This is a genomic window from Veillonella sp. oral taxon 780 str. F0422 (genome assembly GCF_000221605.1).
In the GTDB taxonomy this organism is placed as follows: Bacteria; Bacillota; Negativicutes; order Veillonellales; family Veillonellaceae; genus F0422.
Map to the genome: position 1 here is coordinate 1 of NZ_AFUJ01000027.1, position 46535 is coordinate 46535.

At 39.8% G+C, this 46535-nt stretch carries 34 protein-coding genes, 5 tRNA genes and 1 pseudogene; 37 read left to right on the forward strand and 3 right to left on the reverse strand.

What is annotated here, in order from left to right:
• The 16 genes and pseudogenes from HMPREF9200_RS08695 to HMPREF9200_RS03650 all read left to right on the forward strand — a co-directional run.
• Positions 1-978 (forward strand): annotated as a pseudogene (locus HMPREF9200_RS08695) (hypothetical protein); the annotation flags it as partial.
• Between the two features lie 101 nt (positions 979-1079).
• Positions 1080-1778 (forward strand): Hia/Hsf adhesin N-terminal domain-containing protein, encoded by a 699-nt coding sequence (locus HMPREF9200_RS09140; protein WP_009353475.1) that lies wholly within the window; start codon positions 1080-1082, stop codon positions 1776-1778.
• 122 nt (positions 1779-1900) lie between these two features.
• Entirely contained in the window at positions 1901-5464 is a 3564-nt protein-coding gene (locus tag HMPREF9200_RS09145; protein ID WP_009353471.1) for a YadA-like family protein, read from the forward strand.
• Between the two features lie 265 nt (positions 5465-5729).
• Complete coding sequence (gene sdaAB, locus HMPREF9200_RS03590; RefSeq protein ID WP_009353469.1) at positions 5730-6395, forward strand: L-serine ammonia-lyase, iron-sulfur-dependent subunit beta; 666 nt, start codon at positions 5730-5732, stop codon at positions 6393-6395.
• A gap of 8 nt (positions 6396-6403) precedes the next feature.
• Positions 6404-7279 carry an L-serine ammonia-lyase, iron-sulfur-dependent, subunit alpha gene (sdaAA, locus tag HMPREF9200_RS03595; RefSeq protein ID WP_009353484.1) on the forward strand — a complete coding sequence of 292 codons (876 nt, stop codon included), beginning with the start codon at positions 6404-6406 and terminating at the stop codon, positions 7277-7279.
• Between the two features lie 12 nt (positions 7280-7291).
• The gene (locus HMPREF9200_RS03600) at positions 7292-8746 is read left to right on the forward strand and encodes a CCA tRNA nucleotidyltransferase (RefSeq protein WP_009353474.1); all 1455 of its coding nucleotides are present in this window, start codon (positions 7292-7294) and stop codon (positions 8744-8746) included.
• Complete coding sequence (locus tag HMPREF9200_RS03605) at positions 8743-10731, forward strand: penicillin-binding transpeptidase domain-containing protein (protein ID WP_009353468.1); 1989 nt, start codon at positions 8743-8745, stop codon at positions 10729-10731. The genes HMPREF9200_RS03600 and HMPREF9200_RS03605 overlap by 4 nt, the downstream gene beginning before the upstream one ends.
• 19 nt (positions 10732-10750) lie before the next feature.
• Entirely contained in the window at positions 10751-11599 is an 849-nt protein-coding gene (locus HMPREF9200_RS03610; protein ID WP_009353460.1) for a bifunctional 5,10-methylenetetrahydrofolate dehydrogenase/5,10-methenyltetrahydrofolate cyclohydrolase, read from the forward strand.
• On the forward strand, positions 11577-11918 hold the full coding sequence (gene hypA, locus HMPREF9200_RS03615) for a hydrogenase maturation nickel metallochaperone HypA (RefSeq protein ID WP_009353487.1): 342 nt from the start codon (positions 11577-11579) through the stop codon (positions 11916-11918). The genes HMPREF9200_RS03610 and hypA overlap by 23 nt, the downstream gene beginning before the upstream one ends.
• A 9-nt stretch (positions 11919-11927) precedes the next feature.
• Complete coding sequence (gene hypB, locus HMPREF9200_RS03620; RefSeq protein ID WP_009353478.1) at positions 11928-12593, forward strand: hydrogenase nickel incorporation protein HypB; 666 nt, start codon at positions 11928-11930, stop codon at positions 12591-12593.
• Entirely contained in the window at positions 12583-14004 is a 1422-nt protein-coding gene (locus HMPREF9200_RS03625) for a hypothetical protein (protein WP_009353485.1), read from the forward strand. The genes hypB and HMPREF9200_RS03625 overlap by 11 nt, the downstream gene beginning before the upstream one ends.
• A gap of 657 nt (positions 14005-14661) precedes the next feature.
• Positions 14662-14737: transfer RNA gene (locus HMPREF9200_RS03630), tRNA-Thr, on the forward strand.
• 7 nt (positions 14738-14744) lie between these two features.
• Positions 14745-14829, forward strand: a tRNA-Tyr gene (locus HMPREF9200_RS03635).
• Positions 14830-14836: 7 nt separating this feature from the next.
• Positions 14837-14912 (forward strand) — tRNA-Met (locus HMPREF9200_RS03640).
• 26 nt (positions 14913-14938) lie between these two features.
• Positions 14939-15014 (forward strand) — tRNA-Thr (locus tag HMPREF9200_RS03645).
• A 7-nt stretch (positions 15015-15021) separates the two neighbouring features.
• A tRNA-Met gene (locus tag HMPREF9200_RS03650) sits at positions 15022-15098 on the forward strand.
• 138 nt (positions 15099-15236) lie between these two features.
• Here HMPREF9200_RS03650 and HMPREF9200_RS03655 read toward each other — a convergent pair.
• Positions 15237-15509: a type II toxin-antitoxin system Phd/YefM family antitoxin gene (locus HMPREF9200_RS03655; protein ID WP_009353465.1), complete on the reverse strand. Its 273-nt coding sequence runs from the start codon at positions 15507-15509 to the stop codon at positions 15237-15239.
• Between the two features lie 160 nt (positions 15510-15669).
• On the opposite strand from HMPREF9200_RS03655, the gene HMPREF9200_RS03660 reads away from it, so the two are divergent.
• The 5 genes from HMPREF9200_RS03660 (at position 15670) to HMPREF9200_RS03675 (ending at position 19663) form a co-directional block, all read left to right on the forward strand.
• The gene (locus HMPREF9200_RS03660; protein ID WP_009353459.1) at positions 15670-16212 is read left to right on the forward strand and encodes a Panacea domain-containing protein; all 543 of its coding nucleotides are present in this window, start codon (positions 15670-15672) and stop codon (positions 16210-16212) included.
• A gap of 19 nt (positions 16213-16231) precedes the next feature.
• Positions 16232-16519 (forward strand): type II toxin-antitoxin system PemK/MazF family toxin, encoded by a 288-nt coding sequence (locus HMPREF9200_RS09205; RefSeq protein WP_083818403.1) that lies wholly within the window; start codon positions 16232-16234, stop codon positions 16517-16519.
• 29 nt (positions 16520-16548) lie between these two features.
• Entirely contained in the window at positions 16549-17172 is a 624-nt protein-coding gene (locus HMPREF9200_RS03665; protein ID WP_009353492.1) for a hypothetical protein, read from the forward strand.
• Positions 17173-17411: 239 nt separating this feature from the next.
• On the forward strand, positions 17412-18599 hold the full coding sequence (gene tuf, locus HMPREF9200_RS03670) for an elongation factor Tu (protein ID WP_009353467.1): 1188 nt from the start codon (positions 17412-17414) through the stop codon (positions 18597-18599).
• A 251-nt stretch (positions 18600-18850) separates the two neighbouring features.
• A complete protein-coding gene (locus HMPREF9200_RS03675; RefSeq protein ID WP_009353483.1) occupies positions 18851-19663 on the forward strand; it encodes a class I SAM-dependent methyltransferase in 813 nt (270 codons plus the stop codon).
• A gap of 275 nt (positions 19664-19938) precedes the next feature.
• Here the strand turns inward: HMPREF9200_RS03675 and msrB are convergent, their stop codons facing one another.
• A complete protein-coding gene (gene msrB / locus HMPREF9200_RS03680) occupies positions 19939-20916 on the reverse strand; it encodes a peptide-methionine (R)-S-oxide reductase MsrB (protein WP_009353486.1) in 978 nt (325 codons plus the stop codon).
• An 845-nt stretch (positions 20917-21761) separates the two neighbouring features.
• Here msrB and HMPREF9200_RS03685 point away from each other — a divergent pair.
• From HMPREF9200_RS03685 to HMPREF9200_RS03695, 3 genes are all read left to right on the forward strand, one after another.
• A complete protein-coding gene (locus HMPREF9200_RS03685; RefSeq protein ID WP_009353466.1) occupies positions 21762-27365 on the forward strand; it encodes an autotransporter adhesin in 5604 nt (1867 codons plus the stop codon).
• Between the two features lie 177 nt (positions 27366-27542).
• A complete protein-coding gene (locus HMPREF9200_RS03690) occupies positions 27543-27776 on the forward strand; it encodes a DUF2922 family protein (protein WP_009353472.1) in 234 nt (77 codons plus the stop codon).
• A gap of 13 nt (positions 27777-27789) precedes the next feature.
• Positions 27790-27993 (forward strand): DUF1659 domain-containing protein, encoded by a 204-nt coding sequence (locus HMPREF9200_RS03695; protein WP_009353480.1) that lies wholly within the window; start codon positions 27790-27792, stop codon positions 27991-27993.
• 277 nt (positions 27994-28270) lie between these two features.
• On the opposite strand, the gene HMPREF9200_RS03700 is transcribed toward HMPREF9200_RS03695, so the two are convergent.
• Positions 28271-28897, reverse strand: coding sequence for an RNA polymerase sigma factor (locus HMPREF9200_RS03700; protein ID WP_009353463.1), 627 nt, complete (start codon positions 28895-28897; stop codon positions 28271-28273).
• A gap of 449 nt (positions 28898-29346) precedes the next feature.
• On the opposite strand from HMPREF9200_RS03700, the gene metA reads away from it, so the two are divergent.
• The 13 genes from metA (at position 29347) to HMPREF9200_RS03765 (ending at position 46367) form a co-directional block, all read left to right on the forward strand.
• The gene (gene metA / locus HMPREF9200_RS03705) at positions 29347-30306 is read left to right on the forward strand and encodes a homoserine O-succinyltransferase (protein ID WP_009353481.1); all 960 of its coding nucleotides are present in this window, start codon (positions 29347-29349) and stop codon (positions 30304-30306) included.
• Positions 30307-30353: 47 nt separating this feature from the next.
• The gene (locus tag HMPREF9200_RS03710; RefSeq protein ID WP_009353494.1) at positions 30354-31622 is read left to right on the forward strand and encodes an O-acetylhomoserine aminocarboxypropyltransferase/cysteine synthase family protein; all 1269 of its coding nucleotides are present in this window, start codon (positions 30354-30356) and stop codon (positions 31620-31622) included.
• Between the two features lie 211 nt (positions 31623-31833).
• Positions 31834-32895 carry a hypothetical protein gene (locus HMPREF9200_RS03715; RefSeq protein WP_141558188.1) on the forward strand — a complete coding sequence of 354 codons (1062 nt, stop codon included), beginning with the start codon at positions 31834-31836 and terminating at the stop codon, positions 32893-32895.
• A 253-nt stretch (positions 32896-33148) separates the two neighbouring features.
• On the forward strand, positions 33149-33481 hold the full coding sequence (locus HMPREF9200_RS03720) for a helix-turn-helix domain-containing protein (RefSeq protein WP_009353482.1): 333 nt from the start codon (positions 33149-33151) through the stop codon (positions 33479-33481).
• A gap of 339 nt (positions 33482-33820) precedes the next feature.
• A complete protein-coding gene (locus HMPREF9200_RS03725) occupies positions 33821-33985 on the forward strand; it encodes a 4Fe-4S binding protein (protein ID WP_009353470.1) in 165 nt (54 codons plus the stop codon).
• A gap of 611 nt (positions 33986-34596) precedes the next feature.
• Entirely contained in the window at positions 34597-36690 is a 2094-nt protein-coding gene (locus HMPREF9200_RS03730) for a heavy metal translocating P-type ATPase (RefSeq protein ID WP_009353479.1), read from the forward strand.
• Positions 36691-37430: 740 nt separating this feature from the next.
• Positions 37431-39524 carry a heavy metal translocating P-type ATPase gene (locus tag HMPREF9200_RS03735; RefSeq protein WP_009353490.1) on the forward strand — a complete coding sequence of 698 codons (2094 nt, stop codon included), beginning with the start codon at positions 37431-37433 and terminating at the stop codon, positions 39522-39524.
• A gap of 302 nt (positions 39525-39826) precedes the next feature.
• A complete protein-coding gene (locus HMPREF9200_RS03740; RefSeq protein WP_009353462.1) occupies positions 39827-40780 on the forward strand; it encodes a magnesium transporter CorA family protein in 954 nt (317 codons plus the stop codon).
• 541 nt (positions 40781-41321) lie between these two features.
• Positions 41322-42254, forward strand: a complete 933-nt coding sequence (nikB, locus tag HMPREF9200_RS03745; RefSeq protein WP_009353476.1) for a nickel ABC transporter permease — start codon at positions 41322-41324, stop codon at positions 42252-42254.
• Between the two features lies 1 nt (position 42255).
• A complete protein-coding gene (nikC, locus tag HMPREF9200_RS03750; RefSeq protein WP_009353473.1) occupies positions 42256-43083 on the forward strand; it encodes a nickel transporter permease in 828 nt (275 codons plus the stop codon).
• A 36-nt stretch (positions 43084-43119) separates the two neighbouring features.
• Positions 43120-44703, forward strand: a complete 1584-nt coding sequence (locus HMPREF9200_RS03755) for an ABC transporter substrate-binding protein (RefSeq protein WP_009353491.1) — start codon at positions 43120-43122, stop codon at positions 44701-44703.
• 106 nt (positions 44704-44809) lie between these two features.
• Complete coding sequence (locus HMPREF9200_RS03760) at positions 44810-45601, forward strand: ABC transporter ATP-binding protein (RefSeq protein WP_009353461.1); 792 nt, start codon at positions 44810-44812, stop codon at positions 45599-45601.
• Positions 45594-46367 carry an ABC transporter ATP-binding protein gene (locus HMPREF9200_RS03765; protein WP_009353464.1) on the forward strand — a complete coding sequence of 258 codons (774 nt, stop codon included), beginning with the start codon at positions 45594-45596 and terminating at the stop codon, positions 46365-46367. The genes HMPREF9200_RS03760 and HMPREF9200_RS03765 overlap by 8 nt, the downstream gene beginning before the upstream one ends.
• The last annotated feature ends 168 nt before the right edge of the window (positions 46368-46535 follow it).

Below are 46535 nucleotides of genomic sequence, written 5' to 3' on the forward strand. Positions count from 1 at the left end.
GGAAAAGAAGTTCCAGGTTCTACAAAAGCGAATAATGGCTTAGTAGATTTATCCAAACCAGCAAATGGAGATGCACCAAAAGTAAGCGATAACACAGCTGCTACTGTAGGTGATCTACGTAACATGGGTTGGATTGTATCTTCTAACAAAACAACAGGCGAAAATGGTGCAGTGACTACTGATGAATACTCTGCAACAGTGAAAAACGCTAACGAAGTGAAATTTGTAGGCGAAGGTACAGCTGTCGTATCTGGTAAAACAGATGACCAAGGTGTTCGTACAATCACTGTAAAAGTAGATGACCAAACGTCTACAAACAATGCGGTAACACCTGTGGTGTACACAGATAAAGATGGTAAACAAGTATATCCAACTGGTAAAACAGATAAAGATGGTAACCAAATCTTCAATACTAAACCAGATGGAAAAGGCGAGGATGTAACAGGTCCTGTTAAAACAACAATTAATGGACCAAAAGGAACCACAAGTCCAGCATCCTTGAGCAATGTGAAAAACAACATTCCAGCAGTGAATGATGCTGATAAAAAAGTAACAAATGCTGATGGAACAGATAAACCAGATGCAGGTAATGTAGCAAACATTAACAAAGCTCCATTGACAGCAGAAGAAGCAGCGGACTTGTTGAAACCAACAACAAAAGATGGCAAATCAAATCCTAACTTCGTAGGCAACAATGCAGCCACAGTATCTGACGTATTAAACGCAGGTTGGAATTTACAAAACAATGGCGCTGCGAAAGACTTTGTGAAACCATTCGATACTGTGAACTTTGTAAACGGTGTGAATACGACAGCCGTGGTGACTACATCTGAAGATGGAACCACAAGCAATGTGACATACAATGTAACAGGATTGCCTGTGACATACACTACAGCAGATGGTACACCAGTATCCAAAATTGGAGACAAATACTACACAGTGAATGATAAAGGTCAACCAATTGGATTCCAATGGTAAGCCAAGTGCGAAGGTCAATGAAGATGGAGTACCTGTGGATGAAAATGGAAATGAATTTCTGACCAATCGATACAACTGATACTCCATTAACATCTAAATTAGTGAATCCAAATGCTAAAAATACAGATGCTGAACCAAATAAGAAAACTACAGATCCTACACAATTAGGAAATGTAACATCTGGCTTGCAAAAATATGGTGATACAGTAGATGGAAAAGAAGTTCCAGGTTCCACAAAAGCTAACAATGGTTTAGTTGATTTATCTACACCAACAGATGGGTCAAAACCTAAAGTAAGCGACAATACAGCTGCTACAGTAGGCGATTTGCGTAACATGGGTTGGATTGTATCTTCTGACAAAACAACAGGTGAAACAGACAAGGCCTATACAGATACAGTGAAAAATGCAAATGAAGTGAAATTCGTTGGCGAAGGTACAGCTATCGTATCTGGTAAAACAGATGACAAAGGTGTACGTACCATCACTGTAAAAGTAGATGACCAAACGTCTACAAATAACTCAGTTACACCTGTTAATTACACAAAAGCAGATGGTACTAAGGTATATCCTAAGACGGTGACAGATCCAAAAACAGGTAAAGAAGAAGTTAAATTCTTTGAAAATCCAGACGGATCTGGTGCAGAAGTTCCAAAAGGAGATGTGGTTACATCTATCAATGGACCAGAAGGGACAACAAGCCCAACTACATTGAAAAATGTGAAAAACAACATTCCAAATGTAAATGATGGCTCCAAAACAATTACAAATCCTGATGGTACAGAAAAACAGGCGATGTAGAAAACATCAACAAAGCGCCATTAACAGCAGAAGAAGCAGCAGCATTAGCAAATCCAAAAACAAAAGATGGACAAACAAATCCTAAGTACATTGGTAACAATGCAGCTACAGTATCTGACGTATTGAACGCAGGTTGGAACTTACAAAATAATGGAGAATCTCGTGATTTTGTAAAACCATATGATACAGTGAACTTTGTCAATGGTCTTGGTACCACCGCAGTGGTAACAACTCGTGAGGATAACACGGCAAGTGATGTTACATTTAATGTAAAAGCAGCTAATGGTTCTGTAACGGTTGACAAAAATGGTGTAAAAGTAACTACTGGTGAAATGAAGCCAGCAGTAGGTACGGATAATAAGGAAACAGGAGCTATTGCTACCCCTGCAGATCCAGCTACAGCTAAGCAATTAAAAGAAACCTTAGCAGCTGCTGAAAAAGACTTGTCTGCAGCAAGAGCAGCTTTAAAAGAAGCAGAAAAAGCATTAGCGGCAGATCCAAAAGATCCAGCATTACAACAAACGGTGGCAGATAAGAAAGCTGATGTAGCTGCTAAACAAACACCAGTAGATACAGCACAGAAAGCGCATGATGAGGCAGGATTGAACAAAGTGGCTACCGTACAAAATGTAGCGGAAGCCATCAACAATGCGGGCTTCAACTTGAAAACATCTGCTGACGGGGGAGAAAAACTTACTGGAACTAAGGATGACGGAGAGTTAATTAAACCAAGCAATACTGTGGAAATGGTAGCAGGAAATAACTTGACTGTGAAACAGGATGCAAATGGTAAAATTACATACGCTACGAAAGATAATGTGACTTTCACAAATGTGGATACAGGCACGTTGAACGTAGGTAGCCCAAATACTTATACAGATGGTAAAGGTAATACGTACACGAAAGTGGGCGACAACTATTACAAACCAGCTGATGTAGTGAATGGCGCTCCAAAATCAGGTGCAACACCAGTGGATGTAACAACAACACCTGTTACACCAGTGAGCCCTGTGACAATGAAAGCAGAAGCGGCAAAACCAGCTACGAATAATGCATCAGATGCACAACCATCTTCCGCATTAAATGTCACATCTAAGGATGGTAAACCAACACAAATTACAGGTGTAGGTTCTACGTTGAACACTAAATCTGTAGATACTACACCACAAGGTACAGCGCCAGGTGCTACTCCTAACACAACACCAACAAACTTAGTTGATTTGGAAGGTACAGCCGATGCGCCTGTGAATAAAAACGCAGCAGCTACGGTAGGTGACTTACAAAATATGGGCTGGGTTGTATCTGCCAAAGATGGCAATGGCTACAAAGATGTGGTGAAAAACGCAAATGTAGTTGACTTCAAAGGCGGTAAGGGTATTGAAATTACTGGTAAAACATTGACTGATGGCACTCGTGAAATTACGGTAGGTATCAAAGAAGGGGAAGTTACGAATAAAGTAACGATAACTAATGCAAATGGTACAAAAACTGATGCAGTTAAAATTGGAGATAACTACTACAAAGTAGATAAAGATGGTAAACCAATAGGATTCGAAAAAGGTCCAGATGGTAAACCAGCAGGTACTCCATTGAAGGTTGATCCTAAGACTGACAAAGTAACGAATGCGGGCGCAGGCTTTGTGACAGGTAATACAGTGGCGAATGCAATCCAAGATTCTGGTTGGAATGTAGGTATTGGTTCTACTGATAAAGATTTCAGTAAAGATGCAAAAGTGTACGACAAGGTAAATCCAAATGACGATGTGAAATTCGCAAATGGTGCTAATACGAATGTATCTATGGTGACTGTGGACGCTCTTAATGAGGATGGTACTAAGAAAGCAACTACATTTGTCAAAGTAGATGTGAATAGAGATCTTAAAATTGATTCTGTCACAACTGGCGGTACAGCAGTTGATAAAAATGGTAACAACCTTGTAAAAGTGGGCGATGATTACTACAAAGAGTCCGACATTGATCCAGTGACAAAACAACCAAAACCTAATGCAAAACCAGTTCCAAAAGCTGATGTGACACCGGCCAAAGATGGTGCGATGATCGTGAAAAATGCTGACGGTAAGGATGTGGTATCTGCTACAGTTGGTAAAGATGGTAGCGGTGAATTTGCAGTCAAAGGCAAAGATGGTAAAGACGGCATTTCCATGACAGCGAAAGATGGACAAGGTGCCATCGGTGTGAATGGTAAAGATGGTGCTACTACAACCATAAAAGGTGATACCATTACGATCAAAGATAAAGATGGTAACACTAACACAAGCACACCAACATCCAATGAGTTGAAAGATACTAAAGGAAATACCAATACATCTACAGCAGACAAAAATGAGCTAAAAGACAAAGATGGTAATACCAATACAAGTACTCCGACAACTAATGTATTGAAGGATACAAATGGAAATACGAATATTTCTAATGCTGCAGGAACTACTTACAAAGATAAAGATGACAATACAGCTGTAGTAGGACCTAAGGAAATTGCTTTAACTGATAAATCTGGTGATAATAAGGCATCATTCACCAATAAAGATTTAATTTTTAATGCAACGGATCCGAAGACTGGCGTAGAAAAAACATCGCATGTATCTGGTGATAAGATAGCCTTTACTACAACTGATGAAATGGAAAAAGTATTCGATAAAGATGGTAAACCAGTTATCGATCCTACTACTGGAAAACAAAAAGAAGTAGTAAAAATGGAAAAAGTATTCGATAAAGATGGTAAACCAGTTATTGATCCTACTACTGGAAAGCAAAAAGAAGTGATTAAAAATCCTGGTAACTCTACGGAGTATACGAACGAAGGATTGAAAGTCATTCCAAATAGTACAGTAGCTCGTGATGCAAATGGAAATCTTACATATGTAGATAAAGATAATAAGCCTGTCATGAAAGACAAAGATGGTAACTTTGTGTATATGGGTAAAGATGGAAAACCAGGTAAGACCTATACGGGTGCTGTGGGAGCGTTAAAACCAAATGTAGTAGATAATACTCGAGTTATTTCCTTCGGTATGGATAAACCAGTGTTGGATAAAGATGGTAAGCCTGTAACTGGTCCAGATGGTAATCCAGTGATGACAGAAGGTATCTCTGCAGGTATGCAACAAATGCACAATCTTGCACCAGGTACGAAAGATACGGATGCAGTTAACGTATCTCAATTACGAGGAACAACGATCAATATCAATAATCGTATTAATCGTTCTGGCGCACAAGCGGCTGCATTAGCTGGATTACAAACCATTCAATATGATCCATTAGAGCCAACTCAAGTGTCTGCAGGCCTAGGATACTATCAAGGTGCTAGTGCGTTAGCTCTTGGAGTGAACCACTACAAAAATGAATCTACTTTATTCCATCTAGGTGCTTCCTTTAATGGATATGGTAGTGAAGTGATGGCCAATGCTAGTGTGACTTGGAAATTTGGTGCTCGTGCTGATGAAACAGCTGTGAAAGACACATTCCGTCAAGGACCAATCAGTGCCTCTTACACATTACAAGATAAGGTATCTGCCTTAGAAGCACAAAACCAAATCCAAAAAGACCAATTAAATGAATTGCGTGCTACCAATGCTGCTCAAAAAGCAGAAAATGAAGCACAACGTGAAGAATTGGCATTGATGAAAGCGCAAATTGCAGAATTGTTCAAACGCATGAATGGATAATCTTAGACACTAAGAGTATCTATACATCTTGTTGCTATATACCTTATGAAGTTCCTAATTGAATAGGATATAGGGAAGACCGTAACACACCCCTTCTCAAACTATACAGTGATTATGTTAGTTCAGGGGGGGATGTTACGGTCTTCTTGTATTTGCGTGATTTAGGCAGCAATCTTTTTACGAGAAGGCCCCAAATATGGTATGATATAAGGTACAGATAATAATACATAACATATTCCTACATAGATAATAGGAGGTACCTACGTTGAGTAGTATATTTGATATTATTGGGCCCGTTATGATAGGTCCATCTAGTTCACATACAGCAGGGGCGGCGCGTTTGGGAAAGATGGCTTTGTCTATTTTTCGTGAGCGCCCTGACAGTGTCACTATGACCTTATATGGTTCTTTTGCCAAGACCTATCGTGGACATGGTACAAACCGTGCTTTGGTGGCAGGATTACTGGGAATGGATGCAGATGATGCACGTATTCGTGAGTCCTTGGAGATAGCAGAACGTGAGAACTTTCAGTATACCTTTATTGAATCGGAAATAGATGCAGGCCATCCTAATACAGTTCGATTCAATATGTACGGTAAAGATGGAAAACACATGTCTGTTACAGGGTCATCCCTCGGTGGAGGTCGTGTGGCAGTGACCAATATTGATGGTATCGATGTAGATATTACTGGGGAAGAGCATCAAATCATTGTCTTTCATACAGATCAACCGGGTGTTATTGCTGGGGTCACACATATTTTGGGGCTAGAAACAATTAATATTTCTAGCATGCGGGTGTTCCGTAAGCGAAAAGGGTCAGAGGCAGTCATGCTTATTTCTACGGACTCTGATGTAGATGCAATGGCATTGCAGCAAATTAAAGAAGTGCCGGGCATTTCCTCGGTTATGTATTTTGAACCATTGGAATAGAGGATACTATGAGTTATTTATACGATACAATTGAAGACATTGTTCGCTTGGCTGATCGTGAAAGTATTTCCTTTTCCGAAGTGGTCTTGCGTTCAGAAATAGAAAGTACGGGCTCGACGAAAGAGGAGGTCCTAGCTGAGATACGACGTCGTATTCAGATTTTTAAGGAATCTGTTCGTGATGGCATCGCTGACACAAGAAAAAGTAAGAGTGGTATGTCTGGAGGGCAAGCGAAACAATTAGATGAAAGACAACCTCTTTTTTTAAGCGATTTAGCTTATCGGGCACTACGTTATGCTATTTCTGTGAATGAAGCAAATGCAAAGATGTTCCGCATTGTGGCATGTCCTACAGCAGGAGCCTGTGGTATTTTACCAGGTGTGATGCAAGCGGTAGGAGAAGTCTACGAATGCGATGAGGAAGCGTATGTGAATGGATTTTTAGCGGCAGCTGGTGTAGGTAATGTAGTGACAAATCAAGCCTGTGTAGCGGGGGCTGTGGGTGGTTGTCAAGCCGAAGTGGGTACAGCGGCTGCTATGGCTTCTGCTTGTGCTGTAGCGATGATGGGCGGCACTACGGAAGAAGTGGTAACGGCTATGACTCTATGTATGAAAAATGTCTTAGGTTTAGTTTGCGATCCTGTGGCAGGACTGGTGGAAGTGCCTTGCGTGAAAAGAAATGGAATCTATGCAGTGCATGCGTTGGCATCCGCAGAAATGGCTATGGCAGGATTGCGTAGTCGCATTCCTGCAGATGAAGTGATTGGAGCGATGGATTCCATTGGACGGGCTTTACCAGAAGCGCTTCGTGAAACGAGTGAAGGCGGTTTGGCGAAAACTAAAACAGGTGTGGATATCACGAATCGGTTAGCCCATCAGAAATAGAGAGGTGTAAGTATGGGCATGGAAGCATACAAAGAGACTTCTATCTACAAAGGAGCTCTGCGCATTTTGCAGACCTTACAAGCAGCGCATTATGAAGCGTATATTGTGGGTGGTGCGGTGCGAGATATACAGATGGGACGTATTCCTCACGATTATGATATTGTCACTTCCGCTATGCCGGAGGTGGTCATCGACGTACTACGAACTGAGGGCTTTATTACGACGAATGTAGTAGGCGCCTCCTTTGGGGTGGTTGTGGTTACAGAGGGTGATGATACCTATGAAGTAGCAACTTATCGAAGTGAACAATATGGTGAAGATAGTCATCGACCAGTGGCAGTACAATTTCCTTCTACGTTTTTAGAGGATGTACAGCGGCGAGATTTTACGATCAATGGTCTTGCTCTTACTGAAAGTGGTGAGGTCCGTGATGAAGTAGGCGGTTTACGAGATATTGTGGCACGCCGTTTATGTACCATTGGATCTAGCCAAGAGCGATTTCAAGAAGATGCGTTGCGCATGTTCCGATTATGTCGATTTGCAGGACAATTAGGCTTTTCTATTGATCCTGCCACCTGGGCGGGCATAGAGCCGAACCTATATCGTGTGGAAGGATTATCTTTAGAACGAGTGCGTATAGAAATTGAAAAAATGTTACTTAGTGAGTATGTAGATCTCGCTTTAGATGCGTTGGTGCGCAGTCATTTAAATGAGCAATGTTGCCAACAAACGATAGAGGGTCAGTCTCGACGGATTCCTATATTGCCAGAGCTAACTCATCTAGTGGATTTACCGCAAGCACCAGAGCACCACGTACATGATGGATGGTGCCACACTTTAGCAGTAGTAAAAAGGGTGGCGCCGAATCTAGTATTGCGTTGGGCTGCTTTGCTCCACGATGTAGGGAAAGGTATGGAAGGAGTTCGAGGCTTTCACAATGGGCGCATTACGGATCGTAATCATGATAGGGTGGGTGCCACTATGGCACGAAATATCTTGACCCGTTTAGGCTATGCTAAAGAATTTGTAAATCTTGTGGTATGGCTTGTAGAGCGACATATGCGGTTTCACTTTTATGTGTCCAATGGTTCTGCAGATTTACGTAAATGGTTGCAGAAGGAATCTCATGAAAATTTATTTAGAGAAACCAAGGATCTAGTGGAGGCTGTGGACTATCTAAAAACCCTAGGTGTGGCAGATGTATTAGGAGGAGGCACGAAAGATGCAGAACCTACAGTCCAGTATGGAACACGCATGATGGATATGGCAAAACAGATGCCTGTACACACGAAGGATTTGTGCTATGATCGCACATTGCCCAATTTAGTAGCACCTTATACGAAGGAAGTAATGCAGACTCTCTTACAGAGAGTACAAGCGGGAGATATTCCCAATACACCAGAAGCCTTACATAAGGCAGGAATGGCTAAATACGAACGAGTAAAGAAAAAGGAGTACCATGCATGAAAGTGCAAGCAGCAAGAAAACGATTAAATTTGAATGCCGGTTCGTGGTTCTTAGTTCTATTTTTTATATCATTAGGAATTATATTGCGATATACCTATGTACAGATTGTGGCAAAAGATACCTATTCTGAACGGTTTTCTAATCAATTTTTAACAGATAGAGTTTTACAATCTCCACGGGGAACTATTTTTGACCGCAATGGCAACCCCTTGGCATTGAGTGTAACAGTTAACTCTGTTAGCGCAGACCCAACCATGATGCGAGTAGTAGCTAAAAAAACGCCGGAAGAGGTGGCAGATGTATTGGCACCGTATGTGCGTATTTCCAGAGAAGAAATTATTAAAAAATTAAATGAAGATACAGCCTTTGTCTGGATTGATCGCCTCTTAGATGTGCCGAACTCCAATGGTATAGAAGCAGCCATCAAGGAAGCAAAGTTCAATTTTATTACCTTACATAAAGAGAGCCGTCGCTATTATCCGAATGATACTTTATTAGCGCAGGTCCTTGGATTTGTAGGATTCAATGAAGATGGCAAAGCGGATGCAGAAGGTAAGGCAGGGCTTGAGGCAGCGTTAGATGATGTGATTCGCAGTAATGAGGTAAAAGTCAGCATTTACAACGACACAGCTGGTCGCCCCGTCTTTGAGTCCGTACAATCTCAGTTTTTACCAGATCAAGAAAAATCGGTGAATCTTACCATTGATACAACGGTGCAGTTTATTGCCGAACGGGCCTTAGATAAAGCGATGATAGACACAAAGGCTCGCAGTGCAGCGATGATTATTATGGATCCAAAAACAGGGGAAATCCTTGCGATGGCGAACAAAAATCGAGGCATGGCATCGGACGTAAATAAATTAAAATTTGAAGATTATCGCAATAATGCGGTGGTGAGTATTTATGAACCAGGATCTACGTTCAAACCGATTATTGCCGCCTCCGCACTGGCAGCTGGAAAATGGCAGCTAGATACGGTCTATAATGATACGGGGACCATTATCATTGATGGACATCATATGAAAAACTGGGATGGTAAAGGCAGTGGTAAAGTACGATTGTTAGATATCTTAAAATATTCCATCAATACAGGTATGGCGTACTTGGGTACGACTACAGGTGGAGAGATTTTGACGGATTATGTAAAACGCTTTGGTTTTGGTAAAGCGACAGGGATTGAACTTCCAGCAGAAGGGGATGGTATCCTCTTTGATCCGAAGACGATGAGCAAACTAGATACGGCGACTATGTCCATCGGACAAGGGATTGCGGTGACTCCGTTACAAATGGTACAAGCCTTTGGAGCACTAGCTAATGGCGGTAAAATGATGAAACCTCATATTATTAAATCCATTGTCAATCCAGATGGAACGATTTATAAAGAGGCACAAGATGTGGAGCAAGGTCAACCGATACCTGAAAGTATTGCCAAACAGATTACGGATATTTTAGAGAAAGAAGTCTCCGAAGGTGGCGGTCATAAGGCGTATGTAGAAGGCTACCAATTTGCTGGTAAAACGGGAACGGCGCAAAAACTTGACCCTGAACATGGAGGGTATTTAAATGGTCGTTATATTGCATCTTTCATTGGCTATGGTCCTGTAGAAGATGCGAAGTTTGTAGCCCTAGTCGTTATTGATGATCCAGAAGGGACTTACTATGGTAGTCAAATTGCAGCGCCTGTATTCCAAGATGTCATGACACAGTTGGTGCGGTACTATAAACTTTCACCGACACGAAGCAAGCCTTCGAAGGATGATGCTAAGCAAAGTGCATCTAAGGTATTGTCCGTACAGCGCAATGGAGACGGATCCGTGATTATTCCTAATTTTGCAGGACATACTTATGGAGAAGTGCGCGATTGGGTTCATGAAGCGGGACTTACATTGAAGCCAGATGGTACAGGTTATGCCACATCACAAGATGAGGCAGCAGGAAGTACGATGGAAGCAGGAGGATCTGTGACAGTTCATTTTAGTCGATAAGAGGAGGCAGAGGATATAGATGATCGAATTATTAGGAAAACCTGTGGCACAGGCTCATAAAGCAGTGCTACAAGAGAATATGCAACCTTTGCTAGCGCAAGGGGTTACCATTACATTGGGTATTTTACTTGTCGGTGATGACAGCGCGGCTCATATGTATGCTACATTTATGGAAAAAGTGGCGAAAGGCGCAAACTTTGGTACTAAATTAGTGCAATTGCCTGAAACGGCCACGCAAGAAGAAGTAGAAGCAGTCATCCGAGAATTTAATGAGGATGCTACAATCTATGGAGTGTTGCCATTGATGCCAATGCCAAAGCATATCGATACTGAAGCGGTGATTGGTGTCTTAGATCCAGCGAAGGATATTGACGGGCTTACTACCTATAATATTGGACTAGTGAGCTCTGGAAAAGGTGGGTATGTACCATGCACACCGAAAGCATGTATGGCCATCATCGACCATTATGGCATTGATCTGGCGGGTAAAAAAGTAGTCGTTCTAGGACGTAGCCAAGTGGTGGGAAAACCAGTGGCTTTATTAGCCCTAGATCGAAATGCAACAGTGACAATTTGTCATTCTAAAACGCAAAATTTGGAAGCTGAACTAGTCCAAGCAGATGTGGTCATTGCGGCAGTAGGAAAAGCCCATATGGTCCATGGATCCATGTTGAAACCAGGCTGTGTTGTCATCGATGTAGGAATCAATGACCTAGAAGGACAGACCGTAGGTGATGTAGATTTCGAGTCTGCCAAAACAGTGGTGTCTGCTATCACACCGGTACCTGGTGGTGTAGGCTCTGTGACTACGACTATGATGTTAGAAGGATTATACGAGGCGTATCATGCACGAAATGGCCATCGCTGAGGGAATTGTAGATGTGGCCTTGGACACGCTGAAAGCAAACCAAGGTAGTGTGATCCACGCGATTCAAGTACAGATTGGCGTCCTGTCTGGCGTGGAACCGGATGCGTTGCATTTTTGCTTTGATGCAGTCACGCAGGGAACACCAGCAGAAGGAGCCACATTAGAGGTAGAGACCATACCTATGAAAGGTCGCTGTATGGATTGTGACCAAGAGTTTTCAATACAAGATTACCGCCATGTGTGCCCACATTGTCATAGCTTTGCTGTGGAAGAATTACAAGGTAGGGAACTACGAGTGGCGTCTATTGATATGGATTAGAGGAGTTCTATGGAAGTACAAGTAATGACAAATGTATTGGCAAAAAATGATGCCATTGCAGAAACACTACAACAACAATTTCGAGATAAACAAATTATGGTCATGAACTTACTGGGGTCTCCAGGGGCAGGTAAAACGTCTTTGTTGGAAGCTACCTTGCAAGAGTTATCCAAGGAGTATCGCATTGCCGTGATTGAAGGTGACCTGTTTACCGATAAAGATGCGGACCGCATTCATGCTACGGGAGTACCAGTCATTCAAATTAACACGGTTGGTGGCTGTCATTTAGATGCCAATATGATTCGTGAAGCCATCGCTGAGTTAGATTTGGATGCCTTAGATGTCATTATCATTGAAAATGTAGGGAACTTAGTATGCCCAGCAGAATTTTTCATCGGTGAAGATATGAAGGTGACAGTCCTTTCCATTACAGAAGGTGAAGATAAACCACTCAAATATCCGTTAATATTCAAAGAATCTGCAGCGGTCTTATTGAATAAGGTAGATTTATTGCCATATGTGCCATTCAAAATGGATGAGGCTATCCGAGATATTAACTCTTTGCAACCAGGAGTGCCTATCTTTCAGGTGAGCTGTACGCAGGCAGAAGGGCTTTCACCATGGATTACTTGGGTGAAAGAAAAATTAGAGGAGCGACGTAATCATGAAGACTAATTGGAAAGCTGCCTTAGGGGCTATGATAATAGCAGGAATAGTAGTGTTACAGCCACAGGCTGTACTGGGTCATGAGGTATCTATCAATACCAGTGCTGACACTACACGGATATCAGAAGAGTTGGCGCTTAGAAAATTTATAAAAGAGAAGAAAGCTTCCTTTCAGGAAGGCGAAGCAGAACAACTTGATCTAGTGGGAACTGCATTTACAGCTAAACGAGTGCCCCCTCTTGTGATTACAGATGAATTTGTGAAAGCTCTTGCAGGGGAAGCAAAAACTCGTGTAGAGGGGAAACAACATGAACCGTGGGTATTTCCAGATGTGGATGTACTGAAAGAAAAGCTAGAGGCTATAGGTAAACAAAAAGCTGCTGAAACACATGCTGGTGATATGTTGGATGTAGATTCCGCTGTGGAAAGTACGCTAGAAACAGGTAGCGCTGAGAAAGCTAAGGAAACTAAAGTATCTAAAGATAATAAGACCAATGGTAAAGAGGAACAGAAGGCATCTAGTGAGTCTAACAAGGCGGTAGAAGATACGGAAGATGCAAAAAAGTCTAAAGTTTCTAAAGCTTCTAAAGCTTCTAAATACCCCATTGAGTTATTGTGGACAGATAAGCCTAGTATTTTCTTGCATGAAGATGTTCATGTAGGGGCAACGCGTAGTGAAGTGCTCTTTGCTTGGGGTGCACCGCGAGCTATGTGGCGGGACAATACAGATGGTTCTTTGCTATGGCTATATGAAGGCGTAATTGGTAAAGAAAAAACTATAACAGAAAATAAAAAATCCTCTATTCAAAAAGAGGAGTTTTCACAATTGGTGAAGAATACTTATACTAGTGACTCTTTAGCAGGTTCTAACAGTTCTGTGGGTTATGTATGGCTTTCATTGAAGCAGGGGAAAGTCACGCATTTGGGAATGATTGCGGGTCATGACTGGCCTCGTTTTGCTATACCAGCCACTACATTAGAAACATTTAAGCCTAATACCATGACAGAATCAGATTTCTCTTTGATGGGATACCGATTAGGTGATACCTTTACCAATGATCCAAATCGATCTTGGGAAGAGAGAGGCAAGCTGTATGGTCAGGAATTTTTAGGCTATAAGGATGTAGTAATCGCATATAACAAGGAACACGAAATCACTCGTGTCATGATCAACTCATCGCTTGGTACGACGAAACGCGGCATTTCACTAGGAGATTCTAAATATTTACTGCTCTATCTCTACGGAGTGCCAGATTTTGAAGAACCTGCTAATCATCATGATAGCACCAAAGGTGTTGTGTATGGCTATCGCCATCCAGTACTAGAACATACCTATTTGTTGTTTACATTGGATGATACATTCATTAGAGAAATATTATTATCCAACCAAAAGAAAAGCGAACTTGTTTCGGCTATGTAGCCTGTGGCGTTCGTAACGAAATTATATAACGGGAAGAGCACGGCATACTCCTCACAAACGGTATTTCATAATGTTTGTTCGGAGCACGCCGTGCTCTTCTTGTGTTTGAGTGATTTAGGTAGTTAGGGAACGCCACAAGGCTACTACGCAAAATTGCGTTCCTTAGAGATTTTTGAGCTATTTTGTATGCAGATCATAGCACTTTTAGATTTACTATATAAGTAATGAAAAAGCCTAACGAATAAGGTCTGGTCACCTTAATACGTTAGGCACATTTTCATTTCAAACTTTCTTGAGATGAGCCTAACGCCGATCAAACGTTGATGGCTCTTCTTTTTGTATATTTAGTATACCATATTTTGTTGTGAAATACTACTGTTGTAACGGCAAGCTCTATATAATAAGGGTAAATTTTTTGATATGTCAGTAATAAATGTAATAAAGAACGAACCTATTCCTATCCAAAGTGGTGTTATAATGTATTGTTTGAGAGGTATGACAAAATTTTCTGAAAAAAGTTAAAAAATTTTTTATAAAACACTTGCGTTAGGAATCATAAATGTGGTATTATATCAAAGTAGTCAAGAACAGGACTACGGAGTAGAAAAAAGTTCTTGACAAACTACATAAAGACATATATAATATGTATGTAAATGTGCTGGCGTAGCTCAATCGGTAGAGCAGCTGACTTGTAATCAGCAGGTTGTGGGTTCAATTCCTATCGCCAGCTCCATTTTTTTGGAGGGATTCCCGAGCGGCCAAAGGGAGCAGACTGTAAATCTGCCGTCTTCGACTTCGAAGGTTCGAATCCTTCTCCCTCCACCATTTTCATCGCGGGGTGGAGCAGTTGGTAGCTCGTCGGGCTCATAACCCGAAGGTCGCAGGTTCAAGTCCTGTCCCCGCAACCATGTTAATTCGTTAGTGATTGAATAGTGCTGGTGTAGCTCAGTCGGCAGAGCGTATCCTTGGTAAGGATAAGGTCACCGGTTCAATCCCGGTCACTAGCTCCATATACTTGGCGGCATAGCTCAGTTGGCTAGAGCAATCGGTTCATACCCGGTGTGTCCGCGGTTCAAATCCGTGTGCCGCCACCAATAACCTCACTTAGGTGGGGATTTTTTTATGTCCGAAATATAGTTAATAAAAGGTGGAGATACTCATATAAGAGTATCTCCACCTTTTATTATAGAAATTTTATTAAATCTTTTTTAAAGATAGGGAGGAAAGTGAGCTTATAAGTTGGATTGTTCATCGATATAGCTCCTGGCGACATTAAATACTTCAGCTTTAGAAAGTCGCGTAGTTGAACTTCTAGCTAATGTATCTGCTTCATCAAGTTTTTCTTCTACATCCATGGTCAGTGTGGAATATTGCTCGATGCTCATTAGCACCATGGTACCATATCCATTTTTAGTGAGAAATACAGGTGAGTTTGAGTTGATCACAGTTTCTTCAATTTCAGGAAATTTATTTCGTAAGTCAGAGACTGGGCGAATATGAATCATAATAAACACCTTCTTATTATCATAATTATATCTTTATTTTATCAGAGTATTACAAAAAGATAAACTAGTGTATTAAGATTTATTTTTACTCTTGGCTAGATATACATTGAAATTCATAGTTTGACTTTGTATAATGAGAGTATAGAAAGGTGGTGGCTCTATGGCTAAAGCGATAGATGTGGCGAAATTTTTTATTGAAATAGTTGCTAATAGTCCTAATGAAGATGCGATAACTAATTTACGGTTAAATAAACTGCTGTACTTTGCTCAAGCTGGGAGCGTTTCATCATTAGGTTATACTCTTATTGAAGAAGATTTTGAAGCATGGGATTTAGGCCCGGTTGTTAAATCTGTTTATAAAACCTTTAAAGAATATGGAAGAAATGGGATTGTTAATCAATCATTTGATCGACAAGCGTTGACTAAAGATGAGCAATTATACTTGTTAGATATTCTACGTAAATATAGCACAATGTCTACATCTTCTTTGGTGAATAAATCTCACGAAAAAGGGACCCCTTGGTATGAAGTGTACTATTCTACTGAGGATAAAATTATTCCGAAACATCGAATTACAGAATACTATGGACATATTGAAACTGTTGATAAATTTACATTGCCGTTTACAGAGAAAGACTTCGTTGGGACAAGAGATGAATCTAACCATTTAGTGTTACCACAGGAGTATGACTATGCCGAATAGTTGGGAAGTATAGTGGGCGATTGTAAAGTTTGAAAACTCAGAAGAATCAAAGATACGACCGGTTGTTGTATTAGAGAATCAAGAAGCCTTTATTATTTCATTGAAAGTAACTAGTCATAAGCCGAGGGATACATATCCTGGGGAATATGATTTAATGCGTTGGAGTGATGCAGGGCTAACTAAGCCATCAACGGTTAGGTTGAGTCAACCGTTGCAGTTAATAATAACGGACTTCAAAAACAAAATTGGTGATTTGGATGCAGTGGATATCTACGCGATACAGCAATTGATAGCGTATTATAAATGAAATATATCTAAGCAAGAGAGAAGGTACATATGACAACATGGTTTAATGATTTAAAAGAATTAATTTGGCATCCTAAAAGTAGGGGATTCGATCAAATTGCAGAGCATGGGACGATAAAAAAAGGTTTACTTACCTATTTTGGTTTGGAAGTGGTATTCTGTTTATTGGTGGCTACTTTAGTACTGCCGTTGGTAGGCTTTTTCATGCCTGCCTATTATCGTGAGATTGACGCCTTAGGGTCGGCCATTATCATAGGTTTGGCCATCGTCTTTTTCCTATTTCAAGCGGTGTCCATTTTGTTTAACAGTGCGATTTTCTTCGGCTTATACAAATTGACAACAGGTGAGGCGACTTGGACAGATGTGGTGAAAGGATTCATCTACGGCAAGGTCATCACCAATGTATATGGCGTAGTTTTAGGCTTGCTCTTGTTGCCGTTTTTTGGGACAGGTTTTTTCCTAGCAACATCCTACGGTATGGAACTTATTTGGCTCTTCTTAGGGGCTTTCTTTGCAGTGGCCATCTGGATTTTCTACATGAATCTATCCCTGATGGCTCGTATTATTAAAAGTACCCTAATGAAAGCATTTTTATTATTGCTAGGTACTGGTATTGTGCAAATTATTTTAGAATATATGCTGAGATATTTGTAAGTTATGCGCTAGAATACTATATTGTGCCGCCTATATAGTATGTTCTCGGAATATATGTTGAATTACTTATATAAAATGTAATGAGGAACAGAGGTTAGACTTTCACAGAAATATCCGATAAGTGGAATGAAAGCACCTGTAATTCCTATAAAATAAGTAAAGTGTATTTGTATTTCTCTATTTAATCATATATAATAAAGGTAATTAGTTTTTTTGTAATGAAGGAGGCTATTTTAACAATGGCAAAAGCAAAGTTCGAACGTAATAAACCACACGTTAACATTGGTACTATCGGTCACGTTGACCATGGTAAAACTACTTTAACAGCAGCAATCACTAAAGTTCTTGCTGAAAAAGGTCAAGCTGACTTCCAAGACTACAGCATGATCGACAAAGCTCCAGAAGAACGTGAACGCGGTATCACAATCAACACTGCACACGTAGAGTACGAAACAGACACTCGTCACTATGCACACGTTGACTGCCCAGGCCATGCTGACTATGTTAAAAACATGATCACTGGTGCTGCTCAAATGGACGGCGCTATCCTAGTTGTATCTGCAGCTGACGGCCCTATGCCACAAACTCGTGAGCACATCTTGTTAGCTCGCCAAGTTGGTGTACCAGCTATCGTTGTATTCATGAACAAAAAAGACATGGTTGACGATGAAGAATTATTAGAATTAGTAGAAATGGAAATCCGTGAATTGCTTTCCAGCTATGAATTCCCTGGCGATGACATTCCAGTTGTGGCAGGTTCTGCATTGAAAGCATTAGAAGGCGACGCTACATACGTAGAAGCAATCAACGAATTGATGGCTCGCGTTGACGAATACATCCCAACTCCAGAACGTGACACAGACAAAACATTCTTGATGCCTGTAGAGGACGTGTTCACAATCACTGGTCGTGGTACAGTAGCAACTGGCCGTGTAGAACGTGGTCAAATCAACGTAGGTGACGTAGTAGAAATCGTTGGTCTTCAAGAAGAACCATCCAGCACTACAGTTACAGGTCTTGAAATGTTCCGTAAACTTTTGGAATCTGCAGTAGCAGGTGACAACGTAGGGGCACTTCTTCGCGGTATCGACCGTAAAGACATCGAACGTGGTCAAGTATTGGCTAAACCAGGTTCCATCAAACCTCACACTAAATTCAAAGCAGAAGTATACGTGTTGACAAAAGAAGAAGGTGGCCGTCATACTCCATTCTTCTCCAACTACCGTCCACAATTCTACTTCCGTACAACTGACGTAACTGGCGTTATCAGCTTACCAGAAGGTACAGAAATGTGTATGCCTGGTGATAACATCACTATGAACATCGAGCTTATCACTCCAATCGCTATTGAAGAAGGTTTACGTTTCGCGATTCGCGAAGGTGGACATACAGTAGGCGCTGGTGTTGTTACAGCTATCGAAGCATAATTGAATCGTAGATTCTAAATAGGAAAAGCGACCGCAAGGTCGCTTTTTTGCATTCTAATACTTCTTGTATAGTTGTACAGATTTTGTTGCTATAGACACAGTATAAACACGTATTGTATTGTATAATTAAAATATATGAATTGATAATTTTTATCATATATAATTTGCTGTATATCGTATATAATGTATAGTAGTAATATTAGTGTAAACGATATTTATCCTATTAAATATAAAGTGATAAGGAGGTTTCTATGAGTACAATCACAACAATGCCTGTTTCCATGGAGGGTTGGCAAGAAGAACAACAATCTTGGAATCAAACATCCAAGTTCTTTGTTAATATGCACAAACGTGAGGATCGTGTAGCGCAAGTAGTGGACTTTGTAGCACGATTACAAGAATTAGGGATTCATCCAACAGAAGGAGAAACAGCACTTGATGTAGGCTGTGGTACTGGGGACTATGCCATGGGACTAGCTCGTAATGGGGTAAAACTAACTGGTGTAGACTTATCTACAGGAATGCTAGAAGGGGCAAAACAAATTAGTGAAAAGGAAGGCCTTTCTTTAGATTTATGGCTTGGGCCGTGGTCAGAGGAAGCTCGGCAAGCCTTAGGCTGGGACAAACGATTTGACTTGGTATACAGCATTTTCTGCCCCATCATGTCGGATACGGCTAATCTTCACGCCTTGCACAAAGCTAGTCGCAAACATTGTTTGTGCATCATGTTCGCCGATCGAAAAGATGAATACTTAGATGCCATCTATTCTGAGCGATATGGTGTAAGTGGAAGCCCATGGGAATCCATGTTACAAGATTGCTTGGGCACAGTTAACGAAATCGGAAAGAATGTAAATATTACTTATAAAACGGTAGAAGAAGTAGAAACTTTAACCGTTGATGAAGCAGTCGATTATTTCTGCTTACGTGTGCATCGAAAAGTAGGTGGCGACTTAGAAATGATCAAAGAAGAAATACGTGAATTTTTATCGGAGAAAGCTGTAGATGGTAAATTAGAAAATCACACAACAGATACCATTGCGTGGATTTCATGGCGAGTTTAATCTTCTGCACTTATAATATATAGACTATACTGGGCTACAATAGTATATGCATAATCTATAGGGATATACGTACTTTATTAAAAGTAATATAGTGTGTCAAGTATGCTAGATCTAACGGTATAGATAGGGCATATAAGCATAGACTATTTATATAACGATAAAAGACTGTAAACAATTGGAAATATAATCCTGTGTTTACAGTCTTTTTATGTTGTAAGATACGGTAAGTTGGTAATCGTTGAAATCAGCTTTGTATTATGCTAAGTTGTTGTATACTAAATTTTTTGAGAATCTTGAGATAGAGCGTGGCTACTTTCTACAAATTTACGCAAAGCACCATATCCTTCTTTCTCTAACTCTTCTAAAGGAATAAAGCGTAAGGCCGCGCCGTTGATACAATACCGGAGACCTCCCATGGACTGAGGGCCATCTTCAAAGACATGCCCTAAATGAGCATCTCCAATGCGACTGCGTACTTCGATGCGACGATGTCCTAAACTATCGTCCTCATAGTAACGAATGACATCGCTGTTGATCGGTTGTGCAAAACTAGGCCAACCACAACCAGAGTCGAATTTCTGAGCGGAGATAAAAAGAGGCTCTCCAGAGGTGATATCTACATAAATGCCGGGGCGGAATTCATCTGTATAGGTATGAGAGAAAGGTCGCTCCGTAGCACTATGTTGTGTTACAGCGTATTCTAATTCACTAAGTTCTTTTTGTAATACATCATCTGCTTTGCGTTGGTATTCCTTTTCATCGATTAAAGGCTCGTAAGCCTTGGATACATTAATATGGCAATAGCCATTAGGGTTTTTATCTAAATAGTCTTGATGGTATTCTTCGGCTGGATAAAACGATTGTAAGGGTAACACTTCGATGGCAAAAGGCTTTTGGTAATGGCTGCTAGCACGTTTTAACGTGGACTCGATGATTGCTTTGTCCTCAGAATGTTCGTAATACACACCACTGCGATATTGAATGCCCACGTCGTTACCTTGTTTGTTGATACTAAAAGGATCAATAATACGCAAAAAATATTGTAGTACCTTAGAGAGGGAAATCACAGAGGTGTCATAAGTAACCTTGACAGTTTCTACGTGACCGCTGCCACGGCAAACCTCTTCATAACTAGGATTCGGATGAGCCCCATTGCTGTAGCCTACTTCAGTATCTACAATGCCGGGGATGCGTTGAAAGTAACTTTCCACACCCCAAAAACAACCGCCTCCTAAATAGATGGTATGATTCATAGTATCCCCCTTTTAATGGAATATAATGTATATTGCTGATAATTCATGATATGCTTTATATGTATGTTGCTAGCAAAGATATTGTTATTATATCGAGTATATATCATCAAATTGTTATGATATAGCTAGTCTTAATTATAGCATGTATTCGTATTAGAAATATTGCACGAGTATTGGTAGATTGATGATACGCCGCATATAAGATACATGGTATTATCACAAGTTTTAGTAAGCATAATATTATAAGACATGCCTATAAAGGTGAAAGCCACCTAACTCGTATGGGGACGAGCAGGTGGCTTCTTTGTGATAACTGTAGGTGTGTATGGGAAGTCACCGTTATCACATATGTAAGTAGTTTGAAAGGCTGGAACATATGAGGTTCATAGTTCCTGTCGAATATCTCATCGACGTAGATAGTATATCAAAAAAATAGGAATAAGTAAAATAATAATAAAGTGTTACCACTTATAGGGTGTACCTATTAGACATGTCGGCAATTATCAAGAAGTGATATGAAGATATATAATATACTATATATAAAGTATTTATAAAGAATGGCTATTATTAAAGAGTTTTTAACTATTAGGGGTTATAGTTTTTTTATGAAAGTTTATGAAGAATGCATTTGACATCTATAAGTGAGAACAGTATAATTGAGGCAACAGATAAGATGCCATAGTGAAATTATATGAATTATAGTGCAACTGAGTAACAGGTTATGAAAAAAAATTTTTCATTTAAATTTGGCACATATCAAGGGTATTTTGTTCACGCATATGTCATCTTAATCGTGTAGTATAGTAAGTCAATATGGGTTTCAAACTTTAAGGAAAAGAAGAATCATGAAAAAACGTAATGAAATTGTTCGAACAAATGCAGCACATGCACAAAGTCAACAAAAAGTAAATCGTTTAGCTGCTATGGCTGCTATTTTAGGTGTGACGGCGTTTAGCGTGGCTGGTATGACCACTACATTTGCTGTAGATAATGTGGCAGGTACAGGTGAAGGTACTGCATTTGGCACCAATAGTAAGGCTGTACAAGAAGGGTCTATTGCTGTAGGTAATTTAGCAGTGACTAATGCCAAAGCTGGTGTGGCGATTGGTAAATCTAGCTTAGCCGGTGTCAGTGAATCAGTTATCCCAGAAGCAGATCAAGAAAAGCATACAGCAAATACAGTGGCTATTGGTAGGAATGCCTATGCGTCCTATACTGATACGGTTGTTATTGGTACAAATGCATCCTCGTTACGTGACCATGGTGGCGTGACATTCCAATCGGGTACTGGTGCGATTGCTATCGGTAGAAATGCAAAAAGTGATTATAAAGAATCTGTAGCCATTGGTCCAGAAGCTCGTACGAATTTCACTCAATCCGTAGCTGTAGGTTACCAAGCGGAAACAACAGGTCAACAAGGTGCGGCAACAGCGGTAGGTCCAATTGCAAAAGCCTATGAAATAGGTGCAGCTGCCATTGGTAATATTTCTAGAGCAAGTGGGGCTTACTCTACGGCAGTAGGTACTACATCAGCTACTTATAATCCATTTGCTACAGCAGTAGGTAATAATGCAACTACGCGAGCAGCAAGCGATACGATTGTAGGTACAGAGTCTGGTACTGGGACTAGTGCTGGTCGTGCAGTAGCGGTAGGTTTTGGATCTCATGTAGCAGAAACGTCTGGCGTTGCTGTAGGTGACCGAGCTCGTGCCTTTACAGCAGGTGGAATGGCTATCGGTCGTGCTGCTACGTCTTATGGAGCACAAGCCATTGCAATTGGTAATGGCGGCAAAGCGGACGGCAAAGCTGGGGAAAATGCCTTTGCTACAGGACAAGGTGCGATTGCCTTAGGTACAACAGCTCGTGCTATGGGTACACATGGTTTTGCCTTTGGTAATGACTCTGTAGCAGGTGGTAATGCAGACTTAGCAACCACTGTATCTACAGCGTTGGATACGTATAATACAGCGTATAGTACTTATATTACAGCTCAAGATGCGAAGTTAACAGCAGAAAGCGACAGTAAAGCAACTCAAAAACGTTTGGCTAGTGATGCTCGTGACTTTGGGATTTCTTTATATACATTAACTAATGAAGAAAAGCAATTACTTCAAACATTAGGTGTAGATAATGCAGCTCTACAAGATGAGTTTTTTGGAAAAATAGAGTCCAATAATAACTATGATAGTGCTAAACCAGTTGTAACAGCTCAATTGGCTGCGTTGAAAAAAATAGCGGCACTTGATGAAAATGCAGCTAGTACAACTACAGCGGATGTAACACGTTTGATTAAACGTGCTCAAGATTTGATTGCAGAAAATACAAATGATGAAGCTTTAAAACAAAAAGTAACAGATACAACAGCTGCTGCAACAGCAGAAGAAACTAAGTTAAATACAGCTAAGGCAACATTAGAAGCGGCTTATAAAAGTGCAAAAGAATCTGCGTTAGCTATTGGTACACGCGCTGTGGCAGAAGGTAAAAAATCTATTGCCATCGGTACTGATGCAAATGCAACAAATGAAAATTCTGTAGCCATCGGTACACAAGCTAAATCTACTGCTGACCATGCAGTAGCTATCGGTGTAAAAGCACAAGCTACAGTGGATAATGGTGTTGGTTTAGGTTCCTACTCCGTAGCAGATACAGAAGCGCGTAAAGGCTATGATCTTAACGAAAACCGTATGAATACATATGCTGGTTTACGAGGTAATGCATTAACTGCATCCACAGCAGCTGTGGCTGTAGGTACGCCTCGCATGACTCGTCAAATTAATTATGTAGCAGCAGGTACAGATGATACTGATGCAGTAAACGTAGCGCAACTTCGCTCTGTGAATTTAAAAATCGCTGGTGATACAGTAGATCAAGCTGCACCGACAACTGATGGTACATCTAAAGCTGACGTATTATTAGATAGCCAAACATTAAAAGTAGTATCTGCTAACAAAGCTGTATTGACAACAGATGCTACCAATAACACAATTACAATCACTCCTGTTACAGCTGAACTTGAAAAAGATCCAGCTACAGGTCAAGTAAAACCTAAAGATGAAGCGAAAGGCAATGCCTTAACAACAGCTCAAAACGTAGCTGATATGATCAACAATGCATCTCCAAAAATTGGCAACGGTTTGACTAATAGTGATGGTAAAATCGTAGTACAACCTGCAGATAAATCCATTAGTGTAACAGCAAATGGTGTAAAAGTTAAAACTGACGGCACTACAATCACTGTAGGAGACAAGGGTTTACAAGTTAACACTGGTAATATTACTAATGTAACAGAAGGCGACAAAGCTGGTACTGTATCTGTTCCTGAAGCAGATAAAGGCAAAATTGCTACCATCGGTAATGTAGCAGATGCTATCAACAATGCAGCTTGGAAAGCAACAAGTGATAAAGAAGACTCTGGCGAAGTAGAAGGCACAACAGAAGAAAAAGTTAAAGCTGGTGACAAAGTTACGTTAAAAGCTGGTAATAACTTAAAACTTAAACAAGCTGGTAAAGAGTTCACATATTCCTTACAACCTGAGTTAAAAGGTATCAAATCTATCACTGGTGAAGGTGAAGGTGCTGGTAAAGTATCCTTTGGACCAAATGGTGTTGTTACTGTAGGTGGAGATAACCCTGTAGCAATCGATGGTAAAGATGGTAAAGTAACTGCAGGTGATGTAGTTCTTTCCAAAGATGGCTTAGACAATGGCAATAAAACAATCACTAATGTTAAAGCTGGTGAAAAAGATACTGATGCAGTTAACGTAAAACAATTAAAAGATGAACTCGGTAAATCCACTGTTAAAACAAGCGATGGATTGGAAAAAGATACAGATGGTAACATTAAGGTAAAACCAGCTGATAAATCTATCGAAGTAACAGCTGAAGGCGTGAAAGTTAAACCAGCTGATAAATCCTTAGAAACTACTGAGGAAGGCTTAAAAGTAAAAGCTGATGGCACTACAATCACTGTAGGAGATAAAGGCTTACAAGTTAACACTGGTTCTATTACTAATGTAACAGAAGGCGATAAAGCTGGTACAGTAGCTGTTCCTGAAGAAGCAGATAAAGGCAAAGTTGCTACTATCGGTAATGTAGCAGATGCTATCAACAATGCAGCTTGGAATGCAACAAGTGGTGAAGATGGAACTGGCAAAGCTGAAGGTACAACGAAAGAAGCTGTAAAAGCTGGTGACACTGTAACATTAAAAGCTGGAAACAACTTAAAACTTAAACAAGCTGGTAAAGAGTTCACATATTCTTTAAATCCAGAATTGAAAGATTTAACAAGTGCATCTTTCAAAAATGATGCAGGTGATACAACTGTAATCAATGCAGATGGTATGACTATCACTCCTAAAGCAGCGGATAAAAAACCAGTTTCCTTGACAAAAGATGGCTTGGACAATGGTGGTAATCAAATTAAAAATGTTAAAGCAGGTACAGAAGGTACAGATGGTGTTAACGTAAATCAATTAACTGGCGTTAAAAATGATGTACAAGATCTTAAAGATGAATTAGAGAAACATATTAATTCTTCTGGATTCTCCATTACATCTGATGTTGAAGGTACTGGTAAAAAAGCAAAAGGTAATACTACATCTACTGAAGAAGTTAAAGATGGCAACAAAATAACGCTTAAAGCTGGTAATAATCTTGAAATTAAACAAGATGGTACAAACTTCACATATTCCTTGAATCCAGAGTTGACAGGTATTACTTCTATCGCTGGTAAAGGTGCTGCACCTACTGTTATTACCTTAAAAGAGAGCGGAGATGTAACAATCGGTAAAACAGGTGAAGAAAAACCTGTTACTGTTACTGCTGATAAACATATTACTAATGTTGCAAGCAACTTACCTGAAACTAAAAATAAAGATGATAAAGGTGAAGCTACTAAATCTCAAGCAGCTCCAACAATGGGTACTGGTGAAAATGAGGTTAACCCAAATAACGCAGCTACTGTAGGTGACGTACTAAATGCAGGTTGGAACTTACAAGGTAATGGTACGGCTGTAGATCTTGTAAAACCATATGATACTGTAAACTTCGTAAATGGTGTTGGTACAACAGCTACTGTAAAAAGTGAAGATGGTAAAACATCTACAGTTACATATGATGTAAATTTAGGTAAAGGTCTAGAAGTAGGTAAGGACAACAAAATCACTGTTAAAGCAGATGGAGATACGATCACTGTAAGTGATAAGGGTATTAAAGTAAATCCTACATTTGTAAAACAAATAAAAGATGAAATCGCTAACTCTGCTGTAAAACCTGGTAAAGGTTTAGAAAAAGATAAGGCAGGCAACATCGATGTAAAACCAGCTGATAAATCTATCGAAGTAACAACTGCAGGTGTGAAAGTTAAAGCAGCTGACAAATCTTTAGAAACTACTGATAAAGGTTTAAAAGTAAAAGCTGATGGCACAACAATCACTGTAGGAGATAAAGGTTTACAAGTTAACACTGGCACAATTACTGTCAACGCTAAAGACGGCAAAGATGGAAAAGCAGGTACTGTATCTGTTCCTAAAGCTGATCAAGGCAAAATTGCCACTGTTGGTGATGTAGCGAAGGCTATTAATAATGCAGCATGGCAAGCAAAAGGCGGTCAAACTGGAACTGGCGTTGTCACTGGAAATGATGCAGCACAACCTGTTAAAGCTGGTGATGTTGTTACTTTCAATGCTGGAAATAACTTGAAACTTACTCAAGCTGGCTCTTCCTTCACATATGAACTTAACCCTACATTAACTGGTTTAACTAGTGCTGAATTCAAAGCTGGTGACAATACAACTAAGATTGATGGTAATGGAATTACCTTAACTCCAGCAGGAGCAGGCAAAGGAGCAGTTTCCTTAACAAATGCTGGCTTGAACAATGGTGGTAACAAAATCACTAATGTGGCAGCAGGTACTGACCCTACTGATGCAGTTAATGTAAGCCAATTACGTGATGCAGCAGGCAATATGCAAGCAATTACTAACCAATTACAAGGTCAAGTGAACCGTGTTGGTTCTCAAGCGGCTGCGTTATCCGCATTGAAACCTATCCAATACGATCCATTAGAACCAACTCAAATCATGGCTGGCGTAGGTCACTACCAAGGTCAAAACTCCTTAGCATTAGGTGTGGCACATTATAAAAATGAATCTTTGATGTTCCATGCAGGTGCTGCTATTGGTGGTAACCGTAGCCAAGTGATGGCAAATGCTGGTATTACTTGGAAAGTAGGAGCTAAAGCAGACGAAACAGCTGTAGCTGATGTATACAGACAAGGTCCAATTAGTTCCGCATACGTATTGCAAGATAAAATGGGTGCATTAGAAGCGCAAAACCTTGAACAAAAAGGTGAAATTAACGCATTACGTGAAGAAAACAAATCTCAACGTGCAGAACTTGATGCTGTAAAAGCTCAATTAGCAACAGTATTAAGCCGTTTACAAGGTTAATATAGAATTGTAAACGTAATCTAAGCGTTATATAGAAAAGACTGTAATCGAATGAAAATTATCATTCTGATTACAGTCTTTTTTGTTTACTCCGATAAGATTATGAATTTGGTTGACAAGTCTTCTTTTTTGAATGTATCTAAGTGTAAGCACTTGGTACTGAGAAAGGAGAAAATTATGGCAGCAAGTACAGTAGTGAAAAAAGAATTACATTTGGTCTTTACAGACACATCTAAGGAAGAAGTCAATATTGTGGTAGCTTTTCCTAAAGAAGGTGTTACAAAAACTGAAATTGACACAGTAGGTCAACTGATGGTGGAGAAAGATGTACTTCGTGGTCGTAAAGATCAACGATTGAGTAACTTTCAACATGGTGCATTAGTGACTACAGAGTCCACAGTGGTAGAATAAGGAGGATTAGACTATGACAACAACAATGGTAACCAAATTACAATTACAATTTAAAAAAGGTGAAGGTGCACATAATCTTAAAGTGGCTAATTTTGCCTATGTCAATGAAAGTGCCACGGATGAGGATGTGAAAGCTGTAGGCGATGCATTGGGCAAGCTATATGCCTATCCTTTGGTAGGGGTTGTGCGAAATAATGCCATCGCTTTAGAGGCGTAATATGGAAAAGCTTGAAAAAGCATTAAAAATTATTAGAATTACCCTTTGGGTATTAAAGTGGTTAAAACGATAAGGTAGGATAGGACCTTTAGACAGCTGAGAACCACACCAAGAAGGGTATATGTAAATGATAGTGATAAGACTTAGTACCAAGGATTACCGTAGCCATCCTGCTGATACATAGCAGGATGGCTATTGTTATATATTAGTGTACTGCATGATAAGAAAACCTGAATCTCTTTAAGAGATTCAGGTTTTACTTCTTTTCAATGTTATGTTATTGAACTGTTTCTAAAGCCTCTTTTAGTAAGGCGAGCGCTCGTTTGTATTTCTTATGCATAGCCTGTCGACTCATGCCATAGGTATTAGCAATTTCGCTGATGGATTTGCCTTTTAGCAAGACTTGCCGTAATAGGTTTGCATGCACCGGCTCCATTTCTGATAGAGCTGTGTGCAATGCTAATAGTTCTAAATGATGAATGGCTTCCTCTGCAGTATCATGGCTGGATGGGATAGATACTAGAGGATCTGTTTCATCTTCTTGTGGGGCTAACACCGTTTCATGAGTCCATTGTCGTAGACTCTTTCGATATAGATTCCACTGGGTGAAGCGTATACGAGATTTTACAAATCCAGCAAAAGGGATGTTGCTAGTTATATCATAGGTTTTAATAGCCTGCAAGAAACATTCCCATAAGGCAGATTCTAAATCACTGTCTATGGAACGAAGTTGGCGCACATGCGCGTATTTTGTAATGAGAGGTACGTACCGTTGACATAAGATAACAGTCATATGACAATAACCAGATTGGATGAAGGCTACCAGTTCTTCGTCGGTGTAGGAATCATCTTGGGTGTCAGAGGCTGTCATCAATAATGAGTGTTTAATATAAGAGTGACTCATTGTTTACCTCCTTGTATATAATTTTACCTAACATGATTGTCATGGATGATGTATAAGGGGCGTACTTGCATCATAGTTTCTATAGTATCACAGGCCTGTTGATATATAGCTCATTTGCTGTAAATTGCTATTACAAGTAATGAAAAATGACATCTATATATGTTGATGAAATTATATATCAAAATCCACTCAATAGCAAGTTAATTTTTCTGAAAGTGTGTAAAAGTAACATATTGATATAATAGGATGGATTTCAAGGGCATGTATGACATATAAGCAATATTGGGAAAATATGTATTTATAACTTTCCTTATAGTTTTTTGCTATATATAATAATATGTATCCTGTATAAGGATAAATGTACGTATATTGTTGACATATGATGGACATCCTAGTATACTTAATTCATCGTTAATCGATAGGTTTTACTGGAAAGAGAGGTGGATTGAATGCCTATACGAGTAGTGAAAGGATTACCAGCCATAGGGAAACTTTCAGAAGAGAATATATTCGTCATGGATTCGGAACGAGCAGAGTCACAAGATATTCGACCACTCCACATTGTGGTTGTGAACTTGATGCCACGGAAAGAGACTACGGAAATTCAACTGCTTCGCGCTTTGAGTAATACACCGTTACAAACAAAGGTTACCTTTCTGTACACGGCGTCCTATACAGCGAGTCATACAAGTCAAGAATATTTGGAAACCTTTTATAGAACTTTCGAGGAAATCAAAGATCAATACTTTGATGGTTTGATTATAACAGGCGCTCCGGTAGAGCAAATGCCTTTTGAGGAAGTGAACTACTGGGATGAGCTTTCAGAAATTATGGAATGGAGCAAAACCCATGTATGTTCTACTCTCTATATTTGTTGGGGAGCCCAAGCTGGGATTTATAAGCACTTCGGCATCCACAAGGAAGATTTGCCTACCAAGTTATTCGGTGTATATGAACAGGAAGTGCAGAACAGTAAGCCCATGCTTATGCGTGGCCTAGATGAACTCTTCTATATGCCTCATTCACGGCATACGACGGTGAGTGAAAGTGAAATCAACGCTCACCCTCAGTTAGAAGTACTAGCCCGCGCGGATAAGACAGGTGTTGGTATTGCCCGGTCCTATGATAATAAACATGTGTTTATCTTTGGACATCCAGAATATGATCGAGATACTTTATACCAAGAGTATGATAGGGATAGAAAGTTAGGATTAGAGATTGAAATTCCAGAAAATTATTTCCCTAATGATGATCCGACGAAAGAGCCCATCATTCGATGGCGATCTGCATCGACCATACTCTATTCAAACTGGTTAAACTATTATGTGTACCAAGAAACACCGTATGAGGTCAGTGAATTACAATCGAGACCGATTGAAGAAGCATATATACAAGACTGGGTCATTTAATCCTAGTCAATACATAGTAAAGATTTAAGAATGATGAGGAGTTTAACATGAGCAATTACAAATTTGAAACATTACAATTACATGCAGGTCATACAGTAGACGCAACAGGTTCCCGTGCGGTGCCAATTTATCAAACAACATCGTATGTATTTAAAGATGCAGAACAAGCAGCAGGACGTTTTGCTTTAACTGATGCAGGTCCTATCTACACTCGTTTAGGTAACCCTACACAAGACGTATTGGAAGGCCGTGTAGCCGCTTTAGAAGGTGGTGCTGGTGCCATCGCCGTAGCCTCTGGTTCTGCAGCGATTGCCTATGCTATCCAAAACGTAGCATCTGCTGGGGACAATATTGTGGCAGCGTCCACATTATACGGTGGTACGTATAACTTATTCAGCGCTACATTGCCACGTTTCGGTATCACTACAAAATTTGTGAACCCAGATAATTTAGAAGAGTTCAAAGCAGCTATCGATGATAATACAAAAGCTGTATATGTAGAATCCGTTGGTAACCCAGGAGCTAACTTGGTAGATTTAGAAGCGATTGCTGAGATTGCTCACGCTCATGGTATCATCGTCATTGTGGATAATACATTCGGTACTCCATATTTGTTCCGTCCATTTGAATACGGTGCAGACGTAGTAGTTCACTCCGCTACTAAATACCTAGGAGGACATGGTACAACTATCGCGGGTGTCATCGTGGAAAGTGGCAAGTTCGACTACAAAGCAAGCGACCGTTATCCTGGATTCGTAGAAGGCGACGTACATTACAATGGTTTAGTATACGGCGATCTTCCAATTCCTTTCACTGTAAAAGTACGTGCTCAATTATTGCGTGACACTGGGGCAGCCATTACTCCTCTAGCAGCATGGTTGATTATTCAAGGTATTGAAACATTGTCCTTGCGTGTAGAACGCCATGTAGAAAACACTCGTAAAGTAGTTGATTTCTTGGTAAACCATCCAAAAATTGCTTATGTAAATTATCCTGAATTACCAAACAGCCCATACAAAGCATTGGCTGACAAATATTTCCCAAATGGTGTTGGCGCAGTGTTCACATTTGGCGTAAAAGGTGGTAAAGAAGAAGGTATCAAATTCGTTGATGCTCTTGAAATCTTCTCTAACCTTGCAAACGTGGCGGATGCTAAATCCTTGGTTATCCATCCAGCAAGTACAACACATGCCCAATTGAGCCCTGAGGAACAATTGACAGCAGGTGTAAAACCAGAACAATTACGTGTATCCATCGGTATTGAAAATGTAGAGGATATCATTGCTGACTTAGCACAAGCATTGGATAAACTGTAAGATATAGCAACTCTATAGTAGTATATAAGGGAACTCACAATAGTGGGTTCTCTTTTTAGCTATGGTATACTAGGTATGTAGTTGGTACATATACAATAACACGACAAAAACTATTGGGGTCTATATAGATATTGAGATGAGGTCAACGTTAGATGAGTATAAAACTTGACATAGGATGTATAGAGGTGCAGATAAGAAAGGAAATCAACGAATGAAAAGCAAACTAGTTGGAAACATATGGTGGAAAGCTGTAATATGTGGGATGGCGATGGCCACTTTCACAGGTGTTGTAGGTATGGCAGAAGATATAGAGGCAAAACCTAAGGTTGCATTCATAGAACAGCAAGGAATGCCAGTAGATATGCCAGCAGGTATGCCCGTTCCTGTAGGGGATCACTATACAGACAGTAGTCTACTTGCAAAAGGTGAGGAAACAGAAAATATACCGAACCATACGTATATTAGTAGTCGGAAAGGGCATTTTCGTTTTGCCATTCCTTGGGATGTACAAAGTCTTACTTGGATTGATAAGGTTGTACCTACAGACAGTGGGCATGTAGTAGGGGTTCTGTTGCAACTAGACAAAGATGTGATTGTGATGGTTACACGTAGAGATAATGTGCCGCCGAAAGGAGTATCTCAAGAACAGTGGAATACTACTTGGTATGACCAACCTATCCAAGGTATGACAGATGCGGAGTACATGGAGATTTGGCGTCAAAAAAATCCACATACCTTTAAAAAGCACACAGTATCTGAAGGAGGCCTTCTATCTCGAGAAGATATGACAGCGGTTCGCTGGGATCGATTTGAACAGCCTACACAGGATGGACCCTATGTAAGGTTCACCATCGATATGATTATGAAAGAGGATCTTACGCATCGATACTTGATGGAGGTAGAATATGATGATATTCATAGATATGATTTGCAGACCTTGTTGCACTTATTAGATGATTTTGTGTATATGGGAAATGATGAAAGTAAAGAAATAACATCTTCTCATCGATTAAGTAAAGATCCATCTAGCATGCATGATATAGGACAAATACCCAAAGAACTTGTTTCAGGAAATTCTATGTCAGTTTCAGATGTAACTATCCTTGAAGGCCTATACCATGAAGAATTAGTACAAGACAAGCCATCGAAGCGTATACAGAAAGAAATACGAATTACCGATGAAGGGATTACCTCTCAATCCACTTGGGATGATAACATTATAACTGAGGCTAGGATTCTCCGGTCTGGACAGATAGGACTAGAGAGAAAGTAAAAAGTTGGTGTCATTTTTGATAGAGATTGAATATGATGATATTCATAGATATGATCTGCAGACTTTGTTGCACTTATTAGATAATTTTGTGTATACAGGGACTGATGAAAGTTGAGGAGCATCCCTCTCATCACTGTAGAACAGCATTTTAGAAAACCATCGTATCAGATATGCTCTTGATTTATGAATTTTGCCTATATATAATGTGAGTAGAGCAGTTCGGTTATATACTTTTGAAATGAGGTGTATAGAGATGGGGACGCATTTACAATCAATGGAATCTATGCCAGAGTATGAAGAGTTTTGTATTTGTTTAGGCAGAAAAATTGCTTGGGTTAGACGTTGTCAGGGACTTTCACAAAAAGAGTTATCTAAACGATGTGGTATTAGTCCAAGTTATTTAGCAAAAATTGAAGGTGCTAAAGGTTCCTTAGGGACATCTGTGCAGGTGTTGTATTTGATCGCCAAGACTTTGCAGGTTGATGTGGCAACTTTGGTGTGTCATGATGAAATCGATTACCAGCGGGTACGGATGTACAAGATTAAGCAACGAGTCATGGGATATGAATCGAATCAGTTGCACTAACTGGATGAAAATTAGTTTGTGTTCATAGATATCTAATTGATAATATAATTATTATCAAAAACTATATTGAGAAGTAATAATTGAGAATATCGGCACCTATAGTTATTTTTTATATATATGGTTGAATAAAAATGATAAAATCTATCAAATAGAGCAATATATAGGTTCAGCGATACAAAAAATGCAACATCAATTGTAAAAATTGGATACAAAAAGTATAGACAAGTATTTGACAAGACTAAAAAAACGTGCAATAATGAGAATGTAAAAAAGGTAAGTACCTTAGTTAAATGATAATCATAAAGTTAGCGAATTTCTATTTTTTTATGGAGGTGTCTCATGCGCGTTATTGGTGATGCATGCATTAAATGTGGTTCTTGTGCTTCTGTTTGTCCAGTAGGAGCAATTTCTGAAGGCGAAGTTAAATACGAAATCAACGATACTTGTATCGATTGCGGTTCTTGCGAATCCGTTTGCCCAGTAGCAACAATCACAGCTGAATAATTTAAGCAAATAACAAACCCCGTAAACATACGTGTTTACGGGGTTTTCTCGTTTTTGATTTACTCTATTACTTGTTTTGCTTGTGTATGATTCTGTCAAAATCAGAAAATACTTTCCAACAGCTATGATGGCGTCTAGGTTGTACAGTTTTACTGTTGAGCTTTGCGTTTTCTGGGCTAAAGCTCCGTGTTTAGTGGTTATTGCAATTTCTGCAATAACCACTGATTCATCTAATTCGTTGGATTCAAAGATATTTTTTAAATGGCGACTGACAGAAGATAAAGATACTCCGAATAACGTCGCCATATCTTTTTGTGTCATCCAAAATGTTTCGTCTTTAAATAGAACATTATATTACATCTTATAAGAGGGGCAAAGTCAAGAAGAAATGGGATAACATTTATATAGAGGCAGAGATATCTAAAGTATTAGGGGTAAAGTGATATTGAAAATCTATTAAATCTATGGGATAATGGAACAAATAAAAAATCGCTGTTGGTTTACTGGCACGACGATAACATATAAACAAACACTTAAGTGTTAAAGCAGTGTTAAAACAAACAGTAAAGTAAGTAGTAAGGTTACATATTATAATTTCATAAGGAGATACGATGGAACGCATTTTTAAACTACAAAATTTGAATTGTGCCAATTGCGCTAGCGTGATTGAAACAAAATTAAATCAACTAGAATCTGTGTCAGCAGCAACTTTCACGCTTGGCACCCAGCAATTGCGCATTACCTCTAGTATAGAAGATACAGATATGTTACGAGATCAAATCCAAGCGGTGTGCGATGCTACGGAAGATGGCGTAGTAGTGGTACCATTTGTGCGTGCACCTAAAAAAGCACAACAAGTAGAGGATGACCATGAGCATAATTCTAGTTTATTGGGGATTATTATAGGCGCTATCGTGATAGTGGTAGCAGAGTTTACTAACTGGGTGCCTGAGCAATATATGATTCCATTGTTGGTGGTAACTTTTGCTATACTAGGATGGCGCATTGTATGGGCAGCAATTAAAAATTTCATGAAAGGTAAATTATTCGATGAAAACTTCTTGATGTCTGTTGCTACTATTGGTGCGTTAATCATCGGTGAATATGTAGAGGCTGTTTGGGTTATGTTGTTCTTCCAAGTAGGGATTTATTTTGAGGAACGTGCTACAGAACGCAGTCGTAATGCGGTCATGGATGCAGTGGATCTTCGTCCAGAAGAAGTACGTTTAATCGTTTGTGATGGTAGCGTGCAGGTGGTGAATCCAGAAGATGTACAAGTCGGGTCTCATATCGAAATTCGTCCTGGTGATCGTATTCCATTGGATGGCCGTATAGTAGAAGGTACTACGCGTATCGATACAGCAGCGGTAACGGGTGAACCAGTTCCAGTGAGCGCTACCGCAGGTACAGAAGTGATGTCTGGGTGCATCAATGTGGATGGGCGTATTGTCTTAGAAGTAACGCATGAATTAAAAGATTCCATGGTCATGCGCATTCTTGATGCTGTGGAACATGCAGCGGCATCGAAACCAAAGATTGATCGTTTCATTACTCGTTTCTCTCGTGTATATACACCAATCGTAGTGGCATTGGCGATTATCGTTGCCGTGGTACCTCCTCTATTCACAGGAGAATGGCAATATTGGATTTATACAGCGTTAACATTCTTAGTAGTATCTTGCCCATGTGCTCTTGTATTGTCTGTGCCTTTGGCATTCTTCTCCGGTATCGGAGCTGGTTCTAAACAAGGTATCTTGTTCAAAGGTGGCAAGGCGATCGAGGCTATGAGTCGCGTGAAAGCGATTGCCTTCGATAAAACAGGTACTATCACAACAGGTACTTTCAACGTACAAACAGTAGAAGTAGCTGGTACTTATACAGATAATGAAGTGTTGCAATATGCAGCGGCTCTAGAAGCTGGTTCTACACACCCGATTGCTATGTCCATTGTAGAAGAAGTACAGCGTAGAGGAGTAGAGTTTAATACGGCCAAGGATGTAAAAGAAATCTCTGGTCATGGTATGGTAGGCATTGTAGAAGGGCATACCGTATTGGTTGGTAATGGTCGTTTATTAGAAACAGAACATGTAACGGCACCAACCATTGAACATGTATATGGTAGTGAAGTGTTCGTAGCTATTGATGGTCAATATGTAGGTCGTATCGTCATTGCCGATGCTGTGAAAGAGGATTCTAAAGAGGCCATCCGTCGCATGAATGGAAAAGGATATCATACAGTGATGCTCACAGGTGATGTGGCATCCAGTGCGAACCATATTGCCCAAGAAGTAGGTATCCAAGGTGTGCGTGCCGAGTTATTACCACAAGATAAACTGGAGGTTGTTCAATCTCTTCGTAATGACTATGGCTCTGTCATGTTCGTAGGTGATGGTATCAATGACGCTCCTGTGTTGACAGGTGCTGATGTAGGCGGTGCCATGGGTAGTGGTGCAGACTCTGCCATCGAAGCAGCAGATGTAGTATACATAAACTCCAACCTAGATTCCGTATGGCGTTCCTTAAGTATTGCAGAACGTACCTTGTCCATTGCATGGCAAAATATTTTCTTCGCTATTGCTGTAAAAATTATTGTTATGGTGGCTGGTGTATTTGGCTTTGCAAATATGTGGGTGGCAGTTTTTGCAGATACAGGGGTATCCATTCTTTGCATCTTTAACTCTGTCCGTATTTTCTACAGTAAATAATATAAGTCCTCCTGCTAGCATGTACGCCCAACTATGTAGCAGGAGGCATTGTGATATCTTCCCCTTCTTGCAGTTATGCAAGACATATATCACTACATAATAACTATACAGCGAAGAGGACTTGGCCATTAGGCTAAGTCCTCTTTGTCGTGTAGGGACATAGTCTACCAACTCATTTTGTCCTATAACCCTGAAATAGAAAGGTTACTACATAATGTAATTTTGTCTACATTTTCGTTGAGCTCATCAAAGCTAAGTTGCCCTTGGTAGGCATGTAATTCATCTAGTATTTTCATTTGGTACTCTACCGTTCCTTTAGTTTATGGTCGGTCAGACATGCATGGTTGGAAGCGAAACCCCATATTCTTACTAAACTGTTCAGCTTTAGGTTGCGGTTGACCCTGGGTACCATGACTTCTTGCTGTCAGCATTACACTTCTTATATTGTCTGTAAGAATACATTGTGGAATACCACGAAGATAACATATTGTTATAAAGATGCGGTTTGAATCCGGATACAGCGATTTTTAGCACTCTAAGTAATAGGGTGCCTTTTTATTATAGAGATAATATGAAAATAGGATAAAAAAATATAAATGAATATACAATCATATGTTGACAAAATAGAAATTTATAGATATAATAAAAATATGAACAAACACTCAAGTGTTAAAACAGTGTTAAAACAAACTTTAAAACAAGTAGTAAGGTTACATATTATAATTCATAAAGGAGATACGATGGAACGCATTTTTAAACTACAAAATTTGAATTGTGCCAATTGTGCTAGCGTGATTGAAGCAAAATTAAATCAACTAGAATCTGTGTCAGCAGCAACATTTACACTTGGTACGCAGCAATTACGTATTACATCTACTGTAGAAGATATGGATGCTTTGCAAGAACAAATCCAAGCGGTATGTGATGCTACGGAAGATGGTGTAGTAGTGGTACCATTTGTGCGTGCATCTAAAAAAGCACAACAAGCAGAGGATGACCATGAGCATAATTCTAGTTTAGTGGGGATTATTATAGGCGCTATCGTGATGGTAGTAGCAGAGTTTACCAATTGGGTGTCTGAGCAATATATGATTCCATTGATGGTGGTGACTTTTGTTATACTAGGATGGCGCATTGTATGGGCAGCAATTAAGAATGGTATGAAAGGTAAACTGTTCGATGAAAATTTCTTGATGTCCATTGCTACTATTGGTGCGTTAATCATTGGTGAATATGCAGAGGCAGTTGGGGTTATGTTGTTCTTCCAAGTGGGCATTTATTTTGAGGAACGTGCTACAGAACGCAGTCGTAATGCCGTAATGGATGCAGTGGATCTTCGCCCAGAAGAAGTGCGTTTAATCGCTTGTGATGGCAGCGTGCAGGTGGTGAACCCAGAAGATGTACAAGTCGGATCTCATATCGAAATTCGTCCTGGTGATCGTATTCCATTGGATGGTCGTGTTGTAGAAGGGACTACACGTATCGACACAGCAGCGGTAACTGGTGAACCAGTTCCTGTGAGTGCTACGGTAGGCACTGAAGTGATGTCTGGTTGCATCAATGTAGATGGTCGCATTGTCTTAGAAGTAACGCATGAATTAAAAGATTCCATGGTTATGCGTATTCTAGATGCTGTGGAAAATGCAGCAGCATCGAAACCAAAGATTGATCGTTTTATTACTCGTTTTTCTCGTGTATATACGCCAATCGTAGTGGCATTGGCAATTATCGTTGCCGTGGTACCACCTTTATTCACAGGAGAATGGCAATATTGGATTTATACAGCTTTAACATTCTTAGTAGTATCTTGCCCATGCGCTTTAGTATTATCTGTGCCATTGGCATTCTTCTCTGGTATTGGTGCTGGTTCTCGACAAGGTATCTTATTTAAAGGTGGTAAAGCAATCGAGGCTATGAGCCGTGTGAAAGCGATTGCATTTGATAAAACTGGTACTATCACAACAGGTACTTTCAACGTACAAACAGTAGAAGTAGCTAGTGGCTATACAGAAAACGAAGTGTTGCAATATGCAGCAGCCTTAGAAACCGTATCTACACACCCAATTGCGATGTCTATCGTAGAAGAAGTACAACGTAGAGGGGTAGAGTTTACTACGGCCAAGGATGTAAAAGAAATTTCCGGTCACGGCATGGTAGGCACCGTAGAAGGTCATACTGTATTAGTCGGCAATGGTCGTTTGTTGGCGAAAGAAAATATTGCAACGCCATTGATTGATTATGTGTATGGTAGTGAAGTATTCGTAGCTGTTGATGGTCAATACGTAGGCCGTATCATCATCGCTGACGCTTTAAAAGCTGATTCTAAGGAAGCCATTCGTCGCATGAACGGCAAAGGATATCAAACAGTGATGCTTACAGGTGATGTGGCAGCTAGTGCAAAGTATATTGCTCAACAAGTAGGTATCCAAGGAGTACGTGCTGAGTTATTACCACAAGATAAATTAGAAGTGGTACAGTCTCTACGTAATGATCATGGTTCTGTTATGTTCGTAGGTGATGGCATCAACGATGCGCCTGTATTGACAGGTGCTGATGTAGGTGGTGCTATGGGTAGTGGTGCAGATTCTGCCATCGAAGCAGCAGACGTGGTGTACATGAACTCTAACCTAGATTCTGTATGGCGTTCCTTAAGTATTGCGGATCGTACTTTGTCTATTGCATGGCAAAATATTTTCTTCGCTATTGCTGTAAAAATCATCGTTATGGTAGCAGGTGTATTTGGTTTTGCTAATATGTGGGTAGCTATCTTTGCAGATACAGGGGTATCCATTCTTTGTATCTTGAACTCTATCCGTATATTCTACAGCAAATAACATAACGCCTCCTGCTAGCATGTACGCCCAACTATGTAGCAGGAGGTATTGTGATATCTTCCCTACTTGTAGTCATACAAGGCATATATCACTACATAACAACTATACAGCAAAAAGGACTTGGTATTAGGCCAGGTCTTTTTTGTTGTACATGGGTATCGTATTTACTCCTATACATTGATTGAGTGGAAATAGTGAAAGGTTGTTAGTAACTTTCACAAGAAATCATAAAAAAATTGACGAATCGGCCTCGATTGATTAAGATAAAGGGTAGGGTTATTAAGACGTTAAGGAGGTGTCACATGTTAACGGTACACAAACACGTAGAGGGGGAATTATTTACAGATTCCACTGTACAAGATGCTACAAAAGGTTCATGGATAAATTTGGTGAACCCAGACCCCGATGAGTTGGCTATCGTCAATATGATGACACAGATTCCAACGGACGTACTGAAAGCAGCTTTGGATACGGAAGAACGGTCTCACGTAGAAATTGAAGATGAATACATTTTCGTCGTTATTAACATTCCAGTACTGCGTGGTTCTGATGTATATGATGCAGTTCCACTAGGTGTCTTTGTGACAGAAGATTTCTTTATTACCATCTGTTTAGAAGAAGCAGAGGTGCTATATCCGTTCTTGAGCAATCAAATGCCAACCTTCTATACTTTTAAAAAGACAAGATTTCTGTTCCAAATCATGTATCGCACAGCGGTACTATATTTGCGATACTTACAACAAATCGACCGCCGTACGGATGACATTGAAAAAACATTACGACATACGACACGGAATAAAGATTTGTTCCAATTATTGGAATTACAAAAATCCATGACCTATTTTACCTCTGCACTGCGTGGTAATGGTACGGTAATGGAACGGATTTTACGTATTCGTCGTCATGATGATGTGCGATATTTGTTGAAAATCTATGAAGAAGATGAAGATCTATTAGAAGATGTGATCATTGAGAACAAGCAGGCTGTGGAAATGGTTGAAATGTATTCTAATATTTTGATGAATATGATGAATGCCTTTACATCCATTATTTCTAACAATTTAAACTTAGTTATGAAATTATTGGCAGCCATGACAATTATGTTAGCTGTACCAACGGCCATCTTTAGCTTGTGGGGTATCAATGTACCGGTGCCATTTGCTGATATGGAATATGGCTTTGAGTATGTGATTGGTATTGGTATAAGCTTTGCAGCCCTGGCAGGCTATTGGCTTTGGAAAAATGATTTCTTTTAATTGCATAGTAAAATGGAACACACCTAAGGGGGCTCCCTGGGGTGTGTTTTCTTATGTCACGATTCAGGTTAATTATGAAAGTTTCTTATATCTATCTTTAAAAGTCATGAATATTATACAAAATGAATAAAATTACTATATAGATATTTTTCAATTTGTGTAAACGCAATGATTTAAAATGATATAAATCACAGATAAATACCTAGAAATGTACACTTTCAAACAAGCATGCATTCCATGTCTTGCAATATTCACATTAGTCATTTGACTTTTTTGATAAAAGAAATTAACATATTTATGTAATATCTATAATATAGTTGGGCGTAGATATTGACTATGAATACCTTAAATAAGGGAAGAATATTTTGGGGGAGATATTGCTAAAAGTTGTATAGGGTTATGGGCAAGATGGAGCAAGATTGTCTAAACTATAGCCCTTGCTAACTTAATGTAGATCCACCCAAAGGGTGGCTTTTCTTTTTTGGTATGTATTAATTACATCAATGTATGCTCACTAATTTTAAGGGAAGGATGTGGATGATTGAAAACTATACTAAGTAAGGTGTCACAATTGCTAGTCACCTTAATAGGGGTTACATTTCTGACATTTTGCTTGACCTACATTGCTCCTGGGGATCCAGCTTTGATGGTGTTGGAGGCAGGGGACACCATTGTGTCACAGGAAATGATTGATGCTACACGAAAAGAAATGGGCTTAGATCGTCCATTCATGGAACAGTATGTGCGCTGGGTAGCAGGCGCTGTACAAGGTGATTTAGGAACCTCCTATTCAGGGAAAAAACCAGTGACCGACAAATTATTAGAAGGCTTGGGCGGAACAGCCTTATTAGCAGTGTCTGCCTTTACGCTAAATGTTCTTATTTCTATACCCATGGGGATTTATTCGGCGGTAAAAGCGAATAAACTGCCAGACTTTATCATTCGATTCTTTTCTTTTGTGAATGTATCGATGCCAAGTTTCTGGTTGGGTATGATTCTGCTGTACATCTTCGGATTGAAATTGCACTGGGTGCCAATTGCTACATCGGTGATCAGTTTTAAATCTTTGATTTTACCAGCTATCACATTAGCTTTCGTCATGGCTGCAAAATTTACGCGCCAAGTGCGGACTGTGATTATCGAAGAATTGCATCAAGACTATGTGATGGGTGCTAGAGCCCGTGGCATGAGTGAATCTCAAATTTTATGGAAACATGTCTTACCAAATGCTTTATTACCATTGATTACGGTTATGGGTATAGGTATTGGTTGGCTCTTGGCAGGGGCTGCAGTGATTGAAATCGTATTTTCTTGGCCAGGGATGGGGAAAATGGCGGTCTATGCCATTGCCATGCGCGATTATCCACTCATTGAGGGCTTTGTATTGTGGGTGGCCCTTATCTATACAGCTATCAACTTCTTGGTAGACCTGTCCTACTCTATTTTGGATCCACGATTGAAAGCGAGGGGATAGGATGAAAGAATTTATTTTGCAACACAAGCGCTTTTCTTTCTACTCCCTCTTAGTGGCTATTGTAGTTGGAATTGCTATATTTGCTCCCTATATCACACCACATGATGCCTTTCATGCAGATATGTCAAAAGCTTTCTTAAAGCCCTCTGCAGATCATCTGATGGGCACTGATAAATTGGGGCGTGACACGTTCTCCCGTATCATTTACGGTACACAAACTTCCTTGTCCATGACTATCATCCTTGTTATCTTAACAGCCACTGTTGGTACAGTAGTAGGGATTTTGTCTGGTTTCTTTGGAGGTAAAGTAGAACTTGTATTGATGCGCTTTACGGACATTATGTTATCCTTCCCAGGGGTGGTATTGGCCATTGCCATTGCCGGTATCTTGGGTGGTAGTGCTATCAATGCGATCTTAGCTCTTGTTGTGGTGAGCTGGGCGAAATACGCACGATTGATTCGATCTGCGGTAATCAAACTTCGTCATAATGACTTTATTGCGGCAGCTAGAGTGAATGGTACGAAACAATTGACCATTTTATGGCGCCACATTTTACCGAATGTATTGCCTTTGGTTATCATTACAGGGGCAATGGATATCGGGTCTATGATGATGGAAATTGCGGGACTTTCATTCTTGGGATTTGGGGCACAGCCTCCGACGCCAGAATGGGGCTTAATGCTCAATGAGAACCGTCAATATATTTTATCGTCACCAGAATTGATGTTATATCCAGGGATGGCCATTTTCATTGTGGTTACCATCTTCAATTTATGGGGCGATTCGCTACGGGATATCTTAGACCCACGTAGTACAGATTCACATTAATGTGTTAGTTGTAAGTTTTGTAGAAAGGGACTTAACATGAAACAAAGTTGGAAAAAATGGCTTCGTAATGCTACATTTGGTGTTATGGCAGTAGCGGCATTAGGTGTGATTGCAGGTTGCGGTAGCGACAATGCGGCACCAGCTGACAAAAGTGTAGTAAAATTTGGTGTTACAAACTTCGCAGATACATTGGAGCCAACACAAAATTACTTCGGTTGGGTAGTTATGCGTTACGGTATTGGCGAAACATTAGCTAAATTCGACGAAAAAATGAATGCGCAACCTTGGTTGGCGGAAAGCTGGTCTGTATCTAATGATAAATTGACTTGGACTTTCAAAATTAGCGACAAAGCGAAATTCTCCAATGGCAATAAAGTAACTGCTGAAGCGGTAAAAGAATCCATTGAGCGTGCTTTCGAGAAAAATAAACGTGCTGCTACATTCTTCAAATACACAGATATCAAAGCAGAAGGTCAGAATTTGATCATCACCACAGATAAACCGTATCCAAATGTGCCTGGTTTCTTGGCTGACCCATTATTCATTATCGTAGATGTGTCTGCTGAAAAAGCTGGTCGTGACTTTGCAAAAGAAGGTCCTATCGGTACTGGCCCGTACAAAGTGAAATCTTTTACTAAAGAAAAAGCAGTTGTAGAAGCAAATGAAAATTACTGGGATGGCGAAGTTCCATTCAAAACAGTAGAAATTCCATCTATCGATGATCCTACAACTCGTGCGTTGGCATTACAAAATGGTGACGTAGACTTAGCAGTTAATATCGGCGCTGGTGACCTTGAAACATTGCGTAATGACAGCAAATTCAAAGTAGATGAAATCGCTTCTTTGCGTACTGTATTAGCTCGTATTAACCAAAAAGGTGTATTAGGTGACGAAAAAGTTCGTGCTGCCTTCATCAGCGGTACGGATCGTAAATCCTACAACGAAGTATTGTTAAAAGGTACTTTCATTCCTGGTAAAGCACCAATTCCACCAAGCTTGGATTATGGTTTTGATAGTTTGAAAGACCCTAATGCATACAATCCTGATCGTTCCAAACAATTGTTGGCAGAAGCTGGCTGGAAAGATACTGATGGAGACGGTTACGTAGATAAAGACGGTAAAAACTTAGAAGTGCGCTTCGTAGTATACAACAGCCGTCAAGAGCTTCCAATCTATGCAGAAGCTGTTCAATCTGACATGAAAAAAATCGGTATTAAAGTAAACATCGAAACTGTTGACTATAACTTAATGGATAAAATGGGTATTGATGGCGATTATGACTTATTGATCTCCAACATCGTAACAGCGAACACTGGTGACCCAGAAATCTTCTTGAAATGGTACTGGAAAACTAACTTGAATGGTGATAACCCACAAAATGGTTCTGGTTACAGCAATCCTAAATTCGATGCAATCATGGATCAATTAGCTGTTGAATTCGATAAATCTAAACGTCAAAGCTTAATTATCGAAGCACAACAAATCTTATTGAATGATGGTGCAGCATTGTTCTTAGGTTACCCTAAAACAAATCTTGTTAATAACAAATGGTTAACAAATGTAGTGATGTATCCAACAGACTACTACTGGTTGACTAAAGATATTAAACCAGCAAAATAATCCTTTGCAGATGTCCGCAACAATTGGGAGGCAGGTTTGCCTCCCCTTGTTGTATGTAGCAGTCGCTTTCAGTAGCATTGGTAAGAAATATACAGAAGGGATATATATGTTACTTAGTATTAAAAATTTAGCAGTTACCTATGGAAATAATCCGAATCCTACGATTGCAGGAGTTAACCTAGACCTAGCAGAAGGGGAGATTGTTTCCATTGTAGGGGAGTCCGGCAGTGGTAAGACTACGGTCATCCGTGCACTGTTAGGTGTATTGCCAAATACAGGTCGTGTGTCTGAAGGAAGCATCACCTTTGATGGACAAGACTTATTAGGGTTTTCCACAAAGGATTGGTTGGATTTGCGAGGCAATCATATTGCTATGATTTTCCAAGATAGTGGCAATATGATGAATCCAATTCAAACAATCGGGAAGCAATTTGTAGAGTTCATTCAATTACATAGCACTATGTCTAAACAAGAGGCAGAGGCAAAAGCTATCGAAATGTTGGCGCTCACCAATTTGCCACATCCTGAAGCAATTATGAAGTCTTATCCCTTTGAACTCAGTGGCGGTATGCGTCAACGGGTAGGTATTGCCATGGCAATTACATTCTCTCCTAAACTATTGCTAGGTGATGAACCGACATCGGCCCTAGATGTAACGACGCAAGCACAAATTGTAGAAGAATTATTACGTATTAATCGTGAGAATAAAACATCGATGATTATTGTAACTCATAATATCGGTGTGGCGGCTCATATGTCTGATAAAATTGTGGTTATGAAGCAAGGGGCTGTGGTGGAATATGGAACAGCTGAGGAAGTGATTCGTAATCCACAAGCGGAGTATACGAAACAATTACTCAATGCAGTGCCAGAAATCGGAGGGAAACGCTATGTCTGATATTATTATGCAAATTCAAGATATTGTGAAAGAATTCCCTTTAGCTGACGGTTCTACTTTGCGTGCTTGTAATGGAATCTCCATCGATGTAGAACGGGGAGAAACCTTAGCCATTGTAGGTGAGTCTGGGTGCGGTAAGTCTACCTTGGTGAAGACTATTATGAATATGCATGCGCCTACATCTGGCTCTGTTATTTTCCGAGGTAAAGATATTACGAAATTAACAGGTGAAGAAAAACGCCAAAATTATCGTCATATTCAAATGGTATTCCAAGATCCAACAGCCGCTTTCAATCCGAAGATGAAAGTGCGTGACATCATTTGTGAACCATTGCGTAACTTTGATCTTATTAGCAAAGCAGATGTAGATGCGAAAGCTAGAGAATTGTTAAAAATGGTAGATTTACCAGAAGATTTTGCAGACCGATATCCGAATAATATGAGTGGCGGGCAACGGCAACGTGTGGCTATTGCTAGAGCCTTAGCATTAGAACCAGAAATTATCGTTTGCGATGAAGCCACGAGTGCTCTAGATGTATCTGTACAAGATACAATCATCGAGCTATTGGTACGGTTACAAAAAGAAAAAGGCATTACCTACCTATTTATTTGCCATGATTTGGCATTAGTCCATTTATTCTGCCACAAAGTTGTGGTCATGTATAAAGGGGAAGTGGTAGAACGCCTGAATGGAGATGCCTTAGCAGAGGCGCAGCATCCGTATACAAAACAATTATTAAGTGCGGTTTATAATTTAGAGCGCTAATCTATGGCTAACATTATTTTTCATTAGATGAATAGATTGTTTTGTAATATAACATAAATTGTATGAATAAGATATATTTGTGTTATATGAACATACTTTGATATAATAAACGTATCAAATGGTGTATGAAAATGTTTCAAGAGGAACACCTAGGTGTTCCTCTTTTTT

Coding starts and splice junctions, on each gene's coding strand:
- HMPREF9200_RS03655 (WP_009353465.1), bottom strand. CDS start 15,509: ATGATTCATATTCGCCCAGTCTCTGACTTACGAAATAAATTTCCTGAA.
- nikC (WP_009353473.1), top strand. CDS start 42,256: ATGAAAGAATTTATTTTGCAACACAAGCGCTTTTCTTTCTACTCCCTC.
- HMPREF9200_RS03715 (WP_141558188.1), top strand. CDS start 31,834: ATGAAAAGCAAACTAGTTGGAAACATATGGTGGAAAGCTGTAATATGT.
- hypA (WP_009353487.1), top strand. CDS start 11,577: ATGCACGAAATGGCCATCGCTGAGGGAATTGTAGATGTGGCCTTGGAC.
- HMPREF9200_RS03685 (WP_009353466.1), top strand. CDS start 21,762: ATGAAAAAACGTAATGAAATTGTTCGAACAAATGCAGCACATGCACAA.
- HMPREF9200_RS03675 (WP_009353483.1), top strand. CDS start 18,851: ATGAGTACAATCACAACAATGCCTGTTTCCATGGAGGGTTGGCAAGAA.
- HMPREF9200_RS03605 (WP_009353468.1), top strand. CDS start 8,743: ATGAAAGTGCAAGCAGCAAGAAAACGATTAAATTTGAATGCCGGTTCG.
- HMPREF9200_RS03625 (WP_009353485.1), top strand. CDS start 12,583: ATGAAGACTAATTGGAAAGCTGCCTTAGGGGCTATGATAATAGCAGGA.
- HMPREF9200_RS03695 (WP_009353480.1), top strand. CDS start 27,790: ATGACAACAACAATGGTAACCAAATTACAATTACAATTTAAAAAAGGT.
- HMPREF9200_RS03710 (WP_009353494.1), top strand. CDS start 30,354: ATGAGCAATTACAAATTTGAAACATTACAATTACATGCAGGTCATACA.
- HMPREF9200_RS03665 (WP_009353492.1), top strand. CDS start 16,549: ATGACAACATGGTTTAATGATTTAAAAGAATTAATTTGGCATCCTAAA.
- HMPREF9200_RS03610 (WP_009353460.1), top strand. CDS start 10,751: ATGATCGAATTATTAGGAAAACCTGTGGCACAGGCTCATAAAGCAGTG.
- tuf (WP_009353467.1), top strand. CDS start 17,412: ATGGCAAAAGCAAAGTTCGAACGTAATAAACCACACGTTAACATTGGT.
- metA (WP_009353481.1), top strand. CDS start 29,347: ATGCCTATACGAGTAGTGAAAGGATTACCAGCCATAGGGAAACTTTCA.
- HMPREF9200_RS03700 (WP_009353463.1), bottom strand. CDS start 28,897: ATGAGTCACTCTTATATTAAACACTCATTATTGATGACAGCCTCTGAC.
- HMPREF9200_RS03765 (WP_009353464.1), top strand. CDS start 45,594: ATGTCTGATATTATTATGCAAATTCAAGATATTGTGAAAGAATTCCCT.
- HMPREF9200_RS03720 (WP_009353482.1), top strand. CDS start 33,149: ATGGGGACGCATTTACAATCAATGGAATCTATGCCAGAGTATGAAGAG.
- hypB (WP_009353478.1), top strand. CDS start 11,928: ATGGAAGTACAAGTAATGACAAATGTATTGGCAAAAAATGATGCCATT.
- HMPREF9200_RS03660 (WP_009353459.1), top strand. CDS start 15,670: ATGGCTAAAGCGATAGATGTGGCGAAATTTTTTATTGAAATAGTTGCT.
- HMPREF9200_RS03755 (WP_009353491.1), top strand. CDS start 43,120: ATGAAACAAAGTTGGAAAAAATGGCTTCGTAATGCTACATTTGGTGTT.
- sdaAA (WP_009353484.1), top strand. CDS start 6,404: ATGAGTTATTTATACGATACAATTGAAGACATTGTTCGCTTGGCTGAT.
- HMPREF9200_RS03600 (WP_009353474.1), top strand. CDS start 7,292: ATGGGCATGGAAGCATACAAAGAGACTTCTATCTACAAAGGAGCTCTG.
- HMPREF9200_RS03690 (WP_009353472.1), top strand. CDS start 27,543: ATGGCAGCAAGTACAGTAGTGAAAAAAGAATTACATTTGGTCTTTACA.
- HMPREF9200_RS03730 (WP_009353479.1), top strand. CDS start 34,597: ATGGAACGCATTTTTAAACTACAAAATTTGAATTGTGCCAATTGCGCT.
- HMPREF9200_RS03735 (WP_009353490.1), top strand. CDS start 37,431: ATGGAACGCATTTTTAAACTACAAAATTTGAATTGTGCCAATTGTGCT.
- HMPREF9200_RS03740 (WP_009353462.1), top strand. CDS start 39,827: ATGTTAACGGTACACAAACACGTAGAGGGGGAATTATTTACAGATTCC.
- HMPREF9200_RS03760 (WP_009353461.1), top strand. CDS start 44,810: ATGTTACTTAGTATTAAAAATTTAGCAGTTACCTATGGAAATAATCCG.
- msrB (WP_009353486.1), bottom strand. CDS start 20,916: ATGAATCATACCATCTATTTAGGAGGCGGTTGTTTTTGGGGTGTGGAA.
- HMPREF9200_RS03725 (WP_009353470.1), top strand. CDS start 33,821: ATGCGCGTTATTGGTGATGCATGCATTAAATGTGGTTCTTGTGCTTCT.